This window comes from Pantoea sp. Seng (assembly GCF_009829935.1).
In the GTDB taxonomy this organism is placed as follows: Bacteria; Pseudomonadota; Gammaproteobacteria; order Enterobacterales; family Enterobacteriaceae; genus Pantoea; species Pantoea communis.
Genome location: NZ_SZZV01000012.1, coordinates 114,944 through 160,428, shown reverse-complemented (window position 1 = coordinate 160,428; position 45,485 = coordinate 114,944). Strand labels below are relative to the sequence as shown.

Sequence of the window (45,485 nt, the reverse complement as noted above, 5' to 3'; positions counted from 1 at the left end):
ATAATGGCGATGGCGCCAGGGCTGGTGCTGCCGGAAAGAAGAGTGCGGCATTACCCAAGGGCGGTAAAAAAGAAGCCGCAACGTTATCCGCTGCGGCCTCCATTAAGATCTTAACTGACAAGCATTAGGCGTATTCGCCGGCTTTTTTATTGCGCACTTGTCGTATTCAGTAGGTCAATCGTCCCTGCTTCACCAGCCACTCACGCACCAGGAACAGCGCACTGACATTTCTGGCTTCGCCGAAATCTGGCTCGTCCAGCAACGCCAATAGGTTATTGAGCGGCCAGCGGTGTACAATCAGCGGTTCAGGTTCATCCCCTTCCAGCTTCTCTTCATAAAGCACTTCTGCCACCACAATGTTCATTTTGCTGGAGAAGTAAGACGGAGCCATAGTGAGTTTACCCAGCGCTTCGAGTTTTCGGGCACCAAAGCCGGCTTCTTCTTTTAACTCACGGTCTGCGGCTTCAAACACGCTTTCGCCTGGGTCAATTAACCCCTTAGGAAAACCCAACTCATAGCTTTCCAGCCCCACGGCATATTCCTGAATCAGGATCACATCATCACCCAGAATCGGCACAATCATCACCGCTTCCCGGTTGGAAGGTTTCATACGCTCATAGACACGGCGTGCACCGTTACTGAAAGCGAGATCAACCGCTTCAATAGTAAACAAGCGGGAGCGGGCCACCGCTTCCACGTTGAGGATGTCAGGTTTTTTCATTGGAGTTTTCATATCAGCCTCAAACTTAGCACAGCCATGTGAATCGCGATGACGCCAGCATACCGAAGCCCGCAGCAATGTGCGACACGCAGCGCAGGGAAAGCATCGTGACACACATTTGCTTACGCCTGCTAACAACTTATTGTTATCTATACACTTAAATTTTCACAATAAGTCAATGGGGTTTTGTTAAATTCAGAAAATACCGATATTTAATTGAGTGTCCTGTGGTTAACATCCCGTTAAGGAATAATCTAATAAATTATAATTCAATGATTTTGCGCGTTATTTTATCTGAGTTTTTTCTTGTAAGAATGACTTCTGCTCGCCAAAATTGACTGGTAATAATGGTTCCATCGGGAGCACATCGTAAACGTGAAGGCAGTTTTTTGGCTGGATTGAGCAAAGCATGAGCACTTTTATCACCATTCTGGCTGTCATGCTGGCCTGCTCTCTGATAGCAGGAATAGGTTATTGGTACGCTATGCGGCATCGTCCGCCGTTGGCGAAACCGCTGCCGTTTATAAGCCCCCCCTGCCGCAAACTCACTGATGAAGAACGTCATGCTGTTGAAGCGTACATTGCGTCCCTGGCGAAACAGCAAAAACAGAGTACTGCCCGCTCCTCAAAGAAGTCGCGTGAAACCGAATCCCTGACGCTCACGGCGCAGAGCAGCAATGTTTATCCTGTCACACGTTCCATCACTCGCTATGGCCTCTCAACGGATGATGCGCATCAATGGCGCTACTACCTCGATGAAGTGGAAGTGCATCTGCCACCGCTGTGGGAGCAGTACATTGCGGAAGAGAATTATGTTGAGCTGATCCGCACTCAAACGCTGCCGCTGGTGATCTCACTCAACGGTCACTCGTTAGTAAACTATGCCGTAGAACAACCCGCCTTGCCGCCGCTGGTGCGCTCAATGTCGACCAACGCCTCTATTCGTAAAGAGGAGAGCGAAAATGTCGAGTTGCTGCAAGTGCGTAAAGAGTCGCCGGAAGAGTACCGTCTATCGCGGCCGGATGGCACGCGCGAGGCCATTGTTATCTGCTTTGCCTTCCTGCTGTTCTTCCTCAGCCTGGTGCTGCCCGGAAGCCTGATGCTGTGGATTGCCCTGTCAGCCTGCGCAATGATTGCGGTTAGCTTGTGGTTCCTTTACCGCTTCCCGGGTGAAAAAGGGCTGCGCGATGTGCACTGCTTGCGCGGAGCACCGAAACGCTGGGGCCTGTTTGGTGAATCCAATCAGGAGCAGAGCAATATCTCGCTGGGCATTATCGATTTAATTTATCCCGCCCACTGGCAACCCTATGTGGCGCACGATTTGGGCCAGGTGACGGATGTCGACATCTATCTGAATCGGCAAGTGGTGCGACAGGGGCGTTTCCTCTCCCTGCACGATGAAGTTCGCAACTTCCCAGTTCAGCGCTGGCGCAAAAATCTGGTGCTGGCATGTGGTTCGCTGGTGCTGCTGGTGATGCTCTTTACCTGGATTCCGCTCAGTATGCCAATCAAGCTCAGCCTCGCATGGGTAAAAGGCACCGAAAGCATTGAAGTGAATAGCGTGGATAAACTCAACGCCCTGCCGCTGCACATCGGTGACAACCTGAAGGTGAGCGGAACCGGCATGTGTTCCGTACCGGGCAACTATCAAAGCAATCGCAGCTATGCGTATATGCCGTTCGATTGCTCAGCCATTTACTGGAATAACGCAGCACCTCTGCCGCAGCCGCAGTCGGATATCATCGATAAAGCTGCCGCTCTGCTTGATACCACCACACGTCAGCTGCATCCGGAAACCAACACCGATCCGAAACTCAACCCACAGCTCGCCTCCGCGATACAGAAATCGGGCATGATTCTGCTGGATGATTTCTCTGATTTAGTGCTGAAAACACAGGATCTGTGCAGCCAGCAGCAAGATTGCGTCCGGCTGAAAAATGCCCTGGTGAATCTGGGCAATGCTAAGGATTGGGATTCACTGATCCACCGCGCAGATTCCGGCAAGCTTAACGGCATGAACGTGCTGTTACGCCCGGTCAGTGCGGAAGCGCTGGAGAACCTGGTGAATACCGCGACCTCGACCTTCTTCTCGCGTGAAACCCGTCGTGCAGCAGAAAATCTGAATAGCCCACCACCGGGCGGCTTCCTGATAGTGAGTGATGAGGGTCGTCAGATGGTGAATCAGCCACAGCCTTCCGTGTCGCTGTTTGATCTTGATGCACCATCGCAATGGCGCGAATTGCAACGCATGTCCGGCATGCTGTTGCACACGCCGTTTGCTGCCAACGGCATCATTACCAGCATCACCACTGACGCTAACGGCACACGCCACATTGCGTTACACAATGAACCGGATGCGATGGCGCAATGGCGATACCTCGGTACCGCATTATTGATGCTGGTGCTGATCCTCTGCGGCGTCACCAATGGGCTACTGGCCCTGCGACGTATGCATCGTAATCGCCTGCGCATGGTGGAAATTCAGCAGTATTACGACAAGTGCTTCAATCACAATCTGAGCACTATGCAGAGCGTGCGCTCACTGTTCTGAGCCCTTCCCTTCTGTGCTACCCTGTCGCCCTATTTTTTAGGGCGAGAGAGTATGACGATGACGCTAAACTGGTCCGGGATTGATACCGTGCTGCTGGATATGGATGGCACGCTGCTCGATCTCGCCTTCGACCGCCATTTCTGGTTGGAACACGTTCCTGAAACCCTGAGCCGCGAGCGTGATATCACGCTGGCCGAGGCACATCAGCTGATTCAGCAAAAGTATCAAGCCGTAGTGCATACGCTAAACTGGTATTGTCTTGATTACTGGTCGCAAGAACTGGCCTTAGATATCCGCGCCATGACATGGGAAAAACGTCACCGTGCCGCCATGCGCGAGGATACGTTGCCGCTACTCCAGGCACTACGTGCTGCGGGTAAACGCACCATTTTGCTGACCAATGCGCATCCGTACAACCTCGAGGTAAAGCTGGAGCAAACCGGTTTGGCTCCCCACCTTGATTTATTACTTTCTACCCATACCTTTGGGTATCCGAAAGAGGATCCACGTCTCTGGCAGGCCGTTCAGCAGCAAACTGCATTCGATAGCGAGCGCACGCTGTTTATTGATGACAGCGAAGCGATCCTCGATGCGGCGGCACGCTGGGGCATTCGCTGGTGTTTAGGCGTCAGCAATCCGGATTCCGGTCGGCCCGATCAATCTTTCCAGCGTCATGCTGCAGTGCGAGACTATCGCCAGTTGTGTGAAACGCTGCGTTAAAGCAGGAGCCGCAATGAAAGAAAAAACCAGCGAAGGTGTCCGCCTCGATAAATGGCTGTGGGCTGCACGTTTTTATAAAACGCGCGCGCTGGCTCGCGAAATGATCGAAGGCGGTAAAGTGCATTACAACGGCCAGCGTAGCAAGCCGAGTAAAACCGTGGAATTGCATGCCGAGTTAACGCTGCGTCAGGGCAACGATGAGCGAACGGTAGTGATCACCGCCATTGGCGATCAACGTCGCCCTGCTACTGAGGCGCAAGAGATGTATGCGGAGACCGCCGCCAGCATTGAGAAGCGTGAAAAAACGGCGCTGGCACGCAAAATGAATGCTCTGACCATGCCGCACCCCGATCGCCGCCCGGATAAAAAAGAGCGCCGCGATCTGATGAAATTTAAATTGTCGGGCGATGAATAACCGTCGCCCCAACGAGAGAAACACTATGTCTGTTCAAGATCAACTGCACCGTTACCTGTTCGAAAATGTCGCCGTTCGCGGCGAGCTGGTCAACGTATCCGAAACCTGGCGTGAGATTGTCAAAAACCACGACTACGCCGAACCGGTGAAAAACCTGCTGGGTGAATTGCTGGTCGCGACCAGCTTGTTGACCGCAACGCTGAAATTTGATGGCGACATCACCGTTCAGTTACAGGGCGATGGTCCACTGACATTGGCGGTGATCAATGGCAACAACAAGCAGGAATTGCGTGGCGTTGCACGCGTGAAGGAAGATGCCGTCATCGCGCCGGGCAGCAGCCTAAAAGAGATGGTGGGTAACGGTTATCTGGTGATTACCATTTCACCAGAAAAGGGGGAGCGTTATCAGGGTGTTGTTGGTCTGGAAGCCGATACGCTGGCTGGCTGCCTGGAAGATTACTTCATGCGTTCTGAGCAGTTGCCAACTCGCCTGTTTATTCGTACCAGCGATAAAGGCGCCGCCGGTATTCTGTTGCAGGTACTGCCTGCACAAGAGCCGAGCCAGGATGATTTTAATCATCTGGCCACTCTGACCGAAACCGTGAAGAGCGAAGAGCTGATTGAGCTGCCCGCGACGGATGTGCTGTGGCGCCTGTATCATCAGGAAGAGGCCACGGTGTTTGATCCGACCCCGGTCAGTTTCAAATGCACCTGTTCACGCGAGCGCTGTGGCGAAGTACTGAACACACTGCCGGTTGAAGAAGTGGACGAAATCCTTGCAGAGGATGGCAAGATCGATATGCACTGCGACTATTGCGGTTCGCATTATGTTTACGATGCCGTAGACATTGCTGCGATTCGCAATGCACCTACAAATAACAGCGATCAATTGCACTAATTCCCCTACGGGCGGCATCGCCGCCCGCATTTCTGTCAGGAATTAACCCATCAACTTCCGCGTAATTTAACTAACTTACACTGACTTTAGTTTCTTAACTGGCAGAATTCACTGCTTGTCACGTTCCAGCTCGCATTTTTAACTCTCTTCACTTTTACGCCCTGCTCAGACGTGTACACTGCGCGCGATCTGCCCTGTCCGGCCATGCACGACAGGACGCAGACCCCCTCATAAAAATGCTATGAAGCATCGATCTAAGGAGCAGCCACATGCGCGTTCACGGCCTGACATCGCAAGACCTTGCCGCTTTGGGCATTAGCGGCACCACAGAAGTGGTGTACAACCCTGACTTTGATACGCTGTTTCAGGAAGAAACTCGCCCGGAACTGGAAGGTTATGCGCGCGGCACCCAGACGCAAAGCGGCGCCATTGCCGTGGATACCGGCATCTTTACCGGACGTTCGCCAAAAGATAAGTACATCGTGCGCGATGACACCACGCGTGACACCTTGTGGTGGAATGATGTCGGCAACGGTAAAAATGACAACCAGCCGTTGTCGCAGGAAACCTGGCAGGCGCTGAAAGATCGCTGCACCGCACAACTCTCTGGCAAACGTCTGTTTGTCATCGACGCTTTCTGCGGTGCGAATCCCGACACCCGCCTGAGTGTGCGTTTTGTGATGGAAGTCGCCTGGCAGGCGCATTTCGTCAAAAACATGTTTATCCGCCCTGATGAAGCCGAGCTGGCCTCCTTTAAGCCGGATTTTGTGGTGATGAACGCCGCGCAATGCACCAACCCGGACTGGCAGGCTCAGGGTTTACACTCTGAGAACTTTGTCGCCTTTAACCTCACCGAACGCATGCAGCTGATTGGCGGCACCTGGTACGGCGGCGAGATGAAGAAAGGCCTGTTCGCCATCATGAACTACCTGCTGCCGCTGAAAGGCATCGCGTCAATGCACTGCTCGGCGAACGTGGGTAAAGCGGGTGACGTCGCGGTGTTCTTCGGTCTTTCTGGCACTGGCAAAACCACACTGTCCACCGATCCCGATCGCCAGCTGATTGGCGATGACGAACACGGTTGGGATGATGATGGTGTCTTCAACTTCGAAGGTGGCTGCTACGCCAAAACCATCAATCTGTCGGAGAAAGCTGAGCCGGAGATCTATCGCGCCATCCGCCGTGATGCGCTGCTGGAGAACGTCGTGGTGCGGGCAGATGGCAGCGTTGATTATGCTGATGCCAGCAAAACTGAAAACACGCGCGTTTCCTATCCCATTGAGCATATTGAAAACATCGTGCAGCCGGTATCCAAAGCGGGCCATGCGCAGCGCGTGATTTTCCTGACCGCTGATGCCTTTGGTGTACTGCCGCCGGTTTCGCGCTTAACGCCAGAACAGACCCAGTACCACTTCCTGTCGGGCTTTACCGCCAAGCTGGCCGGTACCGAGCGCGGTGTCACTCAGCCCACCCCGACGTTCTCAGCTTGCTTCGGCGCGGCCTTCCTGACGCTGCATCCAACGCAATATTCCGATGTGCTGGTGAAGCGCATGGAAGCAGCGGGAGCTAAAGCGTACCTGGTTAACACCGGCTGGAACGGCAGCGGTAAACGTATTTCACTGAAAGATACCCGCGCTATCATCAATGCGATTCTGGCGGGTGAGCTGGACGACGTAGCGATGGAAACACTACCGGTATTTAACCTGCAGATGCCTGCGACCCTGGAAAAATTCGATGATGCGATTCTGGATCCACGTCGCAGCTGGCCGGATGAAGCCGCGTGGCATGAGGCCGCGCAGGGTCTGGCGCAGCGTTTTGTCACCAACTTTGAGAAGTATACCGATAACGATGCCGGCAAAGCGCTGGTTCAGGCTGGCCCGCAGTTGTGAAGTGAATGAGCCGCCAAATGGCGGCTCATTGATACTCAGTCTTAAGCGGCGTGATTTTTCAACTGTGGTGCTGAGGGCTACGCAGCCAGTCGCGGATGCCTGCAGGCGAAACAGTCATCGCTCCACATTTATCTGAGCGAAGCGTTAACTGTGATGCGTGCTGACTAACGCCATACCGTTATTCTCCGGTATCGGCAACCACGCGCGAATGCGCAATCCGCCATGCTCGCTCTCACCTATCTCCAGCGAGCCTTCATGCGCGTCGATAATACGCTGCACAATCGCCAACCCTAAGCCGGTGCCACTGGTGCTGCGTGCGCTATCGCCACGTACAAAAGGCTGGAACAGATGCTGAAGCTGATCGGGCTTAATACCCGGACCATCATCTTCCACCTGGAACCAGGCGCGATTCAGTTCCTGGCCGCTGCTGACTTTGATCCAGCCGTTGCCATAACGCGCGGCATTCACCACCAGATTCGCCACGGCACGCTTAATCGACAGCGGATTGATATCCAGCATCAACTCTTCCGGCATCACCGCATTCTCAATCTCACGCTCATAGCCGCTTTCCGCCGCCACCACTTCACCCAACACACTGTTGAGATCGGCGCGCTCGGTCTGCATCTCCTGCCCGGTGCGCAGATAGTCGATGAACTGCTCGATGATGGCGTTGCACTCTTCGATATCTTTATTGATCGACTCGGCCAGATAGCCATCCTGTTCACTCATCATCTCGGTGGCGAGACGAATGCGTGTTAAAGGGGTGCGCAAATCATGACTGACACCCGCCATCAGCAGCGTACGGTCATCGGCAAGCTGTTTGACGCCCGCCGCCATCTGGTTAAAGGCTCGCGTTACGGAACGCACTTCCGATGCGCCATACTCACGCAGCGGAGGAGGAATGATGCCTTTACCGACCTGAAGCGCTGCATGCTCCAGGTCGACCAGGGGTCGGTTCTGAATGCGGATAAACAGCCAGGCACCGCCGATCGCCAGCAACATAATCGCCAGGGTGTAGCGGAACAGTGGCGAGAAATCGCCCTGATGGATTTCAGTCAACGGCACACGCACCCAGATGTCTGGCGACAACCAGGTTTTCAGCCAGACCACGGGGGAATTCTTGTTAACCTCGACACGGACATCGGTCGGGCCACCCAGCTGTTGCGCCATCTGCTCGCTAAGGAATTCGTAATGCTGTGCCCAGCGCAGGCCACTCTCTTCTGCCGCTGCGTTGGTGTACAACGAAATACCCAGTTCACGATAAATTTCACGCCGGAAGGCAGGTGGCACTTCCAGTTGCGTGCCATCTTCCAGCTGCAGTCGATCGGTCATCAACATACGCACTTCGTAAGCGAGGACTTTATTGAACTGCTGCAAACTTGGAAGAATGGCGAAATTCAACACCACCAGATAGGTCGTTACCAGGCTGACGAACAGCAAGGTAACGATCAATAACAGGGTGCGGGCAAACGAACTGCGAGGAGAGAAGCGCAATCGCCTCATGCTTTACTGCCGTCCGGAACGAAGACGTAGCCAAGACCCCAAACGGTCTGGATGTAGCGTGGATGCGCCGGATCTTCTTCTACCATGCGGCGCAGACGGGAAATCTGCACGTCGATAGAACGTTCCATTGCACTGTATTCACGACCACGCGCCAGGTTCATCAGCTTATCGCGTGATAACGGTTCGCGCGGATGGCTCACCAGTGCTTTCAGCACTGCAAACTCACCGCTGGTCAGCGGCATTGGCTCATCTTCACGGAACATTTCACGCGTGCCGAGGTTCAATTTGAACTTACCGAAGGCGATAACCGCTTCTTCCTGTGAAGGCGCACCTGGCAATTCATTGGCCTGACGGCGCAGCACGGCACGAATACGGGCCAGCAGTTCACGTGGGTTAAACGGCTTCGGAATGTAATCATCAGCGCCGATTTCCAGCCCAACGATACGATCCACTTCTTCGCCTTTTGCCGTCACCATAATGATCGGCATCGGGTTGCTCTGGCTGCGCAAACGGCGGCAAATGGACAAGCCATCTTCGCCTGGCAACATCAGATCCAGCACCATTAAATGGAATGATTCACGAGTTAGCAGACGATCCATCTGCTCGGCGTTGGCGACACTGCGCACCTGAAAGCCCTGCTCGGTGAGATAGCGTTCGAGCAGTGCGCGCAAACGCATATCATCATCGACGACCAGAATTTTGTAGTTCTCTTGCATTGTTCAACTCCCAAAGGCGCCATTGCCTGAGTCAATATTGTGTAAAAAAGATGCCTGCATGTGACAGTTATTAATGGTTTATATTCTAGCCGAAATTGTTACAAAGCATATTAAACAGCAGCTTATATTTAATTTAAGCCCTGAAATGCGCGTTGTCTCCCGCTTTTTATCGGGGCTTTCCAGCCGCTTAGCGCTAATCCGAAAATTTACGCGGTTTTCTTTTCGAAAATGGATCACAGGGCCGAAGACCGCTCGTTATCACAGCATTTGGGGCCATTTGGCTTAAGTCGACAGGCCAGAATCATTCGATGGGCGATCATTCGCAGCATAATATCTGGCTCTTTTCGTTTTCAGTGCTCATCTGCTCTCGGAACAATACGCATCTCGCGCCAGATAATGCCAGTGTTAAATAAAGTCTGATTAATCAGACAGTAATCAGCACTTTCTTCCTGCACAACGATCTCAGAAACTGCAAGGGTTCCTGCTGATATTGCGCATCTTTGGAGAGAAAAAAATGAAAAAAACTGCGGTCTTGCTGAGTGTACTGGTGCTGGTCAGCCTTTCTCAGGCTCATGCGGCCACCAGCGCGGGTGAAGCGGCGGGAGCCGAGGCCTCCACTACCGCCAAAGGCAATTCAGACGCGATGGGTGTGGGTGCCGTGGGTGCACTGTTAGGGGTGGCACTGGCAACCATGGGCGGCGGTGACAAAGGCACCAGCAGCACATCGACCACCACCGCGACAACGCCAGGCAAATAATCCAAATCTTTCAGGCGCGGCAATGCTGCGGCGCTCCCCCCTTCTACGCCAGCCCATTTCGCCACCGGAGAATAAGTTGCACCCAAGGCTTTTTTACCCAAGCCATTATTCTCCGCCTCTTTTTTACTCTGGGTTCTTCACATACTCGATGCAGTTAACAAACCAGACTTTCTGTCCTTCCGGCGTATTCACCACGACTTCGTCATCCACCTCTTTTTTGATCAGCGCACGGGCCATCGGTGAATCAATGGAGATGTAATCCTTAACCGCATCGCCATAGATTTCATCCGGCCCCACAATGCGGAATCTCTTTGCATCACCCTGTTCATTTTCCACCTCAACCCAGGCACCAAAGAACACCTTTCCTTCCTGTTGCGGCGCATAATCGACAATTTTCAGATCGGCGAGGCATTTGCGCAGATAGCGCACACGGCGGTCTATCTGCCGCAACAGGCGCTTGTTGTAGGTGTAATCGGCGTTTTCTGAACGATCACCAAGGCTGGCCGCCCAGGAGACAATTTTGGTGATTTCCGGACGCTTCTCGTTCCACAAATAGTCGTGTTCGGCACGTAATTTGTTATAGCCTTCGCGGGTAATCAGTTGGGTTTTCATGACGTCTACTCGTGATAACAAGGTATCGTTACTGCAAAGAGGCCAACAATAAGCGACTACTTTGCTCTCAGCAAGGTGTGCACAGCGATGTGCGCGCTGCATTCAGAAAAAGACGGATTCACCTGTCCCCGGCTGGCAATTTGCCGCCCCAATCCGTATAACTGTCCCCTGTTTTCCAACCCTGTGTAAGCATTGTTAATGATGATGAAAGATTCACTGAGCCAGATTATCGCAAGTGAGCTGAAGGCTCGCGCCGACCAGGTTGACGCCGCTGTAAGCTTGCTGGATGAAGGGAACACCGTGCCGTTTATCGCACGTTATCGTAAGGAAGTGACCGGTGGGCTGGATGATACCCAGTTGCGTCAGCTGGAGAGCCGCCTTGGCTATCTGCGTGAGCTGGAAGATCGCCGCCAGTCAATTCTGAAATCCATCGACGAGCAGGGCAAACTCACCCCAGAACTCGCCACGGCCATCAATGGCACGCTGAACAAAACTGAATTGGAAGATCTGTATCTGCCTTATAAGCAGAAACGTCGCACGCGTGGGCAGATCGCCATCGAAGCGGGCCTGGAGCCACTGGCTGAAACGCTATGGAGCGATCCTTCTCAGGAACCCGAGTCATTGGCTGCAAGCTATGTGAATGCGGATAAAGGCGTCGCCGATGTGCGCGCAGCGCTGGATGGCGCACGTTATATCCTGATGGAACGTTTTGCCGAAGACGCCACGCTGCTGGCAAAAGTGCGTGATTATCTGTGGAAAAACGCGCATCTGGTAGCGCGTGTGGTGGAAGGTAAAGAGGAAGAAGGCGCGAAATTCCGCGACTACTTCGATCACCACGAACCTCTCAGTACCGTTCCTTCTCACCGTGCGCTAGCGATGTTCCGTGGTCGCAATGAAGGCGTGCTGCAACTCTCTCTGAACGCCGATCCACAATTCGAAGAAGCGCCGCGCGAAAGCCACGGTGAAACGCTGATCGCCGATCACCTGCAACTGCGTCTGAACAATGCTCCGGCAGACAGCTGGCGTAAAGCGGTGGTGAGCTGGACCTGGCGCATCAAAGTGCTGCTGCATCTCGAAACCGAACTGATGGGCACCATTCGCGAACGCGCAGAAGATGAAGCGATTAACGTATTCGCCCGCAACCTGCACGATTTGTTGATGGCGGCTCCGGCAGGCATGCGCGCCACCATGGGCCTCGATCCGGGCCTGCGTACCGGCGTGAAAGTCGCCGTGGTGGATGCCACCGGCAAACTGGTGGCACATGACACCATCTATCCGCACACCGGGCAGGTGGCGAAAGCCGCATCGGTTGTGGCAGCACTGTGCATCCAACACCAGGTGGAGTTGGTGGCGATTGGTAACGGTACCGCTTCACGTGAAACCGAGCGTTTCTTCCTCGACGTGCAGAAGCAGTTCTCGCAGATCAACGCGCAGAAAGTGATTGTCAGTGAGGCTGGTGCATCGGTCTACTCCGCATCGGAACTGGCCGCGCTGGAATTCCCGGATCTGGATGTTTCCATTCGCGGCGCCGTCTCCATAGCGCGTCGCTTGCAGGATCCGCTGGCCGAGCTGGTGAAAATCGATCCGAAATCCATCGGTGTCGGCCAGTATCAGCATGATGTGAGCCAAAGCCAACTGGCGAAGAAGCTGGATGCGGTGGTGGAAGACTGCGTAAACGCCGTCGGCGTGGATCTGAATACCGCTTCAGTCGCCTTGCTGACGCGCGTGGCAGGCTTAACCCGCATGATGGCGCAGAACATTGTCACCTGGCGTGATGAGAACGGCCGCTTCCAGAATCGCCAGCAGTTGCTGAAAGTCAGCCGTCTTGGGCCAAAAGCTTACGAGCAGTGCGCCGGCTTCCTGCGCATCAATCACGGCGATAACCCGCTGGATGCCTCCACCGTGCACCCGGAAGCTTACCCGCTGGTCGAACGTATTCTGGCCGCGACTGAACAGGCGCTGAGCGAGCTGATGGGCAATCCGGGTGGGTTGCGTGATCTCAACGCGCGCGACTTCACCGACGAGCGTTTTGGTCTGCCAACCGTCACCGACATCATGAAAGAGCTGGAAAAACCGGGGCGCGATCCCCGTCCGGAGTTCAAAACCGCGCAGTTTGCCGAAGGCGTGGAAACGCTGAACGATCTACTGCCGGGCATGATTCTGGAAGGCGCGGTCACCAACGTCACCAACTTTGGTGCTTTCGTGGATATCGGCGTGCATCAGGATGGTCTGGTGCACATCTCTTCACTGTCAGACAAGTTCGTCGAAGATCCCCATCAGGTGGTGAAAGCGGGCGATATCGTCAAAGTGAAGGTGATGGAAGTGGATATGCAGCGTAAGCGCATCGCCCTCACCATGCGTCTTGACGAACAGCCCGGCGAGAGCAATGCGCGCGGCGGCAATAATCGCAGTAGCGGCAAAGAGAATGCACGTCCCGCCGCTAACAGCAAAGGACGCGGTAAACCTGCCAATGCACCTGCAGGTAACAGCGCGATGGGTGATGCGCTGGCAGCAGCATTTGGCAAAAAACGCTAACGCCCAGCCCTGAATAACGCGCGGAGACAGCTTCGCTCCGCGCGTACACATTTGATAAATCCTCTCATCCGTCTACGCTGAAAAAATCCGTGTGAAAAAATGACCTTCCGCGTGGCCCGACGATCTGATGGACATAATCAACGCCCTACTTGATGAGATTTACGCAGGCCGCTTCCCCGTCGCCGCACGTGAGCGTCTGCTTTCCCACATTCGTGCAGCGCGAGATACCGCTAAACTGCCACGCAAAGCCCACTGGGATGAAAAGGATGTGGTGCTGATTAGCTACGCGGATCAGTTCCGTGAATCCGATCAGCCCACGCTCGCCAGCTTCTCGCACTTCTATCAGCAGCACCTGCAATCCACTTTCAGCCTGGTGCATCTGCTGCCGTTCTTTCCCTACTCCTCCGACGATGGCTTCTCCGTGATTGATTATCACCAGGTGAATCCTCTCTGTGGCGAGTGGCAGCATATCGCAGCGCTGCACAGTGAAACCCGTCTGATGTTCGATTTCGTCTGCAACCATATGTCGGCGCACAGCCAATGGTTTCGCCACTTTCTGGCGCAGGATCCCGGCTGGGACGACTTCTTTATTAGCATGCCACCGGCCACCGATCTCAGCGCCGTGACGCGTCCCCGCACCTCACCGTTGCTCACGCCCTTTGAGATGGCTGATGGTGAGACATGCTTTATCTGGACCACATTTAGCGCCGATCAAATCGACCTTAACTTTGCCAATCCTGAAGTGCTGATTCGCATGGTCGACGTATTGCTGGATTACCTGAACAAAGGCGCCGATTACGTTCGCCTTGATGCAGTGGGATATATGTGGAAGACGCCGGGTACAAATTGCATTCACCTGCCGAAAACCCACCAGCTGGTGAAGCTGTTTCGCGCCATTTCCAACGAAGTGGCACCGGGCACAGTGATCGTCACCGAAACTAATGTGCCGCATAAAGACAACATCAGCTATTTTGGTAACGGGCACGATGAAGCGCAGATGGTGTATCAGTTTTCACTGCCGCCGCTGGTGCTCCATGCCATTCATTCAGGATCCGCACGCGCGCTGCGTCAATGGGCCAGCACGCTGGGCACCGGTAACGGCACCACCACGTTCTTCAACTTCCTTGCCTCGCACGATGGCATTGGCCTCAATCCTGCGCGCGGTATTTTGTCTGAAGTGGAGATCGTAGCACTGGTGCGAGATTTGGCGCTGGAAGGGGCGCTGGTGTCTTATAAAAACAATCCCGATGGCACCACCAGCCCTTACGAAATTAACGTCACCTATTTCGATGCTCTCAACCAGCAGAATGATGACGATGACACGCGTCTGCGCCGATTCCTGCTGGCACACGCCATTCTGCTCGCCTTTCCGGGCGTGCCGGCGATCTATATCCAAAGCATTCTGGGATCGCGCAACGACAATGAAGGCGTGCGCGCGGCAGGACACAACCGCGCCATCAATCGCCAGAAATACAGTTTGCGTGAAATGGAACAGTGGATCAGCGGCGCTGACCCATTGCGTCAGCAGGTGTATGAACGACTCAGCGCATTGATCCAGCTGCGCACCCGCCAGAGCGCGTTCCATCCGGATAATGCGATGACGCTGCTGGAGAGTGAAAATACTCTGCTGATGTTGCGGCGACATCCGTCAGGCAGTGAAGAGGGCTTATTGTGCGTGTTTAATCTCAGCAGCCGGGAAGTGACCACGCATCTGCCGCAGGCGCGACATTATCAGGATGTGATCAGTGGCGAGAAAATCGATGGCAGCCAGCCAATGACGCTGGCTGCGTGGCAATTTATGTGGTTGCGTGGCTGATTATTTGTAAACATCCGCCGTGGCGCTGAACTTGCCATGTTCCCGGCCCGCAATCACCAGAAAGTATTTGCCGCCTTTCTCATCGGCCGCTTTGGAGAGTTCGCGCTTCGCATCCATCGGTGAGGTGGTCTCCGCCGTGGTGGTCACCGTACCGATTTTCTCCAGATTCATTTTCTGCACTTCTTCTTTAGTCACTTCCTTTGCGGCGAACGCTGAAAACGACACCGCACTCATCACCAGAGAAGCCACAGCCAATTTCATCATCTTCATAGCATTACCCTCATCCATTTTTTGCATTATTGGGATGTCAGCGGCCGCGAAGCACAACAGGCGAGATAGCAAAAGAACACACCGCGAAGCAGCTCAGCTCACGTCAAAAGTATTACCGCTGGTGAAAGAATTTCCACTGCCGCAACAGATTTAACGGGTAACCGCTTGGATGAACTCGATAATATGCTGGCAAAATGTGTCAGGATGCGAGACAAATGGCGCATGCGCCGCTTTTTCCATCACAATTGAAGGTGAACGCGGTAACGCTTCATCCAACTGCTTTGCAATTCGACGTGGTACTAATCCATCCAGCGATCCATACAAACGCATCAAGGGCATTGCCAACTGCGGCAGCTGCGCGCGCAGATCCACTTCGCGCAATATCTCCAGTCCACCTTCCAGCACTGCGACCGAAGGCATTGGCTGTGATAGCACCACGTCTTTGAGCTGACGTGCATCCTGGCGAGCGTTTTCCGTACCCATGGTTTGCAAGGCCAGGAAACGTTCTACGGTGCGCTGGAAATCATTGCTCAGCTGCTGCTGGAAGCTCTCCAGCGTCTCAGGCTTGATGCCCGGCCAATCCTCGTGCGCGGTAAAACAGGGCGACGACGCCACGCTAATCAGCGCGGTGACACGTTCAGGCTGCATCAGTGCAATCTGGCTGGCAACCAGTCCCCCCAGCGACCAACCGAGCAACACTGCACGCTCAGGAAGTTGCGGAAGCAGCTGTTGAGCCATGTCGGCTAAGGTCAGTGCACCAAATCCCTGGCTGCGGCCAAAGCCGGGCAGATCCACCAGGTGCAGACGAAAATGCGGGCTGAGTCGTGGAACAATGTTCTGCCACACTTCGGCATTCAATCCCCAGCCGTGCAGCAGCACAAGATCGCGATCGCCTGTGCCTGTGGTGTGCCAGTAAAGCGAACTCATCGGTTACACTCCCGAAAAGTGAAAAGAGGCCGCTATGCTATCAATCCCTGCCCTATGTTGGCTATGCCGCCTGCCATTACAGATTGCCAGACACGGGCTATGCAGCCGCTGTGCGCAACAAATCCCGGCGCTGCCCGCGATCTGCCCCTGCTGTGCACTGCCGGCCAGCGGCACCCGATTGTGCGGCCGCTGTCTGCGTTGTCCACCGCCGTGGCACAGCCTGACTTGCGTGAGTGATTACCTGCCGCCGCTGAGCGATTGGGTCATCCAGCTGAAATTTTCTCGGGCAACCGCACTCAGAGTGATGCTGGCACGACTCCTTTTGTTAAAATTGTTAAATAGTCGCCGCGATAACCTTACGCCGCGCATTGATTTGGTGTTGAGTGTGCCGTTACATCGGCGTCGTGCCTGGCAGCGTGGCTATAATCAGGCTGAGCTGCTGGCAAAACCGCTGGCACACTGGCTAGGTTGTGAATATCGTGCGGGGGTGCGCCGCAGACGGCGGGGCTTGGTCCAGCATGCGTTGCGCGCTTCGGCGCGGAAAAAGAATCTGCGCGGGGCCTTTTCCCTTGAAATGCCAGTGCGCGGACGCCATATCCTGCTCATCGACGATGTGGTTACCACCGGAAGCACGGTGGCAGAAATCAGCCGCATTTTGCTGGCGCAAGGCGCGGCCAGCGTGCATATTGGCTGCCTGTGCCGTACCTTGTAGAGCGTCGGCGTTGGGCGTATTATAACCAAGTAATTTAGTCAACTATTGAGCAATCGCCATGATCGTTATTACTGATGCTGCGCAAGAGCACTTCTCAAAATTGCTGTCAAAACAAGAAGATGGCACACAAATTCGCGTATTCGTCATTAATCCGGGTACGCCAACCGCGGAATGCGGTGTTTCTTACTGCCCACCCGATGCAGTAGAAGCCACTGATACTGAAATGAAGTTCGAAAAGCTGTCAGCCTATGTTGATGAGTTGAGCGCGCCTTATCTGGAAGATGCTGAGATCGATTTTGTCACCGATAACCTCGGTTCCCAGCTGACGCTGAAAGCGCCAAACGCCAAGATGCGTAAAGTGTCTGATGATGCGCCAATGGTTGAGCGCGTGGAGTATCTGCTGCAAGCGCAGATCAACCCACAGCTGGCGGGTCACGGTGGTCGTGTATCCCTGATGGAAATCACCGATGACGGTTACGCGATTCTGCAGTTTGGCGGCGGCTGTAACGGCTGTTCAATGATCGACGTCACGCTGAAAGATGGCATCGAGAAAGAGTTGCTGGCAGCGTTCCCTGAGCTGAAAGGTGTGCGTGACCTCACTGAACACCAGCGCGGCGAGCACTCTTACTATTGATTTTCTTGCGGCAGCGCACCCTCGCTGCCGCAGATTTCTACCTCGCTTTGCGTCCGTCATTCACCGCTTTCAGAACTTGCTTCACGGCTTTGTCGGCAAACATCTCTTCCAGCGTGACACATAACTTGCGCTGCCAGTTGGGATACTCATCCACTGTGCCAGGCACGTTGACCGGCATTGTCATGCCGAGCCAATCTTCCGGCTGCAATCCCAGTAATGCGCTCTCCGTGCGGGCCAGGTAACGGTGCATCGCCACATTGATCGCCGGCGTCAGCGGTTGCTTCAACGCAGGTTGACGACTGCGAGCTGGCATGGCCCCCGCCTGCTGTAAGGCGTCCAGCAAAGCCTGCTTTTGTGCTGTGCGCTGTTGTTGCAGGGAGTGCAGCACGCTATCGCGATACATGCCAAGCTTTTCACCCAATGCCAAATCTTCCGCCTGCCAGAATCCGCTCAACGTGGGTAAATCATGAGTACTGGCACTGGCAATCGACTGTCGAGGATAAGCCGCAGGCTGGCGGTAGCGGCCATCGCGCTCCTGTTCGAAGAACAGCACTTTCCACGAGAAAATGCCGTGACTGCGCATCATGCGAACGATGATCGGCGGCACAATGCCCAGATCCTCGCCGATCACCATGCAGCAATGGCGCTGACTTTCCAGCGCCAGAATCGCCATCAAATCGTCCACCGGATATGACACATAGGCGCCTTTGTCTGCTGTCTCGCCATACGGAATCCACCACAGCCGCAATAACGCCATCACGTGATCGATACGCAACGCGCCACAATCACGCATATTGGCGCGCAATAAATCGATAAAAGGCTGATAGCCGCGCGCGCGCATCTCATGCGGATCAAGCGGCGGCAACGCCCAGTTTTGCCCCAATGGCCCCAGGCGATCCGGCGGTGCCCCCACCGAAGCACCCAGCTTATACAACTGCGGGTCCTGCCAGGTTTCTGCGCTGTGCTGCGCCACACCGACCGCCAAATCCCGGTACAATCCCACCGTCATGCCGAGCTGCTGGCTACGCTGCCAGCAGGCGGCAAATTGCTGCTGCGCCAGCCACTGCAACCAACACCAGAATTGAATCTCGTCCTCATGTGCAGCACACCACTGCTGAACTTCTGGCTGATGGGCATTGCCCCAGGTTTCCGGCCATGACGCCCAACCCCACTCCTTCTCCTGCTGAGAGCTGCGTTCTGCCAGAATGCCGTCAAACGCCGCCTGATAGCGCAGATGATCGCCGCCCTCGGCGACAAATTGCAGGAATTCCTGCTCAGGCTGATAATGCTGCCAGGACAGGCGTAGCGCGGTGATTTTCAACTCAGCCACCGCTCGATAATCGACATAGTCAGTGGCGCGCGCGGCTTGCAGAGCCTTGCGCGTTTTGGCGAGTTTCCACCAGCGCTGTGCTTCAGCGCTTTGAGCGAATGCCGCCACCTGATTAACGTCGATATACAGCATATTCAGCCAGCGACGCGAGGTGGGGCTATAAGGGCTGGCGTGGTCAGGCTGCGCAGGATAAAGCGCGTGTAGCGGGTTGAGGCCAACAAAATCGCCTCCGTGAGCGGCGATCTGCTCCAGCATTTGCGCAAGATCGCCAAAATCACCGATCCCCCAATTGCGATCGGATCGCAGCGTATAAAGCTGCACCAGCGCTCCCCAGCGTTTGTCGCCTTGCGCTAGCGGTTCGGATAAATAGCAGCGACGTGGCGCGATAATAATGCGCGAGTGCCACTGCTGACGTCCTTGCTGTAAGGTCAAACGGTGATACCCCTGCGGCAGACGCGGCGGCAATGTGAAGGTCTCGCCTGCCTGAAGCGTGCCGCTGTAAGTTTTGCCCCGTTCGGTCTCAAGCTGCCAGCTAAATTCGCCTTTGCCCTGCGGGCAACACTGACGCGGACGGCGCGGAGTGAAAACCAGCACCGGTGGCAGTGGTGGCGTTTTACCTTCCGGCGTATTCATCACCGCCAGCAGTGCACGTTTGGTGTCGTCGCTAATGCGCACCCGCTCACCGTTCGCATTGGTAAAATCTACCGCAATACCCGCTTCCTGCGCGGCCTGATCCAGTTTGCTGAACGTCATCACGTCTCCTTGGGTGCAGTGCGTATCAATACGTATCCGACGAAAACCTTATCGAAACCATGTCGAGCGGCCATCAATAGCGAGCTGGAAATCAGCGCGCGGCCTGCCAGATGCGTTGCTGGTAATCGCGAATCGAACGATCGGAACTGAATCGCCCGGTGCGCGCGGTGTTGAGAATCGCCGCTTTAGTCCAGGCTTCCGGGTTCTTCCACAAGGCTTCAACCTGTTGCTGCGCGTCGAGATACGCCTCGAAATCGGCCAGCACCAGCCAGGGATCGCCACCTTTGGTCAGGCTGGTGAGCAGCATATCGAATGCCTGCTTATCACCTTCGCTGAACTTGCCCTTCTCCAGATCTTTCAACAATCCATCCAGATACTTATTTTGCTTGCGCAGTTTTTTCGGGCTGTAACCGTTGGCTTTAAGCGCCTTAACCTCATCCACGGTATTGCCGAAGATAAAGATGTTCTTCTCGCCCACCGCTTCGGCGATTTCGACGTTCGCACCATCCAGCGTGCCAATGGTCAGCGCGCCGTTCAGCGCCAGCTTCATATTCCCGGTGCCGGACGCTTCATAACCGGCAGTCGAGATTTGCTCCGAGAGATCGGCTGCCGGAATCATCAACTCGGCGGCGGTAATGCGATAGTCAGGGATAAACACGACTTTTAACCGATCGCCGACTTTCGGGTCGTTATTGATCACCTCGGCCACTTTGTTAATGGCGTAGATGATGTTCTTGGCAAGGTAGTAGCCCGGCGCGGCCTTGGCACCGAACAGGAATACGCGCGGCACAAAGTCGGGGTTATCAGGATTGTCCCGCAACTGACGATAGCAGTGCAGCATATGCAGCAGGCTGAGGTGCTGACGTTTGTACTCGTGTAGCCGCTTAATCTGCACATCGAACAGCGCATCAGGATTCACATCAATGCCGGTCACGCGTTTGATGTATACGGTCAGGCGCAGCTTGTTCTGCTGCTTGATGGTGCGGAACTGCTGACGGAAAGCTTTTTTACGCGCATAGGGCGCCAGCCACTCCAGCGCATCCAGATCGTTGGCCCACTCCACCTGCAACGTTTCATCAATCAGGTTCGACAGCAGCGGATTGCACTGCTTCAACCAGCGGCGCGGCGTGATGCCATTGGTCACATTATGGAATTTGTTTGGCCACAGAAGGTGGTATTCCGGGAACAGATCCTTCACCACCAGCTCAGAGTGCAGCGCAGCCACGCCATTCACGGCGAAACAGCTCACCACACACAGGTTCGCCATACGCACCTGTCCATCAGCTACCACCGCCAGCTTTTGCCATGTCGCGCTATCGCCGGGCCACTGCTTCTTGACGATTTTTTTCAGACGCTGGTTAATTTCGCGGATGATCAGCATATGGCGCGGCAGCAGATCGCGCACCAGCGACTCATCCCAACGCTCCAGCGCTTCCGGCATCAAGGTGTGATTGGTATAGGCGAAAACGCGGCTGGTGATGTGCCAGGCTTCATCCCAACTCAACTGATGCTCATCCAGCAGGATACGCAGCATCTCCGGGATGGCGATAGTGGGATGCGTGTCGTTGAGCTGGATGACTTCAAAATCGGGCAAGGTGTGGATCGAGCGCCCGGCAAGATGGTGGCGGCGCAGAATATCGCCCACCGCACACGCGCACTGGAAATATTGCTGCATCAGGCGCAGGCGTTTACCTTCTGCGTGATTATCGTTGGGATACAGCACCTTGGTGAGTTTGTCAGCATCAATGCCGGGCTGTTCGGCCTGCAGGAACTTGCCATCATTGAACAGGGTGAGATCGAACGGATGCACGCTGGTGGCTTGCCACAAACGTAACGGCAGCGTCACACCATTACGGTAGCCGACCACCGGCAAATCCCAGGCTTCACCTTTAAGCTGAAATTTAGGTCGCCACTGTAGCGAGCCATCGCTGTTTTTCTTCACTTTGCCGCCGATGCCAACCTGCACATCCTGTGCGGCGTTATGGCGAAACCACGGATAACTGTTGCGCTGCCAGTCGTCTGGCGCCTCTTTTTGCTGGCCATCGTCAAAGGTCTGGCGGAACAAACCGTACTGATAATTAAGGCCATGTCCCATCGCGGCCTGCCCGACAGTGGCCATCGAGTCCATGTAACACGCGGCCAGGCGCCCCAATCCACCGTTGCCAAGCGCCGGATCCACCTCTTCCTCCAGCAACTCACTGAGCTCTACCTGATGCGCCGCCAGCGCTTCCTTCACCTCGTCGTACCAACCCAGATTCAGCAAGTTGTTGCCGGTCAGGCGGCCGATAAGAAACTCCATCGACAGATAGTTCACATGGCGTTGGCCTGCGCGCGGTGTGGCGGGCGGCTGCGTGGCGAGCATCTCGGTCAGCACACGGCTTAATGCCTGCCACCACTGATGCGGTGTCATTTGCTGGGCGGAGGTGAGTCCAAGGTGCTGCCATTGGCGGGTAAGTGCGGCGTCGAAACGTGTTTTATTAAATTTTTGCTGCGACATATCAATCCCTTCGAGTCCGTTAACGGTAAAGACGGGCGAGCGCATAACCAGAAAGGATAAGTAAAGCCGGGGGCGAAGAAAAAAGCGACAGGGAAATGCGGATGGAGGGGAAAAAAAGTGGATTTACGCGTGGCGCGCAACCTGATGCCATCCTGCGGGCGGCACAGCAACCGCCCCGACAGGATGGATTAGCAGAGTTCGAGATGGACTTCGTGTTGCTCAATCATCTTCAGCACGCTGGCAGGCGGCGTCTGATCGGTATACATGTAGTCAATCAGGCTCATATTCCCCAGGTTCACCATCGCATTACGGCCAAATTTCGAATGGTCCACCACCAACATCACGCAGCGTGAGTTTTCGATTATCGCGCGTTTGGTGCGGACTTCGTGGTAATCGAACTCCAGCAGTGAGCCATCCATATCGATGCCGCTGATGCCGAGAATGCCGTAATCGAGGCGAAACTGGCAGATGAAATCCAGCGTCGCTTCACCCATGATGCCGCCATCCCGCGTACGCACTTCGCCGCCAGCGATGATGACGCGGAAATCCGGCTTCGCCATCAGCAAAATCGCCACATTGAGGTTGTTGGTCACCACGCGCAGATTGTTGTGATTCAGCAACGCATGCGCCACCGCTTCCGGCGTAGTGCCGATATCGATAAACAACGTGGCACCATCCGGGATCTGGCTCGCCACACGCTCGGCGATGCGCGCTTTTTCCGCTGACCACATCATTTTGCGGTCCTGCCATGCGGTGTTTTCAGAGCTGGAAGGCAGCGCCGCGCCGCCGTGATGACGCTGAATTTTATTCTGATCGGCCAGATCGTTCAGGTCACGCCGAATGGTTTGCGGGCTCACCTCAAAGTGATCCACCAGCTCTTCCGTACTGACATATCCCTGGCGTCGCACCAAATCGATAATGGCGTCATGACGTTGCGTCTGCTTCACATCTCTCTCCTCGGCTCAGAGCCGTTTTCTTTTTATACCTGCTACCGACGAGCCACATTGCGCGTATCGACAAACGCCATGGCCAGGCCGACCAGCAAGCCGGTGACATGTGCAGCGTTAGCAATCGACAGCCCAAAAGCGCCGTACCAGCCAATAATCAGCCATACAATAGCGAAGCCCATCAGACCACGCTCCAGATAAATGCCACTTTCGGGATCGCGCTCGCCACGCAGCCAGCAATAACCCATCAGCGCATACACCACGCCCGATAGTCCGCCGAACAGCACACCGCTGAATTTGGCCTGCATCCAGCCGCTCAACAGCGCGGAAATGAGCATAATCACAAACAGCTTACCGCTGCCAATACGCTTTTCCACTGCGCCACCGAGATACCACCACCACATCAGATTGAACAGGATGTGCAGCAGTGAGAAGTGCAACAACGCATGGCTAAACCAGCGCCACACCTGGAAATACTGTGAGGAGTCAGCAGGCCACGCCAGCCAATCCAGCGCCACATCATCGCCAACAATCTGCATCATGATAAACACCGCCACGCAGGCGATCATGATCGTCATGGTGAGCGGACCTGCGCGTTCACGAATATTCGCCCAGATATTGCTGCGCTCGTAGCGCAAGCCACTCTCGGTACTGCCGGTGTGCCAACTGGCCGCCTGATAACGCGGATGGTTGGGATCGCGAATGAACTGTGCGAGTTCGTTTTCAACCATTGAAAGCTGCGTTTCGTCATCCAGCATAATGACATAGTGGCTTTCGCGCTCAATACGCAGCGTGACGCCACGTGTGGCCATATAGTCCACAAATGCCTGTGCCATGCGGGGATGGTTAAACTGGGTAATGCGCATCGTGCGTGCTCTCCTTCCTTTTAGGGATCGGCTCAGACGCTGCCAGTCGCAACCTGCGCTGGAAACGCACTACGCCAGGCGTCGAAACCACCATCAATGCTATAGGCAGCGCTGAAACCCTGCCCTAACAGGAACTGTGCTGCACCTTTGCTGCTGTTGCCGTGATAGCACATCACCAGCACCGGCAGCTCATGATTCGCCTGCGCGATAAAGTCCGCCAGATTGTCGTTCGACAGATGTAACGAGCCTGTCGCGTGGCCCATGGCATAGCTTTGTGGGTCGCGAATGTCCACCAGCTGCGCGCCTTGTGCCAGGTGCTCGTTAGCCTGCTGAACCGAAATACATTCGAAGTTTTCCATGGTGTCTCTCATAAGGTCGTCACAATTAACGCCTAGTTTAACCTGAGAATCCGTCGCGATAACCTGACAAAAGTTATGGCTATGGATTTTTTTTCCTGCAGGAATGTTAGCTATATCACGCAAAAATGTTTTTATTGAGTTAAGCGCTGGCATCAATGTTGGTTTCCGATTATTATTACGCTCGAAAACGAACATTTTAGAACTATTCCGAACATCGGAGGAGATGACGTGGAAACCAAAGACCTGATCGTGATCGGCGGCGGCATTAACGGAGCCGGCATTGCAGTGGACGCTGCAGGACGCGGACTGTCAGTGCTGATGCTGGAGGCGCGGGATTTGGCCTGTGCAACCTCCTCCAACAGCTCTAAATTAATCCACGGTGGCCTGCGCTACCTGGAACATTACGAATTCCGTCTGGTGGGCGAAGCGCTGGCTGAACGTGAAGTGCTGCTGAAAATGGCACCGCACATTGCCTTCCCAATGCGCTTCCGCTTGCCACATCGCCCGCATCTGCGTCCGGCGTGGATGATTCGCCTTGGCCTGTTTATGTACGACCGTCTGGGTAAACGCACCACTTTACCGGGCAGTAAAGGCCTGCGTTTTGGCGCGGAATCGGCCCTTAAGCCTGAGATCACGCGCGGATTCGAATATTCTGACTGCTGGGTGGATGATGCGCGTATGGTCGTGCTCAACGCGCAGGAAGTGGTGAAACAGGGCGGCGAAGTGCGCACCCGCACCCGCGTGACCCGTGCATGGCGTGAGAGTGGCCTGTGGATGGTGGAAGCGGAAGATATTGATACCGGCAAAACCTTCACGTGGCGTGCCAAAGGCCTGGTCAATGCCGCTGGACCTTGGGTAAAAGAATTCTTTGATGATGGCCTGAAGCTGAAATCGCCGTACGGTATTCGCCTGATCAAAGGCAGCCACATTGTGGTGCCGCGCGTACACCGTGAAAAGCAGGCTTATATCCTGCAGAACGAAGATAACCGTATCGTGTTTGTGATTCCGTGGATGGACGAGTTCTCTATCATCGGTACGACGGATGTGGAGTACAAAGGCGATCCGAAAGACGTGAAGATCGATGACAACGAAATCAGCTATCTGCTGAAAGTGTTTAACGGACACTTCAAACAGCAGCTGAGCAAAGATGACATCGTCTGGACTTATTCTGGTGTGCGTCCGCTGTGTGATGACGAATCGGATTCACCGCAGGCCATCACCCGTGATTACACGCTGGATGTGCATGACGACAATGGCCAGGCGCCGCTGCTATCGGTGTTTGGCGGTAAGCTCACCACCTATCGTAAGCTGGCAGAGCACGCGCTGGAAAAACTGGCGAAGTACTATCCCAACGCCGGCCCAGCCTGGACTAAATCAGCAGTACTGCCAGGCGGTGATTTCTCTGGCACCCGTGAAGATTACGCCGCAGGTCTGCGTCGTCGTTATCCGTTTATCAGCGAAGGCATGGCGCGCCACTTTGCCCGTACCTACGGTAGCCGCACCGAAGAACTGCTGGCAGGCGCAAGCAGTCTGGCGGATCTGGGCGAGAACTTCGGTCACGAGTTTTATGAAGCTGAATTGCGCTACCTGGTGAAAAATGAATGGGTGCGCGAACTGGATGACGCAATCTGGCGTCGTACCAAACAAGGTATGTGGCTGACAGAAGCCGAGCAGGCACGCATTCGTGAGTGGCTGGCGGTCAACGGTCAGAAACCGGCGCTGTCGCTGGCTTCATAATCCAGGCCAAATAGAAAGGCCGTTATCCTGTAAGGGATAACGGCCTTTTTTATTGTGTCTGATGGTCATAAGAGCGCGATAAATCGCGCATCATTGAACTTATAAGCCGGTATTCTCGCGAATATATTTACGCGCTTTCACCGCATATTCGAACGGATTGGCCAGCGCCGGATCCTGCTCCGCTTCCACCACCATCCAGCCTTTGTAACCGTAATCGTCGAGGATTTTGAACACCGGTTTGAAATCAATCACGCCGTCGCCCGGCACGGTGAAGGTGCCTTTCTTCACGCCATCGAGGAATGACAGTGATTTTTCACGCACTTCAGCCACCACGCTGTCACGCACATCTTTCAGGTGCACGTGGAAAATACGTGGCAGATATTTGGTCAGCACATCCAGCATCGCCTGCTGTGAGCCTTCGGAGTAGTAGATGTGGCCAGTGTCATACAGCAGGCCGACATTCTGATTGGTTGATTCCATAAAGCGATCGATTTCCGCTGGGGTCTGAATGCCGGTCCCCATGTGATGGTGCAGCGTTACGCGCATGCCCTTCTTCGCCGCGATCTCAGCCAACTCGTTGTAGCCTTCCGCTGTCAGACGCCACTCTTCATCGGTGAAGATCGGCTTCTGCTCCAGCACTGCCAGCGTGGTGCCCTGAATGCTTTTACTCTGCTCAGAGCAACCAATCACGCGCGCGCCCATGGCGTGCAGGAAGTTCATGTGCTGGGTGAACTCGTCGATGGTTTTCGCCTTGTCGCCGTTGGCGAAGAAGGTGCTGAACCAGGCATTGCAGATCTGAATACCGCGAATTTCCAGCATCGGTTTCAGCACTGCCGGATCTTTCGGATATTTGCTGCCGACTTCACTGCCGGTAAAGCCTGCCAGCGCCATTTCACTGACGGTCTGCTGGAAGGTGTTTTCGCTGCCCAGTTCTGGCATGTCATCGTTGGTCCAGCCGATTGGCGCAATCGCCAGTTTTACATTGTCTTTGTTCATTTCAATTCCCTGATTCTGAGAGAGAAGTGTTAGCGCACAGGCTCAGTTATTTGGCGTAAAAGTCTGGACGCGCTGGCATGGTCACCGGCTCGATAGCGCCGCTATTCTGGGCTTTATGGCAGGCATCCGCCGCAACGGAGGCAGCAAAACCATCCCAGGCGGAAGGCCCGGTCAACTTGCCCGCTGTGGCGTCATTGATGAAAGCTTGCAGCTCAACGTCGTAAGCCTCGATAAAACGGTCTTTCCAGTCAGTGAGCAGCGCATTGCCGAGACGCGCGTTTTTACGCATCTGAATAGATGAAGGCTCAGGCAGTTTGGCAATGCCCTCTTCGCCCACCACTTCACACTGAATGTCGTAGCCGTATGCGCAGTTCACGAAGATCTCGACATCAATACGAATGCCCTTCTGGGTTTCGAACAGCACGATTTGCGGATCTTTCAATTTGGCATGGCTCTTCGAGGTGGAACGCGGGAACACCACCTGCACCGATTTATAATCGTCTTCGGTCAACCAGCGCAGCACGTCCAGCTCGTGAATCAGGGTGTTGGTGATTGCCATATCGGTGGTGTAATTTTCCCCCACGCTCTGGTTGCGGTGCGCACAGTGCAGCATCAGCGGCTCGCCGATTTCACCGTCAGTGATCACTTTCTTCAACGCGCGATAGCCTGAATCGTACGGACGCATAAAGCCCACCTGCACCAGGCGTTTACCGTGTTTGATTTCGGCATCAACGATGCGACGGCAGCCTTCGGCGCTCATCGCCAGCGGCTTCTCGCAGAACACGGGCTTGCCAGCAGCAATGGCGGCAAGGGTGAATTCTTCGTGGGTCGGATCCCATGATGTCACCAGAATGGCATCCACCTCCGGCGAGTTAATCACCTGATGACCATCCTGATACACCTCAGCTTCGATATTCAAACGCTGCAGCGCCGCGCGGGCCCCTTCCACGTTGATATCTGAAACCGCCACCACTTTCGCGCCCTGCAACACATTGTTGCAGCGACGAATGTGATCCTGACCAATTGCACCGGTACCAATTACACCGAGTTTGAGCGTCATAATTACACCTGTAGAGTCGGATAAGTATGCCCTTCATATTTCAAGATGCAGGTGCGTTGGCTGCTCTCGTTGGCCGCCTTCCTGATTCTCGAATTATTTGGGGGACATAGGGTTAAACAAGGCCGGCGAACGCCGGCCTAAAAAGGGTGTTAGTACTTACGTGCTTGTTCGATATGCACGTTAAGTTTGTCGGCCACTTCCTGCGTGCGTTCAGACGTTGAAGTCTGAGCCACACCAACGTGCCACCAGCTGAAATATTTGTGAATCATGGTTTTTGGCAGCACTTTGATGTCGAACAGCACTGAAACGGTCTGTTTCTGCGCGTCAATCAGTGCAGCTTCCAACTGTTCCAGCGTGGTAATGCGATAGGTTTTGCAACCGTAACCGCCCGCAATCGCCGCGAAATCGACCGGAATAAAGCCGCCATCCAGCTTGCCGCCTTCCGGGTTGCGGAAACGGAACTCGGTGGTGAAGCTGTCCATGCCGTGTTCCATCTGTAGGTTGTTAATACAGCCGTTGGTCATGTTATCCAGCAGCACCACGTTGATTTTCGCGCCTTCCTGAATCGAGGTGACCAGCTCGGAGTGCAACATCATGAACGAGCCATCTCCTACCATCACATAGACTTCACGCTGCGGCTGGGCCAGCTTCACGCCCAACGCGGCATTGACTTCGTAGCCCATACAGGAATAGCCGTATTCAACGTGGTACGAGTTGTAATCTTTGGTGCGCCACATGCGTTGCAGGTCGCCCGGCAGACTGCCCGCTGCCGCGACAATCACTGCATCCTTTGGGAGCTGCTCGTTTAAGGTGCCAAGCACGCTGCTCTGCGTCAGCACTGACTGCGTCAGGCGCTCAAACTCAGTAAACAGCGCTTCACGGTCAATGTGATCGGCGATTTCGGGAATAAAATCGTCGGTGTTATAAGTGGCGGCATACACACGCTGCGTCTCTTTCAGTAGCTTGCTTTGTGCCTGCTCAACCTGACCGCCCCAGTGGTTCTCAAAGCCTTTCAGTCCGCTTTCCAGTGCGGTCAAACCTTCGCGAGCATCCGCTAACAGCTGCACTGCATCGAGCTTGTAGCTGTCGAAATTGCTGACGTTGATGTTGAGGTAGCTCACTTCAGGATTCTGGAAAATCCATTTCGAAGCGGTGGTGAAATCGGTGTAGCGCGTGCCGATCCCGATCACCAGGTCGGCTTCTTTCGCCAACAGGTTAGCTGCCAGGCAGCCCGTTTCGCCGACGCCACCCACATTCAGCGGATGATCAGAAACAATGGTGCCTTTACCGGCCTGTGTTTCCGCAAACGGAATGTTAAAGCGTTCCGCGAATTTCAGCAGCGCGGCACCGGCATCGGAATATTTCAGACCGCCACCCACGATAATCAGCGGCTTGTGTTTACGCGCAATCAGCGACAGCGCATCTTCCAACTGAGCAGCTGTCGGCAGACGGCGATCCAGACGGTGCACACGTTTCTGGAAGAAATATTCCGGGAAGTCCCAGGCCTCACCCTGCACGTCTTGCGGCAGCGCGATGGTCACGGCACCGGTTTCCGCCGGATCGGTCAGCACACGCAAGGCATTAATACAGGCAGTCATCAGCTGTTCAGGACGGCTAACGCGGTCCCAGTATTTGCTCACCGCGCGGAAGGCATCATTGGTACTGATGCTGAGATCGTGGCTCTGCTCGATCTGCTGCAAAACGGGATCGGGCTGACGCGTGGCGAACACATCGCCCGGCAGCAGCAGTAAAGGAATGCGGTTCGCGGTCGCCGTAGCAGCTGCGGTGATCATGTTCGCCGCGCCCGGTCCCACTGAAGAGGTACAGGCAATAATCTGACGACGCAGCGACTGCTTGGCGAAACCAATCGCCGCATGCGCCATGCCCTGTTCATTACGACCCTGATGCACCACCAGATCGCCGCTGTCCTGCTCCAGCGCTTGCCCCAGTCCCAGCACGTTACCGTGGCCAAAAATGGCAAAAATGCCTTTCACAAATTTGGTTTCAACGCCGTCAACGTTCAGATACTGGTTATCAAGAAATTTCACCAGCGCCTGTGCCGTGGTAAGTCTGATTGTGCCCATATGCTTCTTCCTTTACATGCTGGTACCTGACGTGAGGTACAACGCGGTTCGGGTTTTCGCTGCCGTGACGGCACCCGCGGATAAGTGAAACGTGTGGCGATTATAAACAAATATTTTTTTCATTAAACGTAATTACAGAAGAAACATTTCATTTTGCGATGGAGATCAAATTCAGCGATGAAACGTTGCCAGCGAAGGCCGTTGCAGGGGAAAAAGTGAAATGACAAAATAGCATTTTAACAAGATAGCGAAATTTCATTTCACTTCAGTAGCTTCCTTTATTCACAGCCATTTTCCTGCGACCTGGCTCACAAGCCATAGCATCAGTGAAACCGATGCTAAACAGCATGCCGTGATAGCGCATTGTGCAGAGTTTTACCTCGGTCACAAAATCGCGACGGATGTTTCATTTCATATTGTATTTGGAATTTTTATTCCTCATACTGCCACCATAGCCAATCAGGCACCTTGAGAACCCGGAAGCATAGCGCTTGATGTTGGGCGTTTTCGCCCCAGTGTCTGCTTATCACAGAAGGAAACCACAGGTATGAGTACACAACAGAAGCGGCTTGATGTGATTTGTATCGGACGCATCGCCGTCGACCTCTACGGTCAGCAAATCGGATCACGTCTGGAAGATATGACCAGCTTTAATAAATATCTGGGCGGTTCTTCCGGTAACGTGGCCTATGGAACAGCCATTCAGGGCCTGAAATCAGCCATGCTGGCGCGCGTAGGGGATGAACATAACGGCCGCTTTCTGCGAGAAGAATTGCAGCGCGTGGGTTGTAACACCGATGGGCTGATCACCGATAAAAACCGCCTGACCGGCCTGGTGATCCTCGGTATTAAAGATGAGGATACCTTCCCACTGATCTTCTACCGTGACAACTGTGCCGATATGGGCCTGGTGCCGGATGACATTAAAGAGGAATTCATCACCTCTTCTCGCGCTGTCGCGGTCACCGGTACGCATCTTTCACATCCGCAAACCCGCGCGGCAGTACTGAAAGCGTTGGATATCGCCAAGCGAAATGGTCTGCGCACCGCACTGGATATCGATTATCGTCCGGTGCTGTGGGGGCTGACGTCACTGGGCGATGGCGAAACGCGTTTCGTTGAATCCGGTGAAGTCACGAAACAATTGCAGGAAGTGCTGCACTATTTCGATTTGGTGGTAGGAACGGAAGAAGAGTTCCATATTGCCGGCGGCAGTACGGATACGCTGACAGCACTGAAAAATGTGCGCCAGGCAAGTAAAGCCACGCTGGTCTGTAAACGTGGACCGCTGGGGTGCGTGGTGTTTGAAGGTGATATCCCGGACAGCTGGGAGCAGACAAAATTGCAAACCGGCGTTCGCGTTGAAGTCCTGAACGTGCTGGGTGCAGGCGATGCCTTTATGTCTGGCCTGCTGCGCGGCTGGCTTAATGATGAAAGCTGGGAACAGGCTTGCCGCTACGCCAACGCCTGTGGTGCGCTGGTGGTTTCACGCCATGGTTGCGCGCCAGCGATGCCAACCAAAGAAGAGCTGGACGATTTCCTCGGTCGCGACAAAGACGTAAAACGCCCGGATCTGGATGCGCGTCTCAACCATCTGCACCGCGTCACCACGCGTAAACAACAGTGGCCAGAACTCAACGTGTTCGCGTTCGACCATCGCAAGCAGCTGGCCGATATGGCCCGTGAAGCAGGCGTCAGTGAAGATAAGATCCCACAGTTGAAACTGCTGCTGTTGCAGGCGGCGCAGGAAGCGGCCAACGAAGCAGGCTTAAATGAGAAGAGTGGGATTCTGGCGGATACCACCTACGGCCAGAAAGCACTGAACGCGATTACCGGTAAAAACTGGTGGATTGGCCGTCCGATCGAACTGCCAAGCTCGCGTCCCCTGCGTCTGGAGCACGGTAACATCGGCTCGCAACTGGTCGACTGGCCAGCAGAGCACGTGGTGAAATGCCTGGTGTTCTACCATCCGCACGACAGCGCCGAGCTGCGTAAAGAGCAGGATGAACTGGTACTTGATGTGTGGAACGGCTGTAACAAGAGCGGGCATGAGCTGCTGCTGGAACTGATTCTGCCGGAGAGCAATCCGGACCGTAATGAATCGTACTATTACGACATGCTGAGCCACTTCTATAGCCTGGGCATTCAGCCGGACTGGTGGAAACTGCCACCGCTGTCGGCAGAGAGCTGGCAGGCTATCAGCGGGTTGATCGAACAGAACGATCCCCACTGCCGCGGCATTCTGCTGCTCGGCCTTGATGCGCCGGAAGAGACGCTGAAAGCCGGTTTCGCCGCTGCAGCGCAGGCACCGTGGGTCAAAGGCTTCGCCGTCGGCCGTACCATCTTCGGTCAACCGTCACGTCAGTGGCTCAACGGCGAGCTGGATGACAAAGCGCTGATTGAAACGGTGAAAGGCAACTATCTGCGACTGATTGGTTACTGGCGCGCCGCGCGTGGCTGATTGGCGTTAAAGCAGTACCAAAGCGGCTCATAAGGGCCGCTTTTTTTATGGGCATCAGCACTGCCGCTAATCACTTCTTTTTGTGAGGCATTTCATAAACCGATGAAATAAGCGTCACGATAGCGTCAAACAAATGAAATTTTACATCCATCTGGTACTATAGCGCTCATTATCCAGCCATATTTTCATTTTTTGACGGGCCGAAGTCATGACCAACAATCCAACCCAATTAACCTTGTTACAGGACGATATCCGTCGTCGCTATGAGACGCTGAGTAAACGCCTGAAGCAGGTGGCTCGTTATATTCTTGATAACAGCAACAGCATTGCATTCGATACCGTGGCTTCCATCGCGCAACAGGCCGATGTGCCGCCCTCCACGCTGATCCGCTTTGCCAACGCCTTTGGTTTCAGCGGTTTCAACGAAATGAAACAGGTTTTCCGTCAGCACCTGATGGAAGAAACCGTGAACTACACCGAGCGTGCTCGCCTGTTCCGCCAGACTGCCACTGATGACAGCGCCAGCTCGCCTGAAAGCCCGGTAGAAATCCTCAACGTCTTTACTATGGTGAACAGCCAGGCATTGCAGCAGTTAGCGATGCAGGTCAATCCGGACCAGCTGAACAAAGCGGTGAAGATGCTGGATGAAGCGGAGAATATCTACATCATTGGCCTGCGTCGTTCATTCAGCGTTGCGTCCTATCTGGTGTATGCGCTGCGCCATCTGGAGCGTCGTGCATTCCTGATCGACGGCCTCGGCGGCATGTTCACCGAGCAGTTGAGCATGGTGAATCCAAAAGACGTGGTAATTGCCATTAGCTACTCGCCGTATGCGCGTGAAGCGGTTGAGCTGGTTGAGTTGGGTGCCAAGCGCGGCGCACATCTGATTGCTATTACCGACAGCCAGGTGAGCCCACTGGCCGCCTTCAGCGATGTGTGCTTTGTGGTGCGCGAAGCGCAGGTGGATGGCTTCCGTTCGCAGGTTGCCTCCCTCTGCCTGGCACAGACGCTGGCGGTTTCATTAGCGCTCAATAATACCGGCACCGGCGAATAACTTCGCCAGATGTTGTACATCAAAAAGGGCAGCCATTTGGCTGCCCTTTTTACATTTGTCATTCATATCTTGCGGTGTGCTGCCAGATGCACATCACTGTGCACCCAACGACAAGCGTATCGCTAGTCGGTAGCGTCGCCATTATGGCGACCTGCGACTTTATTTGCTGCGCGGGTACTTATCGCTGTTCACCCAGGCGTGATCTTTCTCCCAGGTAAACTTCCACAAACGCACCGGACCGGCCATCACGTTCAGATAGTAGTTATCGTAACCCGCGATGGTGGCCACCGGATGGTAGCCACGCGGAACAGTCACCACATCGCGGTTATACGGCGCCATGCACTCGTCGAGTGAACGGTCGTCGGTATACACGCGCTGCATGGCGAAGCCTGGTTCTGGATCGAAACGGTGATAGTAGGTCTCTTCCAGATAGGTTTCGTCCGGACTGGTTTTCTGGTCGTGCTTATGGCTCGGGTACGAACTGGTCGCACCCTCGTCGGTATACACTTCCACCACCAGCAGGCTGTCGGCTTCTTCATTGTCCGGCAGAATGTTGTGCACCAGACGCTGGTTGCGTCCTTTACCACGCTGCTCCACCCCCACATCTTCCGGCGCAATCAGGCGCGCAGGCAAGTTGCCACTGCTGGGTGCATTACACACCGCCAGCTCCAGATCGCTATCGGCGTAGACTTCTACTTCATCATCGTGCGGCACATACACCGAGTACGGTGGAATACGCTCGAACGGTGACAGGCGCTTACCCAGGTTCGGGAACTCCGCGTTGCGGGTTTTTACCGAGGCAAACCCCGCCACCAGCACCAGACACAGTTCTTTATCGCCGCTGCTGAGCTTCAGGCTCTGGCCCTTCTTCAGCAGGTAGGCATCAAAGCCGACGTACTCCCAGCCCGCACTTTCTGGCGTGACGTGCTGGATACGACCATTACTGTCTGGCTGCTGCGCTTTCGAAATCAAAGACATCATCGATCTCCTAAGTTAAGCGAGATTAGCCCAGCGTTGGCATGCTGAACTCTGAAACAGTCTGCTGACCGCTCGGCCAGCGCACGGTGGCGGTTTTCATGCGGGTGTAGAAACGCACACCGTCTGGACCGTGCACGTTCAGCGCACCAAACACCGAACGCTTCCAGCCACCGAAGCTGTGGAACGCCATTGGCACTGGCACCGGCACGTTAACACCCACCATGCCCGCTTCCACGTTCTGCACAAACTCACGCGCGGTGTGGCCGTTGCTGGTGAAGATGGCACTGCCGTTACCGAATTCATGGCTGTTGACCAGCTTCAGTGCACTGTCAAAATCAGTAGAACGCATGATGCTCAATACCGGCCCGAAGATCTCTTCACGCCAGATCACCATGTCCGGGGTAACGTTATCAAACAGGGTGCCGCCCACGTAATAACCCTCTTCATGGCCTGCGACTTTTACACCACGACCATCTACCACCAGTTTTGCGCCCTCGGCTTCACCCTTGTCGATGTAGCCCAGCACTTTCTTCTGATGCGCGGCAGAAACCACCGGGCCCATTTCGTTCTCTTCAGCACCTTTTTGGATACCGGGGCCGATGCGCAGCGCTTTGATCAGCGGCGTCAGACGCGCAATCAGTTTGTCAGCAGTATCATTGCCCACTGCAACAACCACAGGCAGCGCCATGCAACGCTCACCGGCAGAACCAAACGCGCCGCCCATGATGGCATTCACGGTGGCATCCAGATCGGCATCTGGCATCACGATAGCGTGGTTTTTCGCCGCACCAAACGCCTGCACACGTTTGCCGTGGGCGCTGGCGGTTTTGTAGATATGCTCGGCCACGCCGGAAGAACCGACGAAGCTCACTGCCGCAATACGCGGATCTTTGTACAGCTGCTCAGCATCTTCGTTAGAGGAGTGCACCACGTTGAACACGCCATCCGGCAGTCCCGCTTCTTTCAGCAGTTCAGCCATACGCACAGAGGCTGATGGATCCAGCGCCGGTGGCTTCAGGATAAAGGTGTTACCGCACGCCAGGGCGATAGGGAACATCCACAGTGGCACCATCGCCGGGAAGTTGAATGGCGTGATACCCGCCACCACGCCAACCGGCTGCATCAGCGAGTAGCTATCCACGCCGGTGCCGACGCTTGGTGAGTTTTCACCTTTGATCAGATGCGGGATTCCGCAGGCAAACTCGATCACTTCGATACCGCGCGTCAGCTCACCCAACGCATCCGACCACACTTTACCGTGCTCAGACACGATCAGCGCAGCCAGTTCGTCACGGTGTTTTTCCATCAGTGCTTTGAAGTTGAACATCACACGGGCACGACGCAGCGGCGCTGTTTTCGACCATTCAGGGAACGCGGCATGGGCGATTTCGATCGCTTTTTCCACTTCAGCAGCGGTGCTCTGCGTGAGTTCACGCGCGACCTTGCCGGTGGCTGGATCGTATACCGGGATGGTTTCATTGCTGGCGCTGTGGGTAATCTTGCCGCCGATAAAGTTTCCTACGATAGTCATGTCGTTGCCTCTTTGATGTGAAGTTCCCTGCAGGCAGTCGGTTATCACTGCAACGCCACCTGACCAGGCAATACGAAAAGCGTGCTATGAAGCTATTACAATGAAATAAATTTTTCAAATACTTCTTTTTGGAAAATTTCTTTTTAGCGGCATGGATCGCATTTTTCCCGCCTTCCCTGCAGCAAGGCCGCAAACCTCGCTCGATCGGCGCCCTGCCTCTCTTGCCGACACGCAATCATAACCCTCTGTGACCACACAATTTCCACTGAGATCACGCCAGCATGATGTTACGCGAAACGAAATATGAAATTTTTGCGAGGAAGATCCAATATCTGATATTTCATAATTCACTAACAATGAAATAAATGTTTTCTTTGCAGCATCTGAACCGTATCCTATTACAGGAGCCACACATGGCCATCGATCCAACCCGTTTCTGTATCAACCGTAAAATTGCGCCCGCGCTCTCTCTTGAAGCTTTTTTCCAGTTAGTTCAGCGACTGGGTTTGAGTAAAGTGGAACTGCGTAACGATATGCCGGGCAGCAAGGTCACCGATGGTCTGAGCGCATCGCAGCTGCGATCGCTGGCGGATAAGTATCACATCGAGATCGAGACCATTAACGCGCTCTATCCGTTTAACCGCCCTGATGACGCGCTGTTGAGCAAAGCCGAAGCGATGTTGCAAGAAGCGAAAGCCATTGGTGCCAAAGCGCTGGTGATGTGCCCATTGAACGAGGGTATTGCCATCGCACCAGAGAAAACGCTGGAGGCGTTGCAGATCCTGGCACCGCGCTTCGCTGAATACGGTATTCAGGGGCTGGTTGAGCCACTGGGCTTCCCGGTGAGTTCACTGCGCTCTGCGGTGCAGACGCAAAAGCTGATTAAGCAGGCGGGCGTGCCGTTTAAATTGCTGTTGGATACCTTCCATCATCACCTTTACGAGAACGCCGAGCAGGAGTTCCCGCAGGAGATTGAGGTGAACCAGATTGGCTTAGTGCATCTCTCAGGCGTGGAAGATACCCGCCCAACGGCGGCACTGACGGATGAAGAGCGCATTATGCTGAGCGACCGCGATGTGCTGAACAGCGTGGCGCAAGTGAAGCGTCTGGAGATGCTGGGCTATAAGGGCATTTACGCCTTTGAGCCATTCTCCTCGGAGCTGGAGAAGTGGGGCGCGAAAGAGATTGAGCGCGAGATTCGCCAGAGTATTGAGTTGCTGCAAGCCTGATTTATAACGGCGGCCGAGGGTGTGTGCCGCCGTTTCCCCTACCCTTATCTGTGTCCATAACAAGACACACTTTGTTAGTGTTGGCCTCGGTCGGAGGCCCTTTTTTCCATCCTCGTCATATTTTACGTCATAGCTGCGTTGGCCGCGTTTGTGCGCCCCAGTCACTTACGGACGTAAGCTCCTGAGGACTTACAAACTTGCCGCCTTGCTCTGACGTAAACTATTTAGAGGATGCCTGAGCGATTGAAGACCCTGTTTAGATGCGCCTGAGCGATTGGGATGAATGATGTGAGGGTGCTTTATTCATAGAAGTCAGGCATTTTCTTTGATTTCCACAGCCGCTTCTTGTGGCTGCCGCTTCATCATGCGTAGCGTGCAGAACAGCGCCAGACATACCAGCAGCGCGGTGAGCAGATAGACCAGCGACACCCCGGCGTAACTCATGATAAAACCCGCAATCGGTCCGGTGATACCTAGCGACAAATCCATAAACGCCGTGTAGGTCGCCAGCGCGCTGCCCTGATTCTGCTGGGGCACCACTTTCACCGCCACCACACCAATCGCCGGGAACACCAGCGAGAAACCTGCACCGGTCAGAAACGCCCCCATTTTCGCCATCCACGGATCGAACGATCCCGCCACCAGAAACAGTCCGACCGCTTCAACGGCAAAACAAATGCTGGCGACGCGCAAGCCACCGAGCTTATTAATCGCGTTGGGGAACAGCAGACGCGTACCGACAAAGGCGGCGCTGAACATCGTTAAGGCAAAGGCGGCACCATCCCAGCCCTTATCCTGATAGAACAGGGTGATAAAGGTAGCGATCACGCCAAAACCTGCCGATCCCATCGCCAGAATCAGGCCGAAGCCGTAGATTTTGCCCAGCACATCGCGGAACGGCAGCGGTTTGGCTTTGCTGCCTTTCACTGGCGCACGCGGCAGTGCCAGCGCAATCGCCAGCACGCCGATGGCAATGATGATGCCCGAAAGCAGCAGTAAACCGCCGCTGCGGAAAATCACCACACCGAGCGGCGCACCGATCGCCATCGCGCCGTAGGTGACAATACCGTTCCAGGAAATCACCCGGCCAATATGCAGCGACCCAACGCGCGCCACACCCCACAGTGACGTGCCGGTGCCCGAGAAACTTTGCCCCACGCCCAGTATCACGCGCCCCAGACACAGCAAAATCAGGCTGAGCACGCCCTGCCCTTCAGTCAGTGCCGAGAGCAAAATACAGATGCCGCTGATCAAGCAACCCACCAGCCCCAGCACCACCACTTTCTTTGGCCCCCACATGTCTGCATAGCGACCCGCATGCGGACGGCTTAATAGCGTGGCGATGTACTGCAGGCTGATCACGACCCCAGCCCAAAAGGCGCTGTAGCCCAATCCGTCATGGACAAAGCCCGGCAGCACCGCCAACGGCAGGCCAATCGTGAGATAGCTGGCGAAGTTGAACTTCACAATGGAGAGGATCAGAAGATTCAGGCGAAGTCGGCCGTGTTCAGGGGCCGCGGCAGGCTGGTCAGGCATGAGTGATTGCGCTCGTGGGTGACTAAATATTTGTATAGAAGGCTAACTATACGCCTTTTCCTACGTACTGCATCCGGTGATCGCCCTAATTTGTGGTCATCATTTCGTCATATCGCCCACTTACACTCGCGCCCATCAAATCCCAAAGAGGATACACAATCTGATGCTGCTCCTGATTTGCTGTCAGGCGCGCGTGCCACAGTGCCACTCCTTTGCCGGAGGTGGCCAGTGACGCATGCCGTGCCTATCGAACTGAAAAATCTCAGATGGTCAGTGAATAACCTGACGATTCTGCACGATCTCTCCCTGACAATTCCCGCAGGCGAAATCCTTGCGCTACTCGGCCCGAGCGGCTGTGGCAAAAGCACGCTGCTGAAACTACTGGCGGGCCTGCTGCAACCCACGGCAGGCGAGTTGTGGATTGGCGATCGCTGCGCTGCCTCCGCCCGTCATTGCGATGCGCCGGAGATGCGCAACCTCGGCATGGTTTTCCAGGATTACGCTCTGTGGCCGCATATGACCGTGGCACAAAACGTGGCGTTTCCGCTGCGCATGCGCGGTGTGAAAAAAGCGGCTGCACGTGAACAGGCCGATGCGGCGCTGGCGCAGGTCGGCCTGGCTGATTTTGGCGATCGCAAACCGGCGTTGCTCTCTGGCGGACAGCAGCAGCGCGTCGCCCTCGCCCGCGCTTTGGTCGCTAAACCGGCGATTTTGTTGTTCGACGAACCGCTCTCCAATCTTGACCGCGACCTGCGTGAAACCCTGGTGCACACCATGGCGGATTTACTGCGCAGCGCGGGCATTACCGCTGTTTATGTCACGCATGACCGCGAGGAAGCCAACACGCTCGCCGACCGCATTATTCACCTGGCACAGGGCCAGATTGTTTCCGTTACTCACCTCTCAGGGGACCGCAATGCCATCTCTCAAGTCAGTTAAAACAGGAGCCATCAGCGCGATGATTTTGACCTCCGCTATGATGATCAACGATGCCCAGGCACTGACGGTGTACACCGCCGGTCCGGGTTCGCTATCAAAAAGTCTGGCCACCGGATTCGAAAAGCAAACCGGTATTAAAGTGAATATCTTCCAGGCCACCACCGGCAAAGTGATGGCGCGTCTGGAAGCCGAACAGGCTAATCCGCAAGCCGATGTGCTGATCTCTGCCTCATGGGATACCGCTGAAGATCTGCAACATCGTGGCTGGCTGTTGCCGTACGAAAGCGCCAATGCCGCCAAAGTGCCGGATCAGTTCAAAACGGCCAACTACGTGGCACAGGGCATTTCCGCGCTGGGCATCGTGTGGAACACCAAGAGCGGCACGCCAGAGCCAAAAACCTGGCAGGATCTGACTGCATCCGCGTTTAAAGACAAAGTCACCACCCCCGATCCGGCACTCTCTGGTGCTTCACTCGATCTGCTGATTGGCCTGCAAAATAGCGAAGGTGAAAAAGCCTGGCAGCTGTTTGACCAGTTAAAAGCCAACGGCATGGTGATGAGCGGCCCGAATGCCCAGGCGGTGACGCCAGTATTGCAGGGTGCGAAAGCGGCGGTGTTTGGTGCAGTGGATTACGTCACCTATAACAACATTGCGCAGGGTGAAAGCGTCAAAGTGATCTTCCCGGAAAACGGCACCGTGGTGGCCCCGCGTCCGATGATGATTCTGAAAAGCAGCCAACATGCCGATGATGCGAAGAAGTTCTTCGATTATGTGCTGTCGGATGAAGGCCAGGAGCAGGTCGCGAAGGCCTGGCTGATGCCGGCGCGTACCGATATCAAAGCGCAGCGTCCGCTGTTCACCGAGATCAAACTGCTGCCCGCCAATAGCGATGGCAGCAGCGAGCGCTCGGCGGTGCTGAAGCGCTTTGGCGCTCTGTTCGGACAGTAAATGATGTCGCGTGCCCTGAATGGATTGATTCTGCTGGCGCTGATGCTGCTGGTGGCACTGCCGCTGCTGTTTATCGTGCTACAGGCACTGTTTCCACAGCTTGGCGAGGGGAACTGGAGTGGGGCTTTCAGCGCGTTACCGGCGCTGTTTGAAGATCCCCAGCTGGTTCCGATGTGGCTGGGCACGCTGAAAATCGGCGGCGGCGTGGCGCTGTGCAGTTTGCTGCTGGGCTTACCGCTCGGCGCACTGCGCGGCCTGTTCCGTCTGCCGGGGGCGGCAATGTGGGATCTGCTGTTTCTGATCCCCTTCCTCACCCCGCCCTATATCGTGGCGCTGTCATGGACGCTGGCACTGCAACGCAACGGCTATCTGCAACAACTCACTGGCTTCAACCTTGATAGCCTGCTGTTTAGCAGCACCGGCATGACGCTGGTGATGACGCTGAATATCTTCCCGGTGGTCTACTTAGCGGTATCGCGTTCATTGATGGCGAGCGGTCAACGCCTCGCCTGGGTGGCGCGCGTGCACGGCGCATCAGCCTGGCGCGCTTTTGCCCAGATCACATTGCCGCTGACACTGCCAGCGTTAGCCGGTGGCGTGCTGCTGGCATTCACGCTGGCGATTGAAGAGTACGGCGTGCCTGCGGCGCTCGGCACTCAGGCGCATCTGACGTTGATGACGGTCGGTATCGAAACCAAACTGGCGGACTGGCCAATCGATTTACCGGGCGCGGCATCGCTCTCGTTGATGCTGAGCCTGGTGGCGCTCACCGCCTGGTTCCTGCAACGCAAACTGACCGGCAGCAGCGATGTCACGGCCGTTAACGGCAAACCGGTGGTGCAGGAGCTTGCCGAGGGCGGGCGCTGGCTGCCGCTGATGTTGCTGCCGTTTATCCTCACCGTTTTACTCGCCGTGGTACTGCCGTTGGGCGCAATGACGCTGAGTGGATTACTGAATACCCTTTCCGGCGGCCTGCATCTGGATAACCTGACACTGCGCCACTTCGGCGCGCTATTTAGTCAGCAAGGGGATGCGTTAGCGGCCTTCTCCACCAGCATTGGGCTGGCGCTGGGCGCAGCACTGCTTACTGGGCTGCTCGGTTTCCTGATTGCCTGGTGCGTGTCAGAAGGAAAAACGCGCCTGCTGGCGATGATGGATGGCCTGGCGCTGCTGCCTGCCGCCATGCCCGGCGTGGTGGTCGGCGTCGGCTTGATTCTGCTGTGGAACCGCGGCTTCTGGCCGGTTTCCCCTTACAACACAATGTTTATTCTGCTGCTTTCCTACAGCTGCCTGCTGCTGCCGTGGCCGGTACGCTATGTCAGCAGTGCGCTGCGCCAACTGGCCCCCACGCTGGAACCGGCGGCGCGCGTGCACGGCGCGTCACGCTTACAGGCGCTGCGCCTGATCGTCCTGCCGCTGGTCGCACCGAGTCTGCTGGCCGCGATGATGATGGTGTTTGCCGTGGCATCGCGCGAACTGGTGACCTCGCTGCTGCTGGCACCCGCCGGGACGCAAACCGTGGCGATTTTTATCTGGCGTCAGTTCGAGCAAGGTTCCGTGGGGCAAGGGATGGCGATGGCCACCGTGACACTGCTTGCCAGCCTCACCCTGATGCTGGGCACCACAGCGCTAATGCAACGTCAGGGGAAATAAAACACTGACGTTTCGCTTATTCCTAAATAAACAATCACTTACTTTCATTCAACTACACTCTCCTGAGCCATTGATGACTCAGGAGAGTAAATGAACAACCTGCCCCAGGAAAAAATTGGCCAGAACATGCTGGTCAAAATGGCGATGCTGGTGATTATTCTGGCGGGCATCCGTGCTGCGTCAGAAATTCTGGTGCCCTTCCTGCTCGCCAGCTTTCTGGCGATTGTGCTTAATCCACTGGTCACCCTGCTGATGCGTCGAGGCGTGCCACGTGGTCTGGCCATCACTGCGGTGATCAGCGTGATATTTATCGTCATCCTGTTGTTGGTTGGCGTGATGGCCAGTTCGGCCAGTGACTTCAGCGACACCTATCCGCAAATCCGCAGCATGCTGGAACAAAAGCTCGGCGTGGTGCAGCACTTTGCCGCTCGCTTTCATATCAATGTCTCAACGGAAGCCTTAGCTGCCCGGCTCGACCCGAATGTGATGATGGATCTGGCCACCACGCTGCTGAAACAGTTTTCCGGTGCCATGACCAACGTGCTGCTGCTGATCCTCACCGTGGTGTTTATGCTGTTCGAAGTGCGCCATCTGCCCTACAAAATGCGCAACGCGATGATCAATCCGCAAATCCGCATTGCGGGGTTACACCGCGCATTCAAAGGCGTGACCCACTACCTGGCGCTAAAGACCCTGGTCAGCGTCATCACCGGGCTCGCGGTATGGCTGGTGCTGGAATTGATCGGCGTGAAATTCGCGCTGTTCTGGGGCGTGGTGGCGTTTATCCTCAACTTCGTGCCCAATATCGGCCCCATCATCGCCGGCATCCCGCCGTTTATTCAGGCTCTGGTGTTAAATGGCGTCTACGATGCGCTGTTCGTGGTCGCGCTGTTCAGTGCGATTCATATGGTGTTTGGCAATATGCTGGAGCCAAAGCTGATGGGGCGCGGATTGGGGCTCTCGACGCTGGTGGTGTTTCTGTCGCTGATATTCTGGGGCTGGCTGTTGGGGCCGGTGGGCATGCTGCTGTCAGTACCACTGACCAGCGTCACTAAGATATTGATGGAGACCACGCCGGGTGGCAGCCGACTGGCGATTATGTTAGGCAACGGCCGACCGGGATCGCGTCCACGTTAATAGCCAGGGGTTTGCACCGCTACAGCATGTGCACATCAGCGTCGCGGCGAGAGGCTTCGCGCAGGTTGATGTGCACATAAGTGTAACGGCGCGATTATTGCGCAGGATTGGCGATTATTGCGTAAAGACGCTGTTATCCGTAATCGCCTGCACATCGACTTTGTTCGGCAAAATCTTCAGCTCGCTAAACAGATTTGACACCTTCTGCACTTTCGCCACATCTTCTGCCGTTACACCCCGAACGCCGTGTGAAATGCGCGGCGTAATCTTCTGCGCATCTTCCGGCGAGAGACGTGTTAACTGGGCATAGACTGCGTTGTACTGCTGCGGGTGCTCCAGTGCCCATTCGCGGGCTTTGGCTAAACGATGGGTGAAATCGACAATCGCCGCCCGCTTAGCGGGATCGTCCAGCGAACTCTGCGTGGCAGTGACAAACGACAGTGCCGTGGTTAACCCTTTGCCATCGCGCAGCAGGCGTGCACCGTGCTGTTCAGCAATCCCCAGATAGGGATCAAACGTGGCCCAGGCGGCAATCTGCCCGGAATTAAACGCTGCACTGGCATCGGTTGGCAAAACAAACCGCACCGGCACCGTATCGCGTTTGACCTGCGCTTCTTCCAGCGCTTCATACAACAGATGCTGCGAAATGCTGCCGCGCGCCGATGACACCACCACTTCTTTTCCGGCCAGATCTTTTACGCTGTGGATTGGCGAATCCGCCGGAACGATCAATCCGTTCGAACCGGCATCGCCGACGTTGGTGGCGATGATCTTCAACGGTACGCCACCGGACGCCGCCATCAATACCGGCAAATCTCCGGCGTAGGAGGTATCGACCGCCCCCGCACGCTGTGCTTCAAACAGCGGTGCCGCCCCCTGGAAATTCGCCCAGCGATATTGATAGGGCGCATCTTTCATGACATCGGCGGCCTCAATCAGCGAACGCAAATTGCGCGCCTGATCGCCCAGCACCAGAGTGACTTTACTCAAATCAGGCGCCGCCTGACTACTAAACGCCGCGCACAGCAACAGCGTCGAAACTACCGGTTTCAGCCATTTCATAAGGGATTCTCAGAGTGCGTTGCGGTTGAGCTGGCGGATGTAGGCATCCCAGTGCAGCTGATATTTGTGGTTACGGATGCTGTTGTCGAAGGCTTGCGCCGCTTTCTCGGATACCTCATCAGGCAGGATGATCAAATCTGCACCGCCCGACTGAGCCGCTAGCTGCGCCTGGCAAGCACGCTCCAGGTAGTAAAGGTTATAGAACGCTTCTTCAATACTGCCGCCGCAGGTCAGCAGGCCGTGATTGCGCAGGATTAGCGCATTAAGATCGCCGAGATCGGCCACAATGCGTTGCTGCTCATCAAGATCCAGCGCAATGCCTTCGTAATCGTGATAGCCAAGGCGATGGTGGAAGCGCGTGCTGTGCTGCGAAATCATCAGCAACCCGTTGCGCTGCGCAGAGACACCAATGCCCGCCGCCGTATGCGTATGCAGCACGGCATGCGCATCCGGACGTGCACGGTGAATTGCGCTGTGAATCACAAATCCCGCGTGGTTAATCCCCAGCCCCGTCGGGTCATCAATGATGTTTCCGTCGATATCAATTTTCACCAGCGTCTCCGCCGAGATTTCATCGAAGGTTTGACCGAAAGCGTTAATCAGAAAATGGGGCTGATCGCCCGGCACACGCAGAGAAAAGTGGGTGTAGAT

Annotated in this window: 37 protein-coding genes (1 of these 37 cut by a window edge); 18 read left to right on the top strand and 19 right to left on the bottom strand. The window is 55.2% G+C overall.

The genetic code is table 11. From position 1 onward, the window contains the following. Nucleotides 1-166: 166 nt before the first annotated feature. The gene (gene nudE, locus FD737_RS14460) at nt 167-733 is read right to left on the bottom strand and encodes an ADP compounds hydrolase NudE (protein ID WP_160833815.1); all 567 of its coding nucleotides are present in this window, start codon (nt 731-733) and stop codon (nt 167-169) included. Between the two features lie 397 nt (nt 734-1,130). Between nudE and FD737_RS14455 the strand changes: the two genes are divergently transcribed. The 5 genes from FD737_RS14455 to pckA all read left to right on the top strand — a co-directional run bounded on the left by FD737_RS14455 (nt 1,131) and on the right by pckA (nt 7,194). Next, nucleotides 1,131-3,272, top strand: coding sequence for an intracellular growth attenuator family protein (locus FD737_RS14455; protein WP_160833814.1), 2,142 nt, complete (start codon nt 1,131-1,133; stop codon nt 3,270-3,272). A gap of 51 nt (nt 3,273-3,323) precedes the next feature. Further along, nucleotides 3,324-3,992: a GMP/IMP nucleotidase gene (gene yrfG, locus FD737_RS14450; RefSeq protein WP_038644273.1), complete on the top strand. Its 669-nt coding sequence runs from the start codon at nt 3,324-3,326 to the stop codon at nt 3,990-3,992. Nucleotides 3,993-4,005: 13 nt separating this feature from the next. Continuing rightward, nucleotides 4,006-4,407: a ribosome-associated heat shock protein Hsp15 gene (gene hslR, locus FD737_RS14445; RefSeq protein ID WP_160833813.1), complete on the top strand. Its 402-nt coding sequence runs from the start codon at nt 4,006-4,008 to the stop codon at nt 4,405-4,407. 25 nt (nt 4,408-4,432) lie between these two features. Further along, entirely contained in the window at nt 4,433-5,305 is an 873-nt protein-coding gene (gene hslO, locus FD737_RS14440; RefSeq protein ID WP_097119377.1) for an Hsp33 family molecular chaperone HslO, read from the top strand. Between the two features lie 269 nt (nt 5,306-5,574). After that, a complete protein-coding gene (gene pckA, locus FD737_RS14435) occupies nt 5,575-7,194 on the top strand; it encodes a phosphoenolpyruvate carboxykinase (ATP) (protein WP_160833812.1) in 1,620 nt (539 codons plus the stop codon). 144 nt (nt 7,195-7,338) lie between these two features. Here the strand turns inward: pckA and envZ are convergent, their stop codons facing one another. Both envZ and ompR read right to left on the bottom strand, forming a co-directional pair. After that, entirely contained in the window at nt 7,339-8,697 is a 1,359-nt protein-coding gene (gene envZ, locus FD737_RS14430) for a two-component system sensor histidine kinase EnvZ (protein WP_160833811.1), read from the bottom strand. Next, nucleotides 8,694-9,413 (bottom strand): two-component system response regulator OmpR, encoded by a 720-nt coding sequence (ompR, locus tag FD737_RS14425; protein ID WP_001157751.1) that lies wholly within the window; start codon nt 9,411-9,413, stop codon nt 8,694-8,696. Before ompR ends, envZ begins: the two co-directional genes overlap by 4 nt. A 514-nt stretch (nt 9,414-9,927) precedes the next feature. Here ompR and yjbE point away from each other — a divergent pair. Then, a complete protein-coding gene (gene yjbE / locus FD737_RS14420; RefSeq protein WP_097119379.1) occupies nt 9,928-10,170 on the top strand; it encodes an exopolysaccharide production protein YjbE in 243 nt (80 codons plus the stop codon). A gap of 123 nt (nt 10,171-10,293) precedes the next feature. On the opposite strand, the gene greB is transcribed toward yjbE, so the two are convergent. Then, on the bottom strand, nt 10,294-10,782 hold the full coding sequence (greB, locus tag FD737_RS14415; RefSeq protein ID WP_160833810.1) for a transcription elongation factor GreB: 489 nt from the start codon (nt 10,780-10,782) through the stop codon (nt 10,294-10,296). A 204-nt stretch (nt 10,783-10,986) separates the two neighbouring features. Between greB and FD737_RS14410 the strand changes: the two genes are divergently transcribed. Both FD737_RS14410 and FD737_RS14405 read left to right on the top strand, forming a co-directional pair. Further along, nucleotides 10,987-13,317 carry a Tex family protein gene (locus FD737_RS14410; protein WP_160833817.1) on the top strand — a complete coding sequence of 777 codons (2,331 nt, stop codon included), beginning with the start codon at nt 10,987-10,989 and terminating at the stop codon, nt 13,315-13,317. A gap of 127 nt (nt 13,318-13,444) precedes the next feature. Further along, nucleotides 13,445-15,133 carry an alpha-amylase family glycosyl hydrolase gene (locus FD737_RS14405; protein WP_160833809.1) on the top strand — a complete coding sequence of 563 codons (1,689 nt, stop codon included), beginning with the start codon at nt 13,445-13,447 and terminating at the stop codon, nt 15,131-15,133. Here FD737_RS14405 and FD737_RS14400 read toward each other — a convergent pair whose 3' ends face one another. Then, entirely contained in the window at nt 15,134-15,403 is a 270-nt protein-coding gene (locus FD737_RS14400; RefSeq protein ID WP_160833808.1) for a DUF1471 domain-containing protein, read from the bottom strand. A gap of 150 nt (nt 15,404-15,553) precedes the next feature. Continuing rightward, nucleotides 15,554-16,330 (bottom strand): pimeloyl-ACP methyl ester esterase BioH, encoded by a 777-nt coding sequence (gene bioH / locus FD737_RS14395; protein WP_160833807.1) that lies wholly within the window; start codon nt 16,328-16,330, stop codon nt 15,554-15,556. A gap of 34 nt (nt 16,331-16,364) precedes the next feature. Between bioH and gntX the strand changes: the two genes are divergently transcribed. Beyond that, complete coding sequence (gntX, locus tag FD737_RS14390) at nt 16,365-17,042, top strand: DNA utilization protein GntX (RefSeq protein ID WP_097119383.1); 678 nt, start codon at nt 16,365-16,367, stop codon at nt 17,040-17,042. A gap of 58 nt (nt 17,043-17,100) precedes the next feature. Next, the gene (gene nfuA / locus FD737_RS14385; protein ID WP_034819678.1) at nt 17,101-17,676 is read left to right on the top strand and encodes a Fe-S biogenesis protein NfuA; all 576 of its coding nucleotides are present in this window, start codon (nt 17,101-17,103) and stop codon (nt 17,674-17,676) included. 37 nt (nt 17,677-17,713) lie between these two features. Here nfuA and malQ read toward each other — a convergent pair whose 3' ends face one another. The 5 genes from malQ to glpE form a co-directional block, all read right to left on the bottom strand. Further along, nucleotides 17,714-19,759: a 4-alpha-glucanotransferase gene (gene malQ, locus FD737_RS14380; RefSeq protein ID WP_160833806.1), complete on the bottom strand. Its 2,046-nt coding sequence runs from the start codon at nt 19,757-19,759 to the stop codon at nt 17,714-17,716. A gap of 91 nt (nt 19,760-19,850) precedes the next feature. Then, nucleotides 19,851-22,256, bottom strand: coding sequence for a maltodextrin phosphorylase (gene malP, locus FD737_RS14375; protein ID WP_160833805.1), 2,406 nt, complete (start codon nt 22,254-22,256; stop codon nt 19,851-19,853). A 188-nt stretch (nt 22,257-22,444) separates the two neighbouring features. Then, a complete protein-coding gene (locus tag FD737_RS14370; protein ID WP_160833804.1) occupies nt 22,445-23,203 on the bottom strand; it encodes a DeoR/GlpR family transcriptional regulator in 759 nt (252 codons plus the stop codon). 41 nt (nt 23,204-23,244) lie between these two features. Continuing rightward, nucleotides 23,245-24,069: a rhomboid family intramembrane serine protease GlpG gene (glpG, locus tag FD737_RS14365; RefSeq protein WP_160833803.1), complete on the bottom strand. Its 825-nt coding sequence runs from the start codon at nt 24,067-24,069 to the stop codon at nt 23,245-23,247. Between the two features lie 32 nt (nt 24,070-24,101). After that, nucleotides 24,102-24,428: a thiosulfate sulfurtransferase GlpE gene (gene glpE, locus FD737_RS14360; protein ID WP_160833802.1), complete on the bottom strand. Its 327-nt coding sequence runs from the start codon at nt 24,426-24,428 to the stop codon at nt 24,102-24,104. A 228-nt stretch (nt 24,429-24,656) separates the two neighbouring features. Between glpE and glpD the strand changes: the two genes are divergently transcribed. Then, nucleotides 24,657-26,165, top strand: coding sequence for a glycerol-3-phosphate dehydrogenase (gene glpD, locus FD737_RS14355; protein ID WP_058960571.1), 1,509 nt, complete (start codon nt 24,657-24,659; stop codon nt 26,163-26,165). 99 nt (nt 26,166-26,264) lie between these two features. Here glpD and iolE read toward each other — a convergent pair whose 3' ends face one another. The 3 genes from iolE to iolD form a co-directional block, all read right to left on the bottom strand. After that, nucleotides 26,265-27,161: a myo-inosose-2 dehydratase gene (gene iolE / locus FD737_RS14350; protein ID WP_034819699.1), complete on the bottom strand. Its 897-nt coding sequence runs from the start codon at nt 27,159-27,161 to the stop codon at nt 26,265-26,267. A 46-nt stretch (nt 27,162-27,207) separates the two neighbouring features. Further along, nucleotides 27,208-28,221, bottom strand: a complete 1,014-nt coding sequence (locus FD737_RS14345) for a Gfo/Idh/MocA family protein (RefSeq protein ID WP_038644253.1) — start codon at nt 28,219-28,221, stop codon at nt 27,208-27,210. 149 nt (nt 28,222-28,370) lie between these two features. Further along, nucleotides 28,371-30,305, bottom strand: a complete 1,935-nt coding sequence (gene iolD / locus FD737_RS14340; RefSeq protein WP_034819705.1) for a 3D-(3,5/4)-trihydroxycyclohexane-1,2-dione acylhydrolase (decyclizing) — start codon at nt 30,303-30,305, stop codon at nt 28,371-28,373. 547 nt (nt 30,306-30,852) lie between these two features. Here iolD and iolC point away from each other — a divergent pair. Both iolC and FD737_RS14330 read left to right on the top strand, forming a co-directional pair. Continuing rightward, complete coding sequence (gene iolC, locus FD737_RS14335) at nt 30,853-32,766, top strand: 5-dehydro-2-deoxygluconokinase (RefSeq protein WP_034819708.1); 1,914 nt, start codon at nt 30,853-30,855, stop codon at nt 32,764-32,766. 208 nt (nt 32,767-32,974) lie between these two features. Next, nucleotides 32,975-33,820, top strand: coding sequence for a MurR/RpiR family transcriptional regulator (locus FD737_RS14330; RefSeq protein WP_034819711.1), 846 nt, complete (start codon nt 32,975-32,977; stop codon nt 33,818-33,820). Between the two features lie 159 nt (nt 33,821-33,979). On the opposite strand, the gene iolB is transcribed toward FD737_RS14330, so the two are convergent. Further along, the gene (gene iolB / locus FD737_RS14325) at nt 33,980-34,798 is read right to left on the bottom strand and encodes a 5-deoxy-glucuronate isomerase (protein ID WP_097119387.1); all 819 of its coding nucleotides are present in this window, start codon (nt 34,796-34,798) and stop codon (nt 33,980-33,982) included. A gap of 25 nt (nt 34,799-34,823) precedes the next feature. Next, complete coding sequence (locus FD737_RS14320; RefSeq protein ID WP_038644250.1) at nt 34,824-36,329, bottom strand: CoA-acylating methylmalonate-semialdehyde dehydrogenase; 1,506 nt, start codon at nt 36,327-36,329, stop codon at nt 34,824-34,826. Between the two features lie 413 nt (nt 36,330-36,742). Between FD737_RS14320 and FD737_RS14315 the strand changes: the two genes are divergently transcribed. Further along, on the top strand, nt 36,743-37,558 hold the full coding sequence (locus FD737_RS14315) for a TIM barrel protein (RefSeq protein WP_160833801.1): 816 nt from the start codon (nt 36,743-36,745) through the stop codon (nt 37,556-37,558). 312 nt (nt 37,559-37,870) lie between these two features. Here FD737_RS14315 and FD737_RS14310 read toward each other — a convergent pair whose 3' ends face one another. Continuing rightward, nucleotides 37,871-39,094, bottom strand: coding sequence for an MFS transporter (locus FD737_RS14310; protein ID WP_160833800.1), 1,224 nt, complete (start codon nt 39,092-39,094; stop codon nt 37,871-37,873). Between the two features lie 228 nt (nt 39,095-39,322). On the opposite strand from FD737_RS14310, the gene FD737_RS14305 reads away from it, so the two are divergent. The 4 genes from FD737_RS14305 (at nt 39,323) to FD737_RS14290 (ending at nt 43,772) form a co-directional block, all read left to right on the top strand. Continuing rightward, nucleotides 39,323-40,033, top strand: coding sequence for an ABC transporter ATP-binding protein (locus tag FD737_RS14305; protein ID WP_045814084.1), 711 nt, complete (start codon nt 39,323-39,325; stop codon nt 40,031-40,033). Then, entirely contained in the window at nt 40,011-40,982 is a 972-nt protein-coding gene (locus FD737_RS14300) for an ABC transporter substrate-binding protein (RefSeq protein ID WP_202404554.1), read from the top strand. Before FD737_RS14305 ends, FD737_RS14300 begins: the two co-directional genes overlap by 23 nt. Beyond that, the gene (locus FD737_RS14295; RefSeq protein WP_202404553.1) at nt 40,983-42,635 is read left to right on the top strand and encodes an iron ABC transporter permease; all 1,653 of its coding nucleotides are present in this window, start codon (nt 40,983-40,985) and stop codon (nt 42,633-42,635) included. Nucleotides 42,636-42,725: 90 nt separating this feature from the next. Then, nucleotides 42,726-43,772, top strand: coding sequence for an AI-2E family transporter (locus tag FD737_RS14290; protein WP_097119391.1), 1,047 nt, complete (start codon nt 42,726-42,728; stop codon nt 43,770-43,772). Between the two features lie 114 nt (nt 43,773-43,886). Here FD737_RS14290 and FD737_RS14285 read toward each other — a convergent pair whose 3' ends face one another. Continuing rightward, nucleotides 43,887-44,834 (bottom strand): ABC transporter substrate-binding protein, encoded by a 948-nt coding sequence (locus FD737_RS14285; protein ID WP_097119392.1) that lies wholly within the window; start codon nt 44,832-44,834, stop codon nt 43,887-43,889. 9 nt (nt 44,835-44,843) lie between these two features. Next, nucleotides 44,844-45,485: the 3' portion of a class II aldolase/adducin family protein gene (locus FD737_RS14280; RefSeq protein ID WP_097119393.1), read on the bottom strand. 123 nt of this gene lie beyond the right edge of the window; the window shows 642 of its 765 coding nt (coding positions 124-765); its start codon lies beyond the right edge, outside the window — the gene reads right to left on this strand; it ends in the stop codon at nt 44,844-44,846.

Coding starts and splice junctions, on each gene's coding strand:
- nudE (WP_160833815.1), bottom strand. CDS start 733: ATGAAAACTCCAATGAAAAAACCTGACATCCTCAACGTGGAAGCGGTG.
- FD737_RS14455 (WP_160833814.1), top strand. CDS start 1,131: ATGAGCACTTTTATCACCATTCTGGCTGTCATGCTGGCCTGCTCTCTG.
- yrfG (WP_038644273.1), top strand. CDS start 3,324: ATGACGATGACGCTAAACTGGTCCGGGATTGATACCGTGCTGCTGGAT.
- hslR (WP_160833813.1), top strand. CDS start 4,006: ATGAAAGAAAAAACCAGCGAAGGTGTCCGCCTCGATAAATGGCTGTGG.
- hslO (WP_097119377.1), top strand. CDS start 4,433: ATGTCTGTTCAAGATCAACTGCACCGTTACCTGTTCGAAAATGTCGCC.
- pckA (WP_160833812.1), top strand. CDS start 5,575: ATGCGCGTTCACGGCCTGACATCGCAAGACCTTGCCGCTTTGGGCATT.
- envZ (WP_160833811.1), bottom strand. CDS start 8,697: ATGAGGCGATTGCGCTTCTCTCCTCGCAGTTCGTTTGCCCGCACCCTG.
- ompR (WP_001157751.1), bottom strand. CDS start 9,413: ATGCAAGAGAACTACAAAATTCTGGTCGTCGATGATGATATGCGTTTG.
- yjbE (WP_097119379.1), top strand. CDS start 9,928: ATGAAAAAAACTGCGGTCTTGCTGAGTGTACTGGTGCTGGTCAGCCTT.
- greB (WP_160833810.1), bottom strand. CDS start 10,782: ATGAAAACCCAACTGATTACCCGCGAAGGCTATAACAAATTACGTGCC.
- FD737_RS14410 (WP_160833817.1), top strand. CDS start 10,987: ATGAAAGATTCACTGAGCCAGATTATCGCAAGTGAGCTGAAGGCTCGC.
- FD737_RS14405 (WP_160833809.1), top strand. CDS start 13,445: ATGGACATAATCAACGCCCTACTTGATGAGATTTACGCAGGCCGCTTC.
- FD737_RS14400 (WP_160833808.1), bottom strand. CDS start 15,403: ATGAAGATGATGAAATTGGCTGTGGCTTCTCTGGTGATGAGTGCGGTG.
- bioH (WP_160833807.1), bottom strand. CDS start 16,330: ATGAGTTCGCTTTACTGGCACACCACAGGCACAGGCGATCGCGATCTT.
- gntX (WP_097119383.1), top strand. CDS start 16,365: ATGCTATCAATCCCTGCCCTATGTTGGCTATGCCGCCTGCCATTACAG.
- nfuA (WP_034819678.1), top strand. CDS start 17,101: ATGATCGTTATTACTGATGCTGCGCAAGAGCACTTCTCAAAATTGCTG.
- malQ (WP_160833806.1), bottom strand. CDS start 19,759: ATGACGTTCAGCAAACTGGATCAGGCCGCGCAGGAAGCGGGTATTGCG.
- malP (WP_160833805.1), bottom strand. CDS start 22,256: ATGTCGCAGCAAAAATTTAATAAAACACGTTTCGACGCCGCACTTACC.
- glpG (WP_160833803.1), bottom strand. CDS start 24,069: ATGCGCATTACCCAGTTTAACCATCCCCGCATGGCACAGGCATTTGTG.
- glpE (WP_160833802.1), bottom strand. CDS start 24,428: ATGGAAAACTTCGAATGTATTTCGGTTCAGCAGGCTAACGAGCACCTG.
- iolE (WP_034819699.1), bottom strand. CDS start 27,161: ATGAACAAAGACAATGTAAAACTGGCGATTGCGCCAATCGGCTGGACC.
- FD737_RS14345 (WP_038644253.1), bottom strand. CDS start 28,221: ATGACGCTCAAACTCGGTGTAATTGGTACCGGTGCAATTGGTCAGGAT.
- iolD (WP_034819705.1), bottom strand. CDS start 30,305: ATGGGCACAATCAGACTTACCACGGCACAGGCGCTGGTGAAATTTCTT.
- iolC (WP_034819708.1), top strand. CDS start 30,853: ATGAGTACACAACAGAAGCGGCTTGATGTGATTTGTATCGGACGCATC.
- FD737_RS14330 (WP_034819711.1), top strand. CDS start 32,975: ATGACCAACAATCCAACCCAATTAACCTTGTTACAGGACGATATCCGT.
- iolB (WP_097119387.1), bottom strand. CDS start 34,798: ATGTCTTTGATTTCGAAAGCGCAGCAGCCAGACAGTAATGGTCGTATC.
- FD737_RS14320 (WP_038644250.1), bottom strand. CDS start 36,329: ATGACTATCGTAGGAAACTTTATCGGCGGCAAGATTACCCACAGCGCC.
- FD737_RS14315 (WP_160833801.1), top strand. CDS start 36,743: ATGGCCATCGATCCAACCCGTTTCTGTATCAACCGTAAAATTGCGCCC.
- FD737_RS14310 (WP_160833800.1), bottom strand. CDS start 39,094: ATGCCTGACCAGCCTGCCGCGGCCCCTGAACACGGCCGACTTCGCCTG.
- FD737_RS14300 (WP_202404554.1), top strand. CDS start 40,011: ATGCCATCTCTCAAGTCAGTTAAAACAGGAGCCATCAGCGCGATGATT.
- FD737_RS14295 (WP_202404553.1), top strand. CDS start 40,983: ATGATGTCGCGTGCCCTGAATGGATTGATTCTGCTGGCGCTGATGCTG.
- FD737_RS14290 (WP_097119391.1), top strand. CDS start 42,726: ATGAACAACCTGCCCCAGGAAAAAATTGGCCAGAACATGCTGGTCAAA.
- FD737_RS14285 (WP_097119392.1), bottom strand. CDS start 44,834: ATGAAATGGCTGAAACCGGTAGTTTCGACGCTGTTGCTGTGCGCGGCG.